The 56,739-nt window shown below is 69.4% G+C and carries 49 protein-coding genes, 1 tRNA gene and 1 pseudogene (1 of these 51 only partly in view); 27 read left to right on the forward strand and 24 right to left on the reverse strand.

Going from position 1 to position 56,739, the window contains the following annotated elements; all coding sequences use genetic code 11:
• Positions 1-379 precede the first annotated feature (379 nt).
• The 12 genes from DRV85_RS14010 to DRV85_RS14065 form a co-directional block, all read right to left on the reverse strand.
• On the reverse strand, positions 380-1,639 hold the full coding sequence (locus DRV85_RS14010; RefSeq protein WP_113290106.1) for an MFS transporter: 1,260 nt from the start codon (positions 1,637-1,639) through the stop codon (positions 380-382).
• 370 nt (positions 1,640-2,009) lie between these two features.
• A tRNA-Met gene (locus DRV85_RS14015) sits at positions 2,010-2,086 on the reverse strand.
• A gap of 183 nt (positions 2,087-2,269) precedes the next feature.
• Positions 2,270-3,508 carry a kynureninase gene (gene kynU / locus DRV85_RS14020; protein WP_113290107.1) on the reverse strand — a complete coding sequence of 413 codons (1,239 nt, stop codon included), beginning with the start codon at positions 3,506-3,508 and terminating at the stop codon, positions 2,270-2,272.
• Position 3,509: 1 nt separating this feature from the next.
• A complete protein-coding gene (locus DRV85_RS14025; RefSeq protein ID WP_113290108.1) occupies positions 3,510-4,358 on the reverse strand; it encodes an alpha/beta hydrolase in 849 nt (282 codons plus the stop codon).
• A gap of 2 nt (positions 4,359-4,360) precedes the next feature.
• Positions 4,361-5,146 carry a tryptophan 2,3-dioxygenase family protein gene (locus DRV85_RS14030; RefSeq protein WP_113290109.1) on the reverse strand — a complete coding sequence of 262 codons (786 nt, stop codon included), beginning with the start codon at positions 5,144-5,146 and terminating at the stop codon, positions 4,361-4,363.
• A gap of 56 nt (positions 5,147-5,202) precedes the next feature.
• Positions 5,203-6,816 carry an alkaline phosphatase family protein gene (locus DRV85_RS14035; RefSeq protein ID WP_113290110.1) on the reverse strand — a complete coding sequence of 538 codons (1,614 nt, stop codon included), beginning with the start codon at positions 6,814-6,816 and terminating at the stop codon, positions 5,203-5,205.
• Positions 6,813-8,348, reverse strand: a complete 1,536-nt coding sequence (locus DRV85_RS14040) for a tripartite tricarboxylate transporter permease (protein ID WP_113290111.1) — start codon at positions 8,346-8,348, stop codon at positions 6,813-6,815. Before DRV85_RS14040 ends, DRV85_RS14035 begins: the two co-directional genes overlap by 4 nt.
• Positions 8,349-8,358: 10 nt before the next feature.
• Positions 8,359-8,787: a tripartite tricarboxylate transporter TctB family protein gene (locus DRV85_RS14045; RefSeq protein WP_113290112.1), complete on the reverse strand. Its 429-nt coding sequence runs from the start codon at positions 8,785-8,787 to the stop codon at positions 8,359-8,361.
• Positions 8,788-8,840: 53 nt separating this feature from the next.
• A complete protein-coding gene (locus DRV85_RS14050) occupies positions 8,841-9,800 on the reverse strand; it encodes a tripartite tricarboxylate transporter substrate binding protein (RefSeq protein WP_113290113.1) in 960 nt (319 codons plus the stop codon).
• A 68-nt stretch (positions 9,801-9,868) separates the two neighbouring features.
• Positions 9,869-10,765 carry a universal stress protein gene (locus DRV85_RS14055; protein ID WP_233495532.1) on the reverse strand — a complete coding sequence of 299 codons (897 nt, stop codon included), beginning with the start codon at positions 10,763-10,765 and terminating at the stop codon, positions 9,869-9,871.
• The gene (locus DRV85_RS14060) at positions 10,755-12,197 is read right to left on the reverse strand and encodes a sulfatase family protein (RefSeq protein ID WP_113290115.1); all 1,443 of its coding nucleotides are present in this window, start codon (positions 12,195-12,197) and stop codon (positions 10,755-10,757) included. Before DRV85_RS14060 ends, DRV85_RS14055 begins: the two co-directional genes overlap by 11 nt.
• Positions 12,194-12,697, reverse strand: a complete 504-nt coding sequence (locus DRV85_RS14065; protein WP_113290116.1) for a MarR family winged helix-turn-helix transcriptional regulator — start codon at positions 12,695-12,697, stop codon at positions 12,194-12,196. The genes DRV85_RS14060 and DRV85_RS14065 overlap by 4 nt, the downstream gene beginning before the upstream one ends.
• A gap of 246 nt (positions 12,698-12,943) precedes the next feature.
• Between DRV85_RS14065 and DRV85_RS14070 the strand changes: the two genes are divergently transcribed.
• Entirely contained in the window at positions 12,944-13,615 is a 672-nt protein-coding gene (locus DRV85_RS14070; protein ID WP_233495525.1) for a LysR substrate-binding domain-containing protein, read from the forward strand.
• A 163-nt stretch (positions 13,616-13,778) separates the two neighbouring features.
• On the opposite strand, the gene speB is transcribed toward DRV85_RS14070, so the two are convergent.
• Positions 13,779-14,804, reverse strand: a complete 1,026-nt coding sequence (gene speB / locus DRV85_RS14075; RefSeq protein ID WP_113290118.1) for an agmatinase — start codon at positions 14,802-14,804, stop codon at positions 13,779-13,781.
• A 116-nt stretch (positions 14,805-14,920) separates the two neighbouring features.
• Between speB and DRV85_RS14080 the strand changes: the two genes are divergently transcribed.
• The gene (locus tag DRV85_RS14080) at positions 14,921-15,826 is read left to right on the forward strand and encodes a LysR family transcriptional regulator (RefSeq protein WP_113290119.1); all 906 of its coding nucleotides are present in this window, start codon (positions 14,921-14,923) and stop codon (positions 15,824-15,826) included.
• 46 nt (positions 15,827-15,872) lie between these two features.
• Here the strand turns inward: DRV85_RS14080 and DRV85_RS14085 are convergent, their stop codons facing one another.
• Complete coding sequence (locus tag DRV85_RS14085) at positions 15,873-16,805, reverse strand: tripartite tricarboxylate transporter substrate binding protein (RefSeq protein ID WP_113290120.1); 933 nt, start codon at positions 16,803-16,805, stop codon at positions 15,873-15,875.
• Between the two features lie 257 nt (positions 16,806-17,062).
• On the opposite strand from DRV85_RS14085, the gene soxC reads away from it, so the two are divergent.
• Positions 17,063-18,445 carry a sulfite dehydrogenase gene (soxC, locus tag DRV85_RS14090; RefSeq protein ID WP_233495526.1) on the forward strand — a complete coding sequence of 461 codons (1,383 nt, stop codon included), beginning with the start codon at positions 17,063-17,065 and terminating at the stop codon, positions 18,443-18,445.
• Entirely contained in the window at positions 18,432-19,130 is a 699-nt protein-coding gene (locus DRV85_RS14095) for a c-type cytochrome (protein WP_199525946.1), read from the forward strand. The genes soxC and DRV85_RS14095 overlap by 14 nt, the downstream gene beginning before the upstream one ends.
• 303 nt (positions 19,131-19,433) lie before the next feature.
• Here the strand turns inward: DRV85_RS14095 and DRV85_RS19405 are convergent, their stop codons facing one another.
• The 4 genes from DRV85_RS19405 to DRV85_RS14115 all read right to left on the reverse strand — a co-directional run bounded on the left by DRV85_RS19405 (position 19,434) and on the right by DRV85_RS14115 (position 26,700).
• Entirely contained in the window at positions 19,434-23,198 is a 3,765-nt protein-coding gene (locus DRV85_RS19405) for a peptidoglycan-binding domain-containing protein (protein ID WP_233495527.1), read from the reverse strand.
• Positions 23,199-23,748: 550 nt separating this feature from the next.
• Positions 23,749-24,501 (reverse strand): maleate cis-trans isomerase family protein, encoded by a 753-nt coding sequence (locus DRV85_RS14105; RefSeq protein ID WP_113290122.1) that lies wholly within the window; start codon positions 24,499-24,501, stop codon positions 23,749-23,751.
• Positions 24,498-25,664, reverse strand: a complete 1,167-nt coding sequence (locus DRV85_RS14110) for a M24 family metallopeptidase (RefSeq protein WP_113290123.1) — start codon at positions 25,662-25,664, stop codon at positions 24,498-24,500. Before DRV85_RS14110 ends, DRV85_RS14105 begins: the two co-directional genes overlap by 4 nt.
• Positions 25,657-26,700 carry a pyridoxal-phosphate dependent enzyme gene (locus DRV85_RS14115; protein WP_113290124.1) on the reverse strand — a complete coding sequence of 348 codons (1,044 nt, stop codon included), beginning with the start codon at positions 26,698-26,700 and terminating at the stop codon, positions 25,657-25,659. The genes DRV85_RS14110 and DRV85_RS14115 overlap by 8 nt, the downstream gene beginning before the upstream one ends.
• 46 nt (positions 26,701-26,746) lie before the next feature.
• On the opposite strand from DRV85_RS14115, the gene DRV85_RS14120 reads away from it, so the two are divergent.
• Positions 26,747-27,319, forward strand: coding sequence for a hypothetical protein (locus DRV85_RS14120; protein WP_113290125.1), 573 nt, complete (start codon positions 26,747-26,749; stop codon positions 27,317-27,319).
• Here DRV85_RS14120 and DRV85_RS14125 read toward each other — a convergent pair.
• Together DRV85_RS14125 and DRV85_RS14130 are read right to left on the reverse strand one after the other, a co-directional pair.
• Positions 27,262-27,894, reverse strand: coding sequence for a cytochrome b/b6 domain-containing protein (locus DRV85_RS14125; protein ID WP_113290126.1), 633 nt, complete (start codon positions 27,892-27,894; stop codon positions 27,262-27,264). The two genes, DRV85_RS14120 and DRV85_RS14125, sit on opposite strands and share 58 nt — an antisense overlap.
• A complete protein-coding gene (locus DRV85_RS14130; RefSeq protein ID WP_113290127.1) occupies positions 27,894-28,211 on the reverse strand; it encodes a PepSY domain-containing protein in 318 nt (105 codons plus the stop codon). The genes DRV85_RS14125 and DRV85_RS14130 overlap by 1 nt, the downstream gene beginning before the upstream one ends.
• Before the next feature lie 123 nt (positions 28,212-28,334).
• Here DRV85_RS14130 and DRV85_RS14135 point away from each other — a divergent pair, with 123 nt between their 5' ends.
• From DRV85_RS14135 to DRV85_RS14220, 19 genes and pseudogenes are all read left to right on the forward strand, one after another.
• A complete protein-coding gene (locus tag DRV85_RS14135; protein ID WP_113290128.1) occupies positions 28,335-28,667 on the forward strand; it encodes a PepSY domain-containing protein in 333 nt (110 codons plus the stop codon).
• Entirely contained in the window at positions 28,667-29,332 is a 666-nt protein-coding gene (locus DRV85_RS14140; RefSeq protein WP_113290129.1) for a response regulator transcription factor, read from the forward strand. Before DRV85_RS14135 ends, DRV85_RS14140 begins: the two co-directional genes overlap by 1 nt.
• An 82-nt stretch (positions 29,333-29,414) precedes the next feature.
• Positions 29,415-30,779: a sensor histidine kinase gene (locus tag DRV85_RS14145; protein ID WP_113290130.1), complete on the forward strand. Its 1,365-nt coding sequence runs from the start codon at positions 29,415-29,417 to the stop codon at positions 30,777-30,779.
• A gap of 193 nt (positions 30,780-30,972) precedes the next feature.
• On the forward strand, positions 30,973-31,134 hold the full coding sequence (locus DRV85_RS19215; RefSeq protein ID WP_158540160.1) for a hypothetical protein: 162 nt from the start codon (positions 30,973-30,975) through the stop codon (positions 31,132-31,134).
• 63 nt (positions 31,135-31,197) lie between these two features.
• Complete coding sequence (locus tag DRV85_RS14150; protein WP_233495528.1) at positions 31,198-31,839, forward strand: TetR/AcrR family transcriptional regulator; 642 nt, start codon at positions 31,198-31,200, stop codon at positions 31,837-31,839.
• On the forward strand, positions 31,836-32,831 hold the full coding sequence (locus DRV85_RS14155; RefSeq protein ID WP_113290132.1) for a dipeptidase: 996 nt from the start codon (positions 31,836-31,838) through the stop codon (positions 32,829-32,831). Before DRV85_RS14150 ends, DRV85_RS14155 begins: the two co-directional genes overlap by 4 nt.
• On the forward strand, positions 32,828-33,376 hold the full coding sequence (locus DRV85_RS14160) for a TRAP transporter small permease subunit (RefSeq protein ID WP_113290133.1): 549 nt from the start codon (positions 32,828-32,830) through the stop codon (positions 33,374-33,376). Before DRV85_RS14155 ends, DRV85_RS14160 begins: the two co-directional genes overlap by 4 nt.
• A gap of 3 nt (positions 33,377-33,379) precedes the next feature.
• Entirely contained in the window at positions 33,380-34,675 is a 1,296-nt protein-coding gene (locus DRV85_RS14165; RefSeq protein ID WP_113290134.1) for a TRAP transporter large permease, read from the forward strand.
• A gap of 40 nt (positions 34,676-34,715) precedes the next feature.
• On the forward strand, positions 34,716-35,735 hold the full coding sequence (dctP, locus tag DRV85_RS14170; protein WP_113290135.1) for a TRAP transporter substrate-binding protein DctP: 1,020 nt from the start codon (positions 34,716-34,718) through the stop codon (positions 35,733-35,735).
• A 106-nt stretch (positions 35,736-35,841) separates the two neighbouring features.
• Positions 35,842-36,152 (forward strand): annotated as a pseudogene (locus DRV85_RS14175) (FAD-dependent oxidoreductase); the annotation flags it as partial.
• A 136-nt stretch (positions 36,153-36,288) separates the two neighbouring features.
• Positions 36,289-37,092, forward strand: coding sequence for a CPBP family intramembrane glutamic endopeptidase (locus tag DRV85_RS14180; protein WP_113290136.1), 804 nt, complete (start codon positions 36,289-36,291; stop codon positions 37,090-37,092).
• Positions 37,089-38,213, forward strand: a complete 1,125-nt coding sequence (locus tag DRV85_RS14185) for a serine hydrolase domain-containing protein (protein WP_113290137.1) — start codon at positions 37,089-37,091, stop codon at positions 38,211-38,213. Before DRV85_RS14180 ends, DRV85_RS14185 begins: the two co-directional genes overlap by 4 nt.
• Before the next feature lie 80 nt (positions 38,214-38,293).
• Positions 38,294-39,580: a serine hydrolase domain-containing protein gene (locus tag DRV85_RS14190; protein WP_158540162.1), complete on the forward strand. Its 1,287-nt coding sequence runs from the start codon at positions 38,294-38,296 to the stop codon at positions 39,578-39,580.
• 294 nt (positions 39,581-39,874) lie between these two features.
• The gene (locus tag DRV85_RS14195; RefSeq protein ID WP_113290139.1) at positions 39,875-40,861 is read left to right on the forward strand and encodes an efflux RND transporter periplasmic adaptor subunit; all 987 of its coding nucleotides are present in this window, start codon (positions 39,875-39,877) and stop codon (positions 40,859-40,861) included.
• Positions 40,854-44,078 carry an efflux RND transporter permease subunit gene (locus DRV85_RS14200; RefSeq protein ID WP_113290140.1) on the forward strand — a complete coding sequence of 1,075 codons (3,225 nt, stop codon included), beginning with the start codon at positions 40,854-40,856 and terminating at the stop codon, positions 44,076-44,078. Before DRV85_RS14195 ends, DRV85_RS14200 begins: the two co-directional genes overlap by 8 nt.
• Positions 44,079-44,883: 805 nt before the next feature.
• Positions 44,884-46,218 carry a DUF2254 domain-containing protein gene (locus DRV85_RS14205; protein ID WP_113290141.1) on the forward strand — a complete coding sequence of 445 codons (1,335 nt, stop codon included), beginning with the start codon at positions 44,884-44,886 and terminating at the stop codon, positions 46,216-46,218.
• Between the two features lie 782 nt (positions 46,219-47,000).
• Positions 47,001-47,864 (forward strand): HalD/BesD family halogenase, encoded by an 864-nt coding sequence (locus DRV85_RS14210; protein WP_113290142.1) that lies wholly within the window; start codon positions 47,001-47,003, stop codon positions 47,862-47,864.
• Positions 47,865-47,876: 12 nt separating this feature from the next.
• On the forward strand, positions 47,877-49,169 hold the full coding sequence (locus DRV85_RS14215; protein WP_113290143.1) for a M24 family metallopeptidase: 1,293 nt from the start codon (positions 47,877-47,879) through the stop codon (positions 49,167-49,169).
• Positions 49,170-49,222: 53 nt separating this feature from the next.
• A complete protein-coding gene (locus DRV85_RS14220; RefSeq protein ID WP_113290144.1) occupies positions 49,223-50,074 on the forward strand; it encodes a LysR substrate-binding domain-containing protein in 852 nt (283 codons plus the stop codon).
• On the opposite strand, the gene DRV85_RS14225 is transcribed toward DRV85_RS14220, so the two are convergent.
• Complete coding sequence (locus DRV85_RS14225) at positions 50,034-50,993, reverse strand: LysR substrate-binding domain-containing protein (RefSeq protein ID WP_158540163.1); 960 nt, start codon at positions 50,991-50,993, stop codon at positions 50,034-50,036. The two genes, DRV85_RS14220 and DRV85_RS14225, sit on opposite strands and share 41 nt — an antisense overlap.
• A 94-nt stretch (positions 50,994-51,087) precedes the next feature.
• Here DRV85_RS14225 and DRV85_RS14230 point away from each other — a divergent pair, with 94 nt between their 5' ends.
• The 3 genes from DRV85_RS14230 to DRV85_RS14240 are packed head-to-tail and all read left to right on the forward strand — an operon-like array spanning position 51,088 to position 55,476.
• On the forward strand, positions 51,088-52,383 hold the full coding sequence (locus DRV85_RS14230; RefSeq protein ID WP_158540164.1) for an aminotransferase: 1,296 nt from the start codon (positions 51,088-51,090) through the stop codon (positions 52,381-52,383).
• Positions 52,373-53,854 (forward strand): amidase, encoded by a 1,482-nt coding sequence (locus DRV85_RS14235; RefSeq protein ID WP_113290147.1) that lies wholly within the window; start codon positions 52,373-52,375, stop codon positions 53,852-53,854. Before DRV85_RS14230 ends, DRV85_RS14235 begins: the two co-directional genes overlap by 11 nt.
• Positions 53,851-55,476 carry an ABC transporter substrate-binding protein gene (locus tag DRV85_RS14240; RefSeq protein ID WP_113290148.1) on the forward strand — a complete coding sequence of 542 codons (1,626 nt, stop codon included), beginning with the start codon at positions 53,851-53,853 and terminating at the stop codon, positions 55,474-55,476. Before DRV85_RS14235 ends, DRV85_RS14240 begins: the two co-directional genes overlap by 4 nt.
• 203 nt (positions 55,477-55,679) lie before the next feature.
• Here DRV85_RS14240 and DRV85_RS14245 read toward each other — a convergent pair whose 3' ends face one another.
• The 3 genes from DRV85_RS14245 to DRV85_RS14255 all read right to left on the reverse strand — a co-directional run.
• Positions 55,680-55,958, reverse strand: coding sequence for a hypothetical protein (locus DRV85_RS14245; protein ID WP_113290149.1), 279 nt, complete (start codon positions 55,956-55,958; stop codon positions 55,680-55,682).
• 103 nt (positions 55,959-56,061) lie between these two features.
• Complete coding sequence (locus tag DRV85_RS14250; protein WP_113290150.1) at positions 56,062-56,361, reverse strand: SH3 domain-containing protein; 300 nt, start codon at positions 56,359-56,361, stop codon at positions 56,062-56,064.
• Between the two features lie 44 nt (positions 56,362-56,405).
• Positions 56,406-56,739, reverse strand: the 3' portion of a protein-coding gene (locus tag DRV85_RS14255) for an SH3 domain-containing protein (protein WP_158540165.1). 1,352 nt of this gene lie beyond the right edge of the window; only the last 334 of its 1,686 coding nucleotides appear in the window; its start codon lies beyond the right edge, outside the window; it ends in the stop codon at positions 56,406-56,408.

A 56,739-nucleotide genomic window follows, 5' to 3' on the forward strand; every position in this document is an offset into this window, starting at 1 on the left:
AATCCTACCCCCGCAACCAAACTTTCCTGCAAGATATCAAGGGCTTGGCCCAAGGCGGGGCGCGAACTGCGCGCCCATTCCGTGTTGCAGAGCCTTCCCGAACACTCCCCAAAGATTCCAAAGGCTTACGATCAGCCCCGATTCCACCGTGCAACACGGATGCGACACGGGAGCGGGGCCGATGTTCGCGGTTCAACGTGCTTGCCCACGCGCGGCCGCTGCCCTTGGGGTCGCTTCTATGCTCTGACGCTTCGCCGCGCAATGTGTCGACCATTGCGAGTGCAGCGCAGAGGACGTCGACCGCTGCCACGTCGGGACACTGGATCACTGACACGCGCGCCTGTGCGACGTCACGCCATGGCGTGCGACGGGGCTTGGATCAGTCGGGCCGGTCGTCGCCGCTCTCGGCCTGCTCGGCTGACCAGACACCTGCCGCCTCCACGGCCACAGGCGAGGCGGTGGGCAGTACGCCCAGGTAGCTTTCGGTGTCTTCGACAGGCCCGCTCGCGCGCTGCGTCATGCGATAGAGCGCGTAGAGCGCGATGAGCAGAAAGGTGGCGCCCAGCACGATCCAGAAACCATAGGGTCCGACCGCCTGCATCGCCCAGCCCGCGGCCAACGGACCTGCGATCGCGCCCAGTCCGAAGGTGAAGACGAGCCCGCCGGAGGCGGCCGGCATGTCCTCGACCGAGAGGTAGTCGTTGGTGTAGGCCAGCAGCAGCGCGTAGAGCGGCGTCGTCACGCCGCCGGCGAGGAAGGCCGCGGCCATCAGCAGCCAGAGATCGCCGCCCGTCGCCCAGCCTGCCGCGCAGGAGGCGGCGCCGAGGGCTGCCGACCCGAAGATAAGCTTGCGCCGGTCCATCCGGTCCGAGAGCCATCCGATGGGAAATTGCAAGAGCAGCGCGCCGGCGAAGAGCATCGCCACGAAGAGCGCGATCTGCGCGGCCGACAGCCCGATCTGCGTGCCGAAGACCGCACCCATGCCGGACTGGGTGGCGTAGACGCTGCCCAGCAGAAAGATGCCCACTGTGCCCAGCGGCGAGCCTGCGAAGAGCGTGCGCAGCGGCATCGGCCGCGTGACCTCTGCCGCGGGCACCGGCGTCGCCGACAGAAGGATCGGTGCGAAGGACAGCGACACGAGGATCGACGCGCCGATGAAGAGCACCGAGGTGCCCGCGTCGCCCAGCGTGAGCAGCCCCTGCGCCCCGATGATGCCCAGCGTCTGCGCGATCATGTAGGCCGACAGCACCGTGCCGCGCGTCTCGTTGGTGGAGGCGTCGTTCAGCCAGCTTTCCGCCACGACGTAGACGCCCGACATGCAGAAGCCGATCAACAGCCGCAGCACCGTCCAGGCCCAGGGCTCTGCCAGCAGCGGAAAGGCGATCAGCCCGGCCGACATGAAGCTGCCGAGGGCCGCGAAGACGCGCACGTGCCCCACCCGCCGGATCAGGACGGGCGTGTAGCGCGCGCCCGACAGGAAGCCCACGAAATAGCCGGAGGTGACGACGGCGAGCTCCGCGGCCGAGAACCCCTCGATCCCGCCGCGCAGGCCGATCAGGGTGAAATGCATGCCGTTGCCCAGCATGATGAGCACGATGCCGAGCAGAAGCGCCCAGACCCCGAACAGCGTTTGAGACATGATGCGGGCCCTCGCACTGTCGGATCCTCGTGTTGGCCGTCATCTGTCACGATCCTGTCGCCGGGGATGTTTCTGCAGCGCCGCATGGACATCCGTTCGCGACAGCCTTCTGGACGGTTTGCCTGTGGCGTGGCAGGACGACCCGACCGTGCGCGCCGCAGACAACGCCTGGAGACCGACCGCGCCGGAGGGCAACGCTTCCATGGATCGGAGGCCCATCGTGCTCGAACGACGGGGCAGGGTCACCCGGCCATGTGGGCCGCCCGGCGTCAGATTTCGGATGGCCCTGGCGAGCGAGGACAGGGATGACAGCCGCTGCAAGAGATCTTCGTCAGATCCCGTGCCCGTCACTGTGCAGCCTTTTGGCAGTTGGTAGCGGAGGAGGGACTTGAACCCCCGACACGCGGATTATGATTCCGCTGCTCTAACCACCTGAGCTACTCCGCCACGAGCGATGTGCGAGATAGGCGAGCCGGCTGCGGGGGTCAAGCGGAAAAGGGGATATGTGTTTCGGGTGCGTGCACGAGTTTGGCGGCACGTAGCAACAACGCTGGTGTCTTGCGAAGTCGCATGGGTCTATCCCCGCGTGTGCGGGGGAACCGTCTGGAAGCCCCGGCGCAGGTTCCACGCTCAGGTGACCACAGTGCGCTTTCTGAACGCCGGCGCATCCCACCTTCGTTCGACGAGGATATCGCGCAGGCGTACGGCGGCCTGATACACTTCGGTGAACGTCAGATAGAGGGGAGCGAAGCCGAAGCGCATCGTATCGGGCGCGCGGAAGTCCCCGATTACACCTTCGGACGCCAGCGCCTGCATGATCTCGAACCCGCTCGCGTGCCGGAAAGAGACGTGACTGCCCCGACGATCGCAGTCGCGGGGAACCGCGAGTTGCAGGCCCAGGTCACGGCATTCGGTCTCTACCACCTCGATGAAGAAGGCCGTCATGCGCCGGCCTTTTTCGAACAGCGCCGCGAGATCCACGTCGTCCCAGATCGCGAGCGCCTCGTCCAGCGCGGCAAGGCTCAGGATCTGGGGCGTTCCGCAGACGAGTCGCCGCGCGCCGGGCGCGGCCGCATAGTCGCGCTCGAACCCGAAAGGGGCGAGGTGCCCCATCCAGCCCGACAGGGGCTGACGGACCTCGGGATAGAAGCGCGAATGGATCCACGCGAAGGCCGGCGCGCCCGGACCGCCATTGAGATACTTGTAAGTGCAGCCCACGGCCATATCGGCGTCGGCCGCGACCAGGTCGACGGGAACCGCGCCCGTGCTGTGCGACAGATCCCAGAGCACCAGTGCCCCGGCGGCATGGGCTGCCGCGTTCACGGCGGCCATGTCCCGGATTTCGGCGGTGCGATAATCCACATGGCTCATCAGCACGACGGCCGTTTCCGCGCCGATCCTGTCGGACAGGGCTTCGCCGGGCTCGAGGAAGCGAAGCTCTGCGCGCTCGACGAGACCGGCGAGCCCGGAGGCGATGTATGTATCGGTCGGAAAGTTGTCGCCTTCGGCAAGGATCACGCTCCGACCCGGGCGCAGGTGCAGCGCGGCGGCGAGACATTTGAAGAGATTGGCGGATGTGCTGTCACCCACGGCGACCTCGCCCCGTCCGACGCCGATCAGCGGCGCAATCCGGTCGCCCGCCGTCATGGGCAGATCGAACCAGCCGGCGCCGCCCCAGCTTCGGATCACTCCCTCGGCCCATTCCTTCGAGGCGGTGCGCGCCAGGCGGCTCGCGACCGAGTGCTGCATGAGGCCGAGGGAGTTGCCGTCAAGATAGATGACGCCGTCGGGCAGGATGAAGCGGCTTCTGAATCCCGCCAGCGGATCGGTCCGGTCGAGTGCTTCGGCGCGCGCGGCGAAATCGGCCATGTCAGGCTCCCATCTCGAGAATGTGGCGGAAGGTCGCGCTGCGAGGCCGAGCAAGCTCCTGAAGGATATCGAAATGATCGCGCCCCGGCACCCGCTCGACGGTGAGGCCGGGCAAGGCGTCTGCCCAGGCGTCGGCAAGCCCGGTGGTCTGACGCAGAAACGCCTCTGTCTCGTCGGCGCCCACGACGAGGCGCAGCTCCACCGGCGCAGGTTCGCGCAAGAGCGGCGACAGCCGGTCGATGTCCTCGCCGTCGAGGCCGAGTGCGGCATCGACATAAGACCCCGCGATCGGAGCGAGGTCATAGACACCGCTCAGCCCGACCATGCCGCGTATGCCGGGCAAGTCGCCGGCCAGGCCGCACACCGCCGCCGCGGCGAGATGCGCCCCGGCCGAGTGACCGACGAGCACCAGCCGGTCCGGATCGATGCCGTAGCCATCGGCCCTCTCTCGCAAGGTCCGCAGCGCGGTGCCCATCTCCTCCACGATGTCTTCGAGCCGGACCTCGGGCGCCAGCGAGTAGCCGAGGGCGACATGCGCCCATCCCGCATCGGTGAAGGCCCGGGCGGCGAAGCCGGAGCCGGCCTTGGACCCTTCCTGCCAGAAGCCGCCATGGATGAAGACGATGCAGGGCAGGGCGGTCCCTTCCGCGGGCGCGGTCACGTCGTAGAGCGCGCGAGGCCGCTTCCCGTAACGCTCGTCCACCATGCGCCGGAGGCCGTTTCCGACAAGCCGCGCCGTCTCGGCCTCGTTGTGAAGCAGCTCGCGTTCCGCATCCTTTGCCGAGAGGCTCGGCGAAAGCTGACGGTCGAGCTCGATCCTGCTGATGTCGTCGAAGGAAACGCGCGCCATGTTCAGTCGTCCGCCGCCATGACCTCGCCGCCTGCGTCGGCGGTGAGCTCGTTTCGGAATTCGAAGAGCTCGGGGAAGAAGACGTAGCCGGTGGTCGTTGCGAGATAGTCACGGAAGTAGGTACCGCCGGTGCCCTTGGCGCGGATACCGATCTGCCGGCGCACCATCAGGATGTGGTTCTGCCGCCACGACTGGAAGCGCCGGTCGATCTCGAAGGCCGTCTCGGCCAGCCTGAACAGATCGTGCCGGCGCCACCGGTCGCGGTAGACGTCGAGAAGCGTGGCGTCATGCCGCGCGAAGGCCTCGAAGAAGGCACCGCGCAGGGTCCGCGGATGCGCGCCAATGAGGCCGGGCCACAGGCGCTCGGTGCGCCGCACGTAGTCATCGCCCGCAGTTTCGTGCAGGCCGATCATGACCTCGACCTGCCGGAACTGACGCGACTGCATGCCGGAGGCGCCGGTCAGCTGGCCGCGGAATTCGGCGAAATCCGCCGCGCTCATCGTCTCGAGCACGGTCCAGTGAGCCTCGGCGAGCTTCAGGATCTCGGCTATGCGCCCCATCAGCCAGGTCGCCTGTGCGAGGTCGTCCGCGTCGAGGAGGGCGATGATCCGCTCGAGGTCGAAGATGATCTGCTTGAACCAGAGCTCGAGCACATGGTGCACGGTCACGAAGAGATGCTCTTCCGGATGCGGCGTGACCTGCCGCATCGTGCTCAGCAAATGGTCGAGCCGCAGGTGGTAGATGTAGTCGAACTGCGCTTCGTCCGTCGATTGATCGTCCTCTGTCATCGTCTGCGCTTTCCCCTTCCTTCTCCACAAGTCCGGGCACCCGGCGCCCGCATGTCTCAGTTGCCCCCGTGCCCATCGCGCTCCGCCTCCGCGACGTCGTCCTCGTCGATGAAACCGATCCAGATGCCGGCGTCGAACTCGCGCGTCGACGCCGCCTCGATCTCGGCGTCCGAGCGTGTGACGCGGTTGTGGTGCCGGGTCGCCCAGTCGAGGAGCAGCTCGCAGAGCCGCGTCCGCACCGCCGCATGGTCCGGATCGCGGCCAAGGTCGTGCAGCTCATCAGGATCGGCATCGAGATCGTAGAGCATGGGCGGAAAGCCCACGGCATGGATCATCTTCCAGCGCCCGTCGAACACCATGATCAGCCGACTGTCGGCGATCTCCTGTCCGAGCGTCCGGCGCGTGAGGCGGAAGGCGTAGTCGTATTCGCTGAACACGGCCGCGCGGGGCGTCTGGTCTGCGCCGCGGAGGGCGGGCAGAAGCGAATGGCCTTCGAGAATGTGCGAAGCGACCTCGCCCTCATACCAGTCGACGAAGGTGGGAACGAGGTCGATCGCCTCCACCAGAGTCTCCGACACGGTCCCACGGGTGACGTCGGCCGCCCGGTCGGGATCGACGACAATGAGCGGAATGCGCACCGAGGCATCGTGGAACAGCTCCTTTTCCCCGAGCCAGTGGTCGCCCAGATAGTCGCCGTGGTCCGAGGTGAAGACGATCAGCGTATCCTCGGTCAGCCCCCGCGAGTCGAGATGTGCCATGAGGCGTCCGATCTGGTCGTCGATCTGCCGGATCAGGCCCATGTAAGCCGGAATGACCTTTCGCCGCACCGCTTCGTCGCTGAAGGCTCTCGAGACGCGGTGCTGCTGGAAGCCGGCGAGCACGGGATGCGCGTCCCGCCGTTCAGCCTCGCTTCGAACAGGGGGCGGGACGTCTTCGGGGCCATACATGCTGGCGTAGGGTTCCGGCACGACGTAGGGCCAGTGCGGCTTGATGTAGCTCAGGTGCAGGCACCAGGGCCCCTCGGTCTCATCGATGAACTCGATCGCCCGCGAGGTGGTCCAGGGCGTCTCGCTGTCGGGTTCGGCGACCCGCGCGGGTCGGTCGTTGTGGCCCAGGAGCCAGCCTGACAGCACTTCGCCATCATCTCCTTCGGCCGAATTGGCCCATGTTTCCCACGGGTTTTCGTCGTCGTAGCCGCGCGCGCGCAGATACGCGTTGTAGTTCTCCGGCCGACGCCGCCCTCGCGACGGGTAGAGGCCGTCGAACCGCTCCCACACCTCGAAGCCGCATTCCGCGACGCGGGCGCCGATCACCGAGTCCGGCGCGATGCCCAGCCGCGCCATGCCGGCGCGGTCTGCCACCATATGCGTCTTGCCGCAAAGGACGGATCGGACGCCGAGCGGTGCGAGGTGTTCGCCCAGCGTCATTTCGCCCACCCGCAGCGGGGAGCCGTTCCATGTCGAGCCGTGGCTGCGGACGTAGCGTCCGGTATAGAAGCTCATCCGGCTCGGCCCGCAGATCGGGGATTGCACATAGGCCCGGTCGAAGCGCACCCCGCGCGCCGCGAGCGCGTCGATATTTGGCGTCTCCAGCGTCGGATGACCCGTGCAGCCCAGGTAGTCGAACCGGAGCTGGTCACACATGATGAAAAGGATGTTGCGTGCGGTCATGAGGGTGAGGACGTCCTGTTCCGGGCTGCACGGCGACGGGCGCGTCGCGGCACCTCTATGCCCATCCACCAGATCACGAGCAGGGTCAGGACGAACAACGCCAGCGCGACGGGGTGCCCGACGAAGGCGCGCGGATCGCCATCCGTGAGTATGAGCGTCTGCGCCAGCGAAAGCTCGAAGCGCGGACCGAGAAAGAAGGCGATGATGAAGACGACGACCGGGTAGCCCAGGCTGCGCATCGCGTACCCCAGAAGCGCCGCGCCAAGCATGACATGGATCCCGATCATCCCGCCTGCCGCGAGATAGGCCCCGACGAGGCAAAGGATCATCGCCGTCGCATAGATCAGCGCGGCCGGCGCGGTGATGATCCGCGCCCAGAGACGCAGGCCGAAGAGGCCGATTCCGAAATTGAGCATGTTCGCAAGGATCATCGCGCCGAACAGGCCGTAGATCAGCCGGCCCTGCTCCTCGAAGAGCAACGGACCGGGCTGAATGCCCTGGATGATGAACGCCCCGATGAGCAGCGCCGACGAGGCGCTGCCCGGCAGACCGAGCGTGAGCAGCGGGATGAAATCGGCGCCGGCCACTGCGCTGTTGGCGGATTCCGTGGCCGCCACGCCCTTGATGTTGCCCTTGCCGAAGCTCTCCGGGTTCTCGGCGGCCTGTTTGGCGGAGGCATAGCTGAGAAAGGCGGCCGCGGTGGAGCCTGCCCCTGGGATCGCGCCGATCGCCGTTCCGAAGAGCGCACCGCGCATCAGCGCGAAGCGGCACGACCAGTATTCGGCCCAGGACACGCGCCTGTCTTCGGCCGGCTGCTTGGGGTCGAAATGCACGGTGGGGCGGCCTCCCGTCCGGGTCTCCGCCACGCGGCGGAAGATCTCGGAGACGGCCAGTGCCCCGATCGCCACAGAGGCCACCGGCAGGCCGTCGAAAAGCTCGAACTCGCCGAAGATGAGCCGGGGCGAGGCATGTTCGGGGTCGGCCCCGACCGATGCGAGCAGTATCCCGAGCGCAACCGCAATCAGCCCCTTGGTCACCGAGTCCCCGAGCAGGCCGGCGATCACGGAGAAGGCGAAGATCATCAGGGCGAAGATCTCCACCGGCCCCATTTTCAGGGCGACCGCGGCGAGCGGGACAGCCACGGTGATCAGCACGATGTCGCTGAAGGTGTCGCCGGTGATGGAGGAATAGAGCGCCATGCGCAGCGCCTTCAGCGGCTTGCCCTGTTTCGTCATCGGGTAGCCGTCGAGAGCCGTGGCGGCGGCATCAGGCGTGCCCGGGGTGTTGATCAGGATCGCCGGGATCGCACCACCCACCGAACCGCCCTTGTTGATCCCGACCAGGAACCCGATCGCGGCAAGCGGCTGCATCACGAAGGTGAACGGGATGGCGATCGCCATGGTGATGACCGGCCCGATCCCGGGCATGGCGCCCACGAACTGGCCCAGCAGGACGCCACAGGCGATGAACAGCAGATTTGTCGGAGCGAAGACGTCGCCGAATCCTGCGACAACGGTGGCGAGATCGATCATGGCCTGCGTCCTAGGGCAACGATCGGTCGAGCAGCCGTGTGACCACCAGCCATAGTCCCGGCGGGATCACGGCGACGCTCAGGATCAGCCAGGGCAGCCGGCGCTCGCCCATGAAAAGGCAAAGCGCCAGCGCCAGCCCCGCCGATACGGGGAGGAAGCCGACGCGCGGCAGTGCCAGAACCGCCAGCGTGACGGTGACGAAGACGGCGAGCGCCCGCACCAAACCGCGCGGCGAAGGCGCGTCCACGGGTCTCGCAGCCGGAAGCAGCAGCTGCACGGCGGCCAGCGTGACGATGGCCAGCGCAGCGATCTGGGGGATCGTGCGCGGGTTCAGCGTTCCGTAGTCGATATCCTCGACCTGAGTCGGTATCGCGACCCGGTAGACCGCGAGCCCGGCGAGCAGCAGGCCGAGCGTCGTGAGCCTCTCGATCACCACCATGACGCGCCCTCCGGTCCGGACGCGGGCCGACGAGGGCGCCGGCCCGCGAAGGCCTACTTCTTGCCGCGGCCGGAGGCTTCGACGAGGTTCAGAACCGACTCGGTCCCCTCGCGCATCATCGCGGCCGTGGCCTCGCCGCCCACGTTGACCGGCCGCTGGGACATGCCGCGGATCAGCCCCGCGACCTCCTCCGAGGATACCGCCTCGTCGAGCGCCTGCTCGAGCGCGGACCGCGCGTCTTCGGGCAGACCCGCCGGCGCCGCGACATGGAAATAGGCATCGATCCAGTAGGGATAGCCATGCTCCACCAGCGTCATCCGGTCCGGGTTCGTGGGATCCCGTTCCTTGGTGGCGCTGGCGATCACCTTCATGTCGCCGGCCTCCACATACTGAACGTGCGCGCCCCCGGAGAATCCGGCGTCGACATGCCCGCCAAGGATGCTCTGAAGCGATGCCGCGCCGCTCTTGTGGGGGACGGACTTGAGACCGGTCGGGCTCTGTGCCTCCACCGCCGCCACGACCATTTCCTGCGCCGGCCCGCCGGTCGCGAGAGTGGCGCCGTCGGTCTCGCGGGCATGGTCGAGCAGCTCCGGGAAGGTATCGAACGGCGCGTCGGCCCGCGCGACGATCGAAAGCGGCGCGACCGCGACCGTGCCGAGATAGTCGAAGCTGTCGTTGTCGAACGGAAGCTTGTCGCCACGGACGACGAGATTCATCATGATGGGAAAGGTCACGCCGATCCCGATGGTCTGCCCGTCCGGGTCCATGTGCGCGAGCTGCGAGAACATCGCGACTCCCCCGCCGCCCGGCCGGTTCTCGACCACCACGTCCCAGCCGCGCTTGTCCTCGATGTGCTCGGCCACCTTGCGGGCCAGCGCGTCCACGCTGCCGCCGGTGCCGAAGCCCGAAACGAACTTGATCGGTCCGTCGGGCGCCCAGTCCGCCTGCGCGACGGTGCCGGCCAGAAGTGTCGCCGCCGCGATCGCTTGGGCAATGCCGCTGCGAAGTCTCATGGTGATTTCTCCTCTCTGTCGGTTTCAGTCTTGTTATGTTTCTTGGAACAGCCGCGCCGGACGGTTGGTCAGTGCGACATCAGCACCGGCAACCGCGTCTCGCGCAGAATTCGTTCGGTGACGCCGCCCAGCAGTTCCTCGGCCAGCTTCGGATGCTGGAAGGCGCCCATGACCACGTAGCCGGCTCCGAACTCCTCCGCCGCGTGCAGGATCTGCGTCGCCACGGGCGCACGGCCCGCTTCCCGGTCATGCTGGCGCGCCTCTATTCCGTGCCGGGCGAGGTAACCGACGGCGCTGACGCTTTCGTTGGCCGGCGCCACGTTCCGTCCCGTGACGATCGTGAGAACATCTGCGCGCGCGCTGTCGCGCAGCAGCGGCAGGGCATCGCGAAGCGCGCGCGCCGCCGCGCGCCCACCGTCCCAGGCGACAAGCGCGGGGCGGCCGAGATCATGCCGGGAGGGCATGCCGTCACTCGGCGGCACGACGATCAGCGGTCGCCCGCTCGCGAGCGCGAGCATCCCGCCATCGAGCGCGAGCTCCTGAAGGGGCTCGTGCTCCTCCACCCCGAGGACCGTGATATCGAAGTATCGAGCAAGCCCGCCGGCAAGCCGGTTCGGATCCCCCTCCGCTTCGATCCACTCGCACGCAATGTCTTCGCAGGCCTCGACGCGCCGCGCGAAACGCGCCGCGATCTCCTGCCCGCGCGTCGCGATCGCCTCGATCAGGGTCTTGCGTGCCGACTGCGACAGCCAGGCCGGAAAGTGCCGCGATGCGTCGGACCGGCCATGCGCCAAAAGGCCCGTCAGCCGCGCGCCGTGCCGCCGGCACAGGGCGAGCGCAAGACCGAGCGCGGCGTCCGAAGATGCGCCGCCGCGATAGGGCACGAGAACCGAGGCAATGCTCATGGCATAGCTCCGTGACCGACCATCGGCATCTCTGAGGGGGCGGCGTCGCTCATTGCCCACCTCCAAGCGGCGTCGGCGTCGCGCCGGTGTTGCCGAGGCCCAGGGCCGCCTCACGGCCGCCGTGCCGCTCGATCAGCGCGGCCTGATCGGCCTTGGCGCGCGCATCGACATCCTCTGGGTCGCAGATTGCGAGGAGTTCGGCGTGCAACTCCGCAATCGTCCCAGCGCGGGCCGGATCGGCGGCGAGATCGCGGGTTTCACCCGGATCGGTCTGCATGTCGAAAAGCTCTGGGGGGAAGCCGACGTAGTGGTTGTATTTCCACCGGCCCTTGCGGATCATGAAGGCGCCCGAGACCGCGCCGACCGCGTGGTATTCGCTGAAGACGACGCGGTCGCGTGGCACGGCATTGTCAGGCAGAAGCGAGAGGCCTGCACGGTCGGCGGGCGGCGTGACGCCCGCGACGTCGAGGATGGTCGGATAAAGGTCGATCAGGCTGACCGGGCCGTCCTCGACCCGGCCAGGCGTGACCCCCGGACCCGTCATCACGAAGGGCACCGCGACCGAGCCGTCGTAGAGCGTCGACTTTCCCCAAAGCCCGCGGTCGCCCAGGTTGTCCCCGTGGTCGCTGGTGTAGACGAAGCCGGTGGTCTCCCCCAGCCCTGCCTCGTGCAGCGCCCGATGTATGCGGCCCACGTTCTCGTCGAGGTAGGAGCAGAGCGCATGATACATGCGCACGGCTTCCGCCCGCTCTCCCGCATCGCGGAAGTCCGCGTCATGCGGGTGGAAATCATGCATCGCCTGAACCCAGGGATGCCGCCGATAGCCCGCTTCCGGCCGGAGCGCCGGCGCCGGGAGGCTGCCCGGCGGGTAGAGCGCAGCAAAACGCTCGGGGGCGACCAGCGGGAAATGCGGACTGACGAGCCCCACGAAGAGCACCCAGGGCGCGTCCTCGGGATGACGCGCATGCAGCCACGCTTCCGTCCGTTCGGTCACGGCTGCGTCGTAGCGGGAATAGTCCGTCTCTCCGGGCCCGACGTAGTCGCCGATCATGCGGGGCCGATCGCGGCGTGGAAGTTCGGGCAGCGGATCGCGGACCGACCCCCAGATCATTCCAGTGCCGCCCGTGACATGCATGGGCAGATGCTGCCGCGCAAAGCCGGTATCCGCTTCCGCGTCGCAGTAGTGCAGCTTGCCGATCGATTCCACCTGCACGCCGGCGGCCCGCAGCGCATGACCCCAGCTCGGCACGCGGCCGTCGTAGGCCATGGCGTTGTCCCAGTAGCCGGTCCGGTGCGGATAGAGGCCGGTCGCCATCGCCGCGCGCGCCGGCACGCAGATCGGACTTGGCGTCACGGCACAGCGATAGCGCCGGCCCTGCGCAGCGATGCGGTCCAGGTTGGGGGTGCGGACATGTCGATTGCCGTAGGCGCCCATGTGCGAGGCGCGGTGCTCGTCCGAGACGACAACGACCAGGTTGCGCATGCCGCTCATTCCCGCCCCTCCTCGAGCTGCGCGCGGACCCTCCGCAGCAACTCGTCGAGCATCCGGTCGAAGACGTCGATCTCGTCCGGAGAGAAGCCGCTCATCAACTCTTCCTGGCGTTCCATCGCAGCCGGCAGCGCCGCTGCGTAGAGATCCTCGCCGGCATGGCTGAGACTGAAAAGCGTGCTGCGCCGATCCTCGATGTTGGGGCGCATGCGGACGAGCCCGCGCTCGACCAGACTCTCGATGGTGCGGCTCACCTGCGCCCGATCCATGAAGACGCGCTCCGCGATGCCCGTCACCGGCAGTTCGCGGAAATGCCCCAGCGTCGAGACCACGCGCCACTGCGGCATCGTCAGATTGAATTTCTTCGTGTAGCGCCGCCCTCCCTCGGTCGCGAGCAGCCTGCTCAGCAACGAGATGCGGTAGGTGAAGAAGCGCGAAAGCGCGCTCGGCGCTTCCCTTTCCTCTGCGGCCTTGCCCGCCGTGGTCTCGTGTTTCGACGTCATGGCGCAACGGTAGACAAGATAAACGTGACAAGTCAACGATTCGCCGGGCGGGTATGTGCATCGACAGCGCTGCTGCTGATCGCGCTTAGCGGTATGGGGCAAAGTATTATCGGTGGGGGCTCGGGTAATGGCAGCTACAATGTCCTGTTCTGATCAAGAGCGAGACTTGGCACGTATATGAGTCGGAGCGGCAGGCATGAGTGTGTTTGCCGCTGGTATGACGAGGGAAGGCCGACCATTCCGAGTATGGCGACAAACCTGATCCGGGCCTTCGTGCAGCCGGGCACCGAAGGACAGGCGCATGTTTGTGAGATGGCGAGCCGGGAGCACGTTTGTTCACCCTCGGCAGGATGGGCCGGACTGATCGCTACCCCCGCCGACCGGCTGCGCGAAGGCAGGATGGACATCGCGGTGCTCTTCAACGTCTCCGGGACGGAAGACTATTCCGCCGAACCCCCGGCGACGGAGCGGCTGCACCTGGTCGGTCACCCTCGGGACATGGCGACTCTCGGCCCGACAGTCGCCGCACGGGAGCTGCGCGACTTGCCGCTTGTCCTGACTCCGCTGCCCCACGGTCTGAGGCTACTTCTCGACCGTTGGTCGAACGATGCAGGGATCGCGTTGAACACGCGCTTCGAGCTCAACGCGCCCTCGGCCCTGATGCGCATGGCCGGGGAAGGCATCTGTTACACGATCGTGTCCCGTGCCGCGGCACAGGACGAGGTGAGGGCCGGGCGGCTTGCCACGTCCGAGATCATCGATCCCCCGATCGAACGGCTGGCATGTCTGTGCGAATCGAGGCGCCGCCCCAGCGATCCCGCACGGGCGGCAGTGCTCGATCTCGCCAGGGCGACAGCGCTTCGGCTCGCAAGCGAAGGGATATGGCCGGCGACGGTGCGCTCGCGTGAAAGCCGATAACGGCGGTGGCGCGGGCGTGACCATGAGGTTCGGCTGCTCCAATGTCTTTCTGGTGCCACCAGCGTCAGCCTTGGCCCAGGCCTTTTGCGGCGTTCCAGACGCCGGTGGGGCGCAATGCGAGCCGGGATCGTCCGCGGAGAAACACCGCGGCTCGCAGTGCTGATCAGCCCCGTTGCCGAAGCGAATGTGCTTCCGCCAGCAGGCAGAGGATCTCCCAGAGCATCGTCGCGGCGACCAGCGCGGTATTGCCAGACCGATCAAAGGGCGGCGAGACTTCCACGACATCGCCGCCGACGAGATTCAAGCCGCGAAGGCCGCGCAGAAGGGTCTGGACTTCGCGCGGGGTGAAGCCCCCGACTTCGGGCGTTCCGGTCCCTGGGGTGAAGGCGGGATCGATGCTGTCCACATCGAAGGAAACATAGGTCGGTCCGTCGCCCACGATAGAGCGGACCTCGTGCAGCACGGCGTCACATCCGAGCGCCTGGAACTCCTCGATGTGGATCACGCGCATCCCGCTGTCGTAGGAGAAATCCCAGTGGGGTTCCGCGCGTCCGCGGATGCCGATCTGGACGGTCCGCTCGGGGTCCAGAACGCCCGACAGCGCGGCATTCCGGAACGGGCCACCATGGTGGAAGCGCGATCCGTTGAACGGGCCGCCGGTATCGGCATGGGCGTCGATATGGACAAGGCCGACCGGCGCGTCCCGGCCGACGGCCTTCAGGATCGGATAACTGATCGAGTGGTCCCCGCCGACGCTCAAGGGCACGAGTCCCTGATCGGCTAGCGCCTGGAAATAGGTCTCGATTTCCTCGGTCGCGCGCTCCAGGTCGTAGGTGCTGGCAATCGGGACATCGCCACAGTCCGCGAAGCGGGAGATCGCTGCCGGAATGATTCCCGTGGCATGATGCTTCGGCCCCGCGGCCATCGCCGAGAGCTCGCGCACCTGCTGAGGGCCGAAGCGCGCGCCGGGCCGGTTCGTCACACCCAGATCGAAGGGAACCCCGACAAGAGCGATATCCAAAGGCTCCCCGGGCTGGCGGAGGTCGGCCTTCAGTAAGGTGCAAAGACCTGCATAAGGCGCCACATGGCTTCGCTCTGCGCCGCTGTTCCGCAGATGTTCGGCGAGTGTGCGATCATTCAGATCGGTCTTCTCCGACAACTCCCGAAGCCGCGCAAGCCTGTCCGGCATCCTGTCCTCCTTCGCTTCGCCCGGGCTCTGCGAAGCTTGATACCTGTCGTGTTGCCCTCGTAGTATCCAAAATAATGGAAGCAAACTTTTGAAAGTATTGTCGTATACGGTGGCTCATGCTTAGCCTGCACGAAACATCCATCCGCAAGCTCAAGATCTTCGTAACGGTTGTCGAACAAGGCGGCTTTTCAGCGGCTCAGAGCGTGCTCGGCACTTCGGCGGCGACGATCAGCCTGCAGATGAAGGAGCTCGAGGCGCAACTCGGCGCGACCCTGTGCCATCGCGGGCGTGCCGGTTTCCGGCTTACGGAGCAGGGGCGCGCCGTCTACGACGCTGCGCAGGATCTTCTGAGTGCATTTGGCAACTTCAATCTGAGTGTCGCGGCGATCCGGGATCGGCTCGTGGGCGAGATCAAGATCGGGATGCAGCCCAACGTCGCAACGAACCCGGATTTCCACATGGCCGATGCGGTCCGCCGGTTCCAGCGACGAGACAATGCTGTCACGTTTCGCATCGAAGAGGCAGGATCCGCAGCACAGGAAGCGCGGACGCTCGAGGGGCGATACGATCTTTCCATAGGATTCTTTCCCAAACGCACGCCCGGTCTGGACTATGTCCAGGTTTTCCGAGAACGCGTGGATCTCTACTGTTCCCGCGATCATCCGCTCGCCGGCGCGAAGGACGAGGCCGAGGCTCGCGAACTCCTTTGCGACACCGCCCTCGTCGATGCAGGTGCGACGCTGTCGCGGATGTTGCCCGGTGTCGAGGCGTCGGTTCGCACCAACGCCCACACCGAGAGCATGGACGCGGCGGCATTGCTCGTTCTGTCGGGGCAGTATGCGGCCTATCTGCCGTCACACTTCGCCGAAACCTGGGCGAGCCGTCGCCTGATCGTTCCGGTCTTGCCAGACGCCTTCGGACAGGATCTCGATTTCTCGCTCATCACGCGACGTGGCGGGCGGGGGAACAATGTGGTCGACACATTCATCGGCGACCTTCTGCTCGCACACGGCATCACCTGAGCTCAGACGCCTGCCCCGCCGGAAAGAGCCATCGCCCCCGCGCTCTTCAGTCGCCGAGTTGTCCGAAGGCCTCGATGTCGTCGCGGATCTGTCGCTCGGCCGCGGCGCGGTCCTTCCAGTAGAGTTCCGCGCCGTTCCCGGCAGCGTAGTCTTGCGCTTCGGGGCTCTCGATCGCCGCTCGCGCGGCCGCCTCGATCTTCGCAATGGCGCTGTCCGGCGTGCCCTCGCGCACGAAAAGCCCGTTCCAAAGCACGATGTCTAGCGAAGGTGCGATTTCCGCGACCGTCGGAACATCGGGAAGCAACCCGAGGCGCTTCTCGGTCACGGTCGCCAGAACCTTCACGTCCTCCATGCAGGGCGCGATCAGCGAGACGACGGAATTGACCACATCGGCATCGCCGGACGCCAGGGTATTGCAGTCCACGTTGTCGAATGCCGCGTCGCTCGCGAACTCGAAACTCATCTCCTCGGCGAGATCCAGCGTCACACGGGTCGGCACCAGAGCGGCGCCGAAGTGTCCGAGCGTCACATCGTTGGTCCGGGCATACTCGGCCAACTCCTCCATGGAATCATATGGCGCATCGCTGCTTGTGGCGATCACGAACGGATAGGTGAGGAAGATGCCGACAGGCACGAACGGATCGGGATCGAGCTGAGGGATGCCGAGCTGCGGTCCGACGACGGGCACGCCCAGCACGAAGGAACCGACCGTATAGCCGTCCGCCGGCGCCATCGCGACCTCGACCGCTCCCGGAAACGGGCCGCCCCCGCCGCCGGGCTTGTTGACCACGGCGGCGGGCACCCCGTTCATCTTCTGGAACTGCTCCGCGATCATCCGCGTCAGAACGTCTTCCTCTCCCCCCGGCGGCCACGGTACGATGAACTCGACGGGCTTCGAGGGATAATCCTCTGCCGCGTGCGCGCCTTGGGCCATCGTCACCAGCACTCCCAGGCAGAGGCTTGCAGCGGTCGTCTTCATCTCTGCGTCTCCCAAAATCCTGTCACGTCTGTCTCGGGCCAGAGAGGGGCGTTGCCCCTACGGCACTTCGATGGACGAAAGGATGAAACGCTGTCACGGTTCGGGAAATCCAAACTTTCGAAAGTTCATTTTTGCAAATATTGATGGGACTGGCTCGGGAACGCTTGTCCCGCTCAATCGTTTCCCCTTCTGCATCGGCAGGGACATCCGCGCATGCGCGCCCCTGCCCGGCGCACGTGGCTGGAGGAGACATTCACATGAAAAAGGACCGCTTCGCATCCCCGCGCTATGGCGTGGCGGAGCGCCGGATGGCCGAGGCCCTCGTCGAGCTCGAGGCCCAGGCGCTCGATCCGCCGACCGAGGAGACCTGCGCCTGCAAGGAGGGCATGTTTCCGGGCCTCAGCCGCCGCAGCCTCCTTGCGGGCGGGGCGTCCCTCGGCGGTGCGATGATCGCGGCCGCGGCGGGCCGGGCGCAGGAGGCGCCCCCGGGCGCCGCGCTGGAGCCCGTGCCAGAGGATCCGACGCGCGTGCAGGGCCAGCCCGTGCTCTCCGAAAACGGCTACGGATCCCGCTCGCAGTTCGAGAGCGAGGTGCGCTGGCGTTATCCCACCGCCACCGCGCACACGAGCTGGTCGATGACCCCGCTCGCTTCGGGCCACGGCATCGTCACGCCCTCGGGGCTGCATTTCGAGCGCCACCACGCCGGCATCCCCACGATCGACCCGCGCGCGCACAGCCTGATCCTTCACGGCATGGTCGAGGAGCCCCTGCGCTTCACGATGGACGACCTGATGCGCCTGCCCGCGGTCAGCCGCATGCATTTCATCGAGTGTTCGGGCAACACGCTGACCGAATGGGAGGAGCCGACGCTCAGGACCGTCCAGGGCACGCATGGACTGACCTCGACATCCGAATGGACGGGGGTGAAGCTCTCGACCCTGCTGGAGATGGCAGGGCTCAGGGACGGCGCCGCCTGGATCCTCGCCGAGGGCGCCGACGCGGCGGTGATGACCCGATCGGTGCCGGTCGGGAAGGTAATGGACGACGCGATCCTCGCCTACGCGCAGAACGGCGAGGCGCTCCGCCCAGAGCAGGGCTATCCCCTGCGCCTTCTGCTGCCCGGCTTCGAGGGCAACATGCAGATCAAGTGGCTCCGCCGGCTCGAGGTCAGCGACACGCCCTACATGACGCGCGAGGAGACCTCGAAATACACCGACCTGATGCCCGACGGCCGGGCGCGGCAGTTCACCTTCGTGATGGACGCGAAATCGGTCATCACCTTCCCCTCGGGCGCCATGCGCCTGCCACGGCCGGGCTACTACGAGATCACCGGTCTCGCCTGGTCGGGACGCGGCAAGGTGGCGAAGGTCGAGGTCTCCGCCGACGGCGGCGAGACCTGGGAAGAGGCCGCGCTCGAGGGGCCGGTGCTCGACAAGTGCCACACGCGGTTCCGCCTGCCCTGGGTCTGGAACGGCGAGGAGGCGGTGCTCCAGAGCCGCGTGACGGACGAGACCGGCTACGTGCAACCGACGCTCGAGGAGTTGGTGGCGGTGCGGGGCACCGACAGCGTCTACCATCTGAACGCGATCCAGAGCTGGCGGGTGGCCGGCGACGGGGAGGTGACCAATGTCCATGCGTAACGTCTCGATTTTGGCGGCCACGGGGGCGGCTTTCGCCCTCGCAAGCCACGCCCAGCAAGCGGATGACGCGCAAGTCCCGCGCCAGGCGGCCGAGCTTCCCCAGCGTCTCGAAGGGACCGGGGAACGCGCACCGGAAACGGTCCCGCGGTCGAGTGCCGAAGAGGGGGCGGAGATCGACCCCGCCGCCTTCCGCTTCGGCCTAGGCCGGCGCGCGAGCGGAGAGGAGATCGCCGCCGTCGACATCGACGTGATGCCCGACGGCCACGGCGCGCCGGAGGGCGGCGGCACCTTCGCCGAGGGAGAGGAGCTCTACGCGACCCACTGCGTCGCCTGCCACGGCGCGGATCTGCAGGGCGTGGAAGGAACCGGCGGCGTCGCGCTCATCGGCGGACGCGGCACGCTCGACACCGACGCGCCCGTTAAGACGGTGGAGAGCTACTGGCCCCATGCCTCGACGCTCTTCGACTACACCCAGCGCGCGATGCCCTTCAACGCGCCGGGCTCGCTCACGCCGGACGAGGTCTATGCGATCAGCGCCTACATCCTCGGCCGCGCCGGCATCCTCGACAAAGGCACCGAGATGGACGCCGCGACCTTCGCGGAGATCGAAATGCCCAATGCCGACGGTTTCTACCGCGCCACGCGCCCCGACACGGGGCCCGGAGAAGCCCCGGACGCCGACTGACGAGGGGCGGCGAGACAGGCGCCCTCGAGGCGCGTCCGAGGCCGCCCCGGCGCTGACGGGGTGGAGCATTGCGTGTCCGGGGGCGTGCAGGATCGGAGTCGCGTTCGGTCTTGTACGCCATCTTTGGGGCGAACCGGATGGTCAGGCAGCGATGTTGCCTCTGCGCCTCGCTGCAAGCCGGGCCACACTTCGTCTTGTAGCGCGGCGGAACGGGGCTGCTCATCAGGTGACCGACCCCTGTGAATTCACGGGATGACTTCCCCGCCGCCCTCTGGGCGCCAACCCCCGGGGGCGGCGCGCGCGTCAGAACTCGATGACCGGCGCGCTCTCGGAGGACGTCTCGGCCGCTGGCGCCAGGGAGTCGAGCCGGACGGCGACGGTCGTCAGCCCCTCGTCATGCCAGACCACGGCCTCCAGGGTTGCGGGGGGAAGCCGGCTTTCGACCCGCCCGAGCGCGTCGCGCCCGGTCTCCAGCGCCTCACCCCAGCCGTGCAGCACCCTCTGCCCGCCGCCGTCCAGATGGCGCAGCCCCCGCGTGAACGGCCCTCTGCCGTAACGCTCCGCCAGCGCGGCGAGCACCGCCTCCGTCATGTCGCCCGGAATGACCTGTCGCAGCGCCGCCTGCGCGACCTCGCCGTCGCGGAAGGTGACGACCATGCAGCGGATGCCAGCCTCTTCGGCGCGGGCGGGCTCGGGCGGCGCGTCGGCCTTGCAGCCCGGATCGCCCGCGGCAATGCGCCCGGCCTCCGTCTCGTGGACCGCATCGGCGCCGAAGGCCGCGCCGAGCGCCGCGACCGCCGCCTCGCGCGCCATCCCGCCCGCGACACCCAGCAGCGCGAAATCGGACGCCTGTTCGCGGTGATCCTTCGGTATACCCAGACGGATTTCCTCGGGCGGGAACACGCGCGCGCGGAGCGCCAGCCCTGCGACCTCGGGATAGACCTTCGCCACGTCCTCGGCCCGCAGGACGAGTGCGACGCCGGTGCCCTCACGCAGCAGCTGCGGCATCTGGCGGAGCGGCACGGCGGTCGCCTGCGCCGGCACCGGCAAGGGGGGCACTTCGCGCCCGAGCTTCTCCCAGTTGTATGGCCGGTCCTGCGCTTCGCGGAGCTGCGAGTGGTAGAAGAAGCCGCTTCCCGTGTCCGGCGTGTAGGCGGTGGCGACCGGCGCGGCGTCGTCGGCCCGGCGCAGCATCACGAAGCGTGCGCCCTCGGGGACGAGTGCGGCAGCCTCGGCGACGGCGGCGGCTTCCCGCGGCGGCGGAAAGGCCGTCACCTCGAGCGGGTGTTCCGTGGCGAGCGTGACCAGCGTGGCGTGGATCTCGGGGCGCGGCAGTCCGGTCCGCTCGCGCGCGCGCCATTGGTCAAGGTCCAGCAGGATCGCCGCGCCCGGCTCCCGACGAAACGCCTCGGCGAGCGCGACCGCCCCCGGCGAGCGAAGGTCCTCCGGCATCGCCAGACCCTCGCTCCGGACGATATTGCTGTAACGGCGCGTCTGGACGCTGTCGCTCAGCACGGTGGAGGGCTCCTCGGTGCCCGGCCGCCGGAGCAGCGCGAGGCCGTCGCCGCTCAGGGCGTCGGCGAGAAACGCCTCCGCCTCGGCGCGGCTGCGCCGAAACGTGGGCTCCGCGGCGGCCGCCGCGCCGTCGAGGGGAAAGCGGTAGAGGACCCGCGCCGGGTCCACGACCGTCGGGACCGCGCCGGGCTCCAGGATCTCGCCCGAGAGCGCCACGGCATGCACGCGCAAGTCGCCATAACTCGTCACCTGCGCGAGCCGCGGACGCACCTTCAGGCGCACGGGCAGGCTGCGTTCGCCCGCGGTCCGCGCCCGGAATGCGTCGAGCTCCGCCGCCGGGAGCCGCACCTCCAGGGCCTCGGCGTTCCTCACCTCGGTGCGCAATGCGCGCGGCGCGATCTCTGGGGCGCGCATCATGTCGGGCGTGGCGAGCGCAAGGCCGGAGACAGAGAAGGACTGCGTGGCGGGATCGTAGTCGCCGAGCCGGACTGTGCCGGTCAGCCAGTAATCGGGCGCGCCGTCGAAGGATTGCGCGTTCGCCGCGGACAGGACATCCTGCAACTGGGCGTGGCGGGCGATCTCGTCCGCCCCGGCCGGATATGAGAGGTACCCCGCGATGACCGGCTCCGGATCGAGGCCGTAGGCCCGCGCTATCGCGTGGACCAGCGTGGCCCTCGGCCTCGGCGTCAGCACGTCGTACTCCGGCGCCGCGGGCGGATCCTCGAAGGCGAAGCGTTCCAGCACCGTGCCGCCGCCCGGCTCGGTGATGGCCGCCTCGCGCGGGCGCGCGGATATGACGAGGAGCGGCGGCCCGTCCTGGGTGGCGAAGGCATGAAGCCCGGTGACCTCGACGCCGACGCGCGCGGACAGGGCGCGTCGTCCGTAGCGATCCGGCGGCGCAGCCACCGCATAGCCGCCGGCCGAGGCGGGGAGCAGGAGATAGACGCCGGCGACGGCGTCGCTACGCGTTGCCAGCGCGACGACGTTCTCCGCCGGAATTGCGAGCGCCGTGGCGAGCCGCATCGCCCCCGCGCGGTCGTAGTTGCCCGCGAAGAAAGAAAAGGTCATGCCGCCCTGCGCGGTCTCCCGCCCGCTCCGCGAGGAGAGCTCGAGACGCCCCGCCGCCGGCGAGTCGGTCCACACGAGCGGGCGGCCGTCCGCGGGCAGGGCGCGCGGCGCTCCGGCGCGGTCGAGCATCGCCGCGACGTCGGCCGGCTCGCTCGGGGACCATGGGCCGGCGTCAGCGCTGCCGGCCGCCCGCACGCGGGGCGTCCCCTGGTGGCGATAGACCACCTCGGTCGGCGAAGCACCCTCGTGGATCACGATGTCGTGCGGCCGCGAGAACGAGAAGGTTGCGACCATCCCGGCCGCGATCTCCCGGGTTTCGAGCGACAGATCCGTCGCGTAGGAGAACAGCAGGCGGCGCGAGGGCGTCGCGGCGACGAAGGCTTCGGCCTCCGCGGCCGGCATCGGCAGGAAACGCGGCCAACCCTCGGCCGCGGGCGGCAACGGCGCGAAGACGGGCTGCACCTCCAGGCCCGGCAGAACCCGTTCGGCCCATGACGCCGAGGGCTGACGGCAATCCCCGTCGAGCTTCAGCGGGAAGCCGCCGCGCTCGAAGTCGTAGGCATCGAGCGCAGCGTTGCAATAGACGCGCAGCGGCAGCGGTTCGGGCAGGCCGCCGGGAAACTGGCCTGGCAGGGCGGCGCGGATCGCGCGGCCGGCGCGGCGCTCCACGAAGGGGTCGCCGCCCAAGTGCAGCAGCATGTCCATCGGCTGCAGCGGGCGCTGGAGCGCTTCCTCCCGCACGCGCCGGTCCGTCGCTTCGTCGAGCAGACCGGCCGGGCTGGCCCCGGCGGACTCGAGAAAGCTCAGAGGGGCCAGCGGCGGCTGGCCGGGCTCGAGCAGCGGCACGATCATGTTGAGAACCGCCCGGTCAAGGTTCCCGCCCGCCGCCTCCGGCAACGCGACGTTCCGCGTCCTGGCGACCGCGAGGTGCCCGTCCACGAAGACAAGGCGGCCGCGGCGTTCGACGCCGGCGCCGCCGGGCGCGAGCGGCGCGGTTCCGTCTGCGGCCGCGCCCTGCGCAGCGACGACTCCGGGCGTCGAGGAGCCTCCGACAGCCTGACCCTGCGCCCCGCCTGCCGCGCCTGCCCCGGTTGACGGGGCGGGCGCGGCGGTCGCCGACCGTTGGCGTGTCGCGCGCAGCGTGCCAAGCATCGTGGCGTCGGCCTGGCCGTCGACCGGAAGCCCCGCGTCGGCCTCGAACGCGCGGATCGCCGCGCGGGTGCGGGGCCCGGTGATGCCGTCGACCGGCCCGGCGTCATAGCCGAGCGCGTTCAGCGCGGACTGGATCTCCCGCGTTCGGGCGCGCTGCTCGGCCCGCTCGGCGGCCGTCGGCCCGCTCGCTTGCGGCGCCGGGGCCGCCTGCCGCGGCGCCTGTTGGCGCTGGCGCTGGAGGCGCTGCTGTTCGAGGCGCATCGCCTCGATGCCGAGTTGCAGGATGGTTCGCCCGAGGTCGTCGGCGACCACCGGAGGCGCCGGTGCGGCCAAGGCCAGGAGGGCTGCCAAGCCCACAACAGGGGTGCGCATATCTATCCTCCGAGGCCGCGATGGTGGTAACAAATTACCACGAATCGCCCCCGATCCCAAAGGTCTCTGGGCACGCCTTGGCGGCCCGATCCGGACGGTGCGCCTTGGCGGCCCGGCGGCTTGCCGCGCCGCGGGCCTCGGGGATCGAGCGTGCGAGCTTGGGCGGCTCAGCGGCGAAAGACGCCGCCGCCCGGCATCCGGACGGGTGCTGCTTGCGCATCCCGCCCCGGGCCTCCGCTGCGCCAGGCCGGCCAAGCCCTCGCCTGCCGCGAGACGCGTCTGGCAGGGCGAAGCTGGAGTTCTCTCGCATGCATCATCCCGGTCTCCGCAGAGCGGCACGGTCTCAGTCCTGACGCCAGCCTGCAGCGGGTCGCGTTTCGGCTTCGCAGACGCGGAGAGACCTTCTCAGGAGTCGGTCGACACCTATCCTGCCTCGGCGGGAGAGCATGTCGCCAGGTGTTCGAGCAGTGCGAACGCCGCGGGATCGAGCGCTCGGCGTCGCGCCCGGCGCTCACGTGATCGCTGATCTTCGCACGAGCCGGCCCGGCGCGTCCCGGGCGAGCGCCGCAGCGGCGAGATGCGCCATGTGCCAGGCCAGCACCTGATTGCTGCTCAGGACGGGGCGCCGGACCTCGGCTTCCAGCGCGTCGATCACGTCGAGCGTGCGCAGGTTGGTGCAGGAGAGGAAGATCGCCTCCGCCCCCGAGTCCGCCGCCCGGCGCGCCGCGGCGCGCACTGAACGGGCGTCGATCCGCGCCACGCGCGCCTCGACCTCTTCGCCGAAGGAGAGCGCGGCGGGCACGGCGAAGCCTGCCGCCTCGAAGGCGCGGCGAATGGGCGCCGCGACGCTCTCGATGTAGGGCGAAACGATGGCGACCGAGCGGGCTTCGAGCGTGCGGAGTGCCGCGAAGGCGGCGGTCAGGGGGTCGGTGACGGCCTGCGCGCCGGTCGCGCCGCGCACCAGCTCTGCGACACGCGCGGCGCCGATCAGCGTCGTGCCGGAGGTGCAGGCATAGCCCACCGCGCCGAACTCTGCAGCCGGTGGCAGCAGTCCGGCAGCCTGCGGCAGCGCTTCCTCCATCTTTGCGATGGTATCGGGATTGAGGTCCGCGCCGGACGGGATGCGGCTGACGTGGAGCGCGACCTCGGGCGGCAGGACGCGGCGGAAGTCCTGCTCCACCGTCTCGTCCACCTGCAGCACGATCAGGCCGAGGGTGCCCTGCGTGCCGATGGCGCCGGTAAGGCTGTAGGGCATGCGGGTCATGCACCGACCACCGGAAGCTCGGCCGGCGCGCGGGTGGACAGCAGTTCCGGCCCGTCCACGCGCAGCACGAGATTCTCCTCGTGCACGAGCAGGCGCCCGGGCGCGACCTCCGCCCCGGGCTCCAGGGTCAGCACCATCCCCTCGCGCAACACGGTGTCGTCCAGCGGCGTGAACGAGGGCCATTCGGTCAGGCTGAGGCCAAGACCGTGCCCCAGCCGCCCCGCGCCGGGCGTGGCGCCCCGCGCGCGCAATTCGTTCGCCAGCAGACGGTGCACGTCGCAGGCGCGCAGGCCGGGCCGCAGCTCCCGCAGCGCGGCGTCGGTGGCGGCGTGAAGCGCGGCGTGGGTGCGTCGGGCAGCGTCGCTGGCGCGCCCCACGGCGAAGTTGCGGTCGAAGTCGCAGTAATGGCCGTCGCGCACCGCCCCGGTGTCGAGCATCAGCACGTCCCCCTGTTGCAGCGCCCGGTCGCCGGCGGGCGAGATCACGTCGCCGTAGCCGTCCCGGCCCGCGCCACCCGCGACGTAGGAGACCCAGTCAGCCCCTTCCTCCAGGAGCGCGACCTGGAACGCGCGGAAGACCTCCGCCATCGTCCGGCCCTCGCCAGCGAACTCCGGCACACGGGCGAAGGCCCGGTCGGCCACGCCGCAGGCCGCGCGGATCCTGTCGATCTCGGTCTCCGACTTGACTTCGCGCACCCGGCGCACCACCGCCGTCGCATCCGTGAAGGTGCGGGGCGCAAGACGCGCCTCCACCAGCGCGTGATCGGCGAGCGGCATGCGCAGATGCGTCTCCGGTCCCATCGGCAGGCCGACGCGGCCCCGCTCGGGCACGATCCCGGTCAGCGCGTCGATCAGCAGGCTCACGCCGTCGTCCTGCGGATCGGGCGCGTCCCAGGTGCGGATGTCCTCGATCCAGGTTCGGCCCATCAGCTCCGCCCCGATCGCCGGGATCACCGCGACGGGCGGCCCGGAGGACGGCACGATCACGAACCAGGGCCGTGTCGGGCTTTCCCAGAAGCGCGTCAGAAAGCCGGTGACGTAGAAGACATCCGGCGGCGTCGTCAGAAGCAGCGCCTCCATCCCTTCGGCCGCCATTGCCCCCTGCAACGCCGAGACGCGCCGCCGGTATTCCCCGGCGGGGAAGATTGCGGAGCGTTCAGCCATCCTCCGGTCCCTCGGTGAGAAAGGCCAATACCCGCGCCTCCGCTCCGATCCCGGGCGCGCCCGCGAGGAGCGCCGCCACCCCCGCCGCGCCGGAAGGCGTGGTCGGCATGCCTTCGGCCTCCAGCGCGCCGACCGCGGCTTCCGCCTCTGCCTCGCTGACAGTGAGGAATAGATCCGCGTCCTGCGCCAGACCCGCCAGAGCGATCATCGAGGGCGTCTTGCAGTCGAGGCGCCCCATCGCGGACACCGGCCCCTCGGTCGTGACCAGCCGCCCGGCGCGGATGCTCTCTATCAGCGCGGGTGCCGCCTCGGGTTCCACCACGACGATGGTCGGCGCGTCGCCCCAGACTGCACGGGCATGGGCCGCGACGGCGGCGGCAAGCCCGCCCACGCCGGCCTGCAGCAGGATGTGCGTGGGCGGCGCGCCGATTTGCTCCGCCGCCTCGGCAGCGAGCTGGAGATAGCCCTCCATCACCCGCCACGGCAGTTCCGTGTAGCCGGGCCAGGAGCTGTCGGAGAGAAGCGTCCAGCCCTGTGTTTCGGCCGCCCGCTCCGCCGCCGCCATACTTTCCTCATAGGTCGCGCCCGCCCGAACGACCTCGGCGCCCTTCGCGCGCAGGCGGGCGGCGAAGCCCTCGGGCACCGTTTCCGCGAGGAAGATTTGCGCCTGCGCGCCGAAGAGCCGCGCACCGGCCGCGACCGACAGGCCATGGTTGCCCGCGCTCGCGGTGACGAAGCTGCGCCCTGCGAGCGCGGTCTCCCACGGGCCTCCCGCCGCGGCGGCTTCCTGCGCGATGGCATAGGCGGCCCCGAGCGCCTTGAAGCTGCCGAGGCCCATCCGCCCGCGCTCGTCCTTGAGAAACAGGCGCGCGGCGCCGGCCCGCGCGGCGAGGCGCGGGCTTTCGACCAGCGGCGTGGGGGCATGGGCGGGGCAGAGCGCCAGCAATGCCGACACAGGGCCAGGATCGGCCGCAGGCAGCGGACCTGTGCCGGCGAGCCCGCGGCCGCGGTACGGATTCTCGAGGACGTTCGGCAAGCATCATCTCCCGCGCTGTCAGCGAGCCTAGAGCGGATTGCCGCAAATGTCCCGGGCGGATGCCGGCAGACGAGAAGCGGGCGTCGCCGCCCCTGTCGAGGTCGGTCGGATCGTCGCAAGTCGGCGTCGATTCCGCGTCGGCAAGCCGCGGAACCGTGCCGACATCTACAACCGTGTCTTCCCGCCGATGATGGTCGATCGCGGCACCACGGACGGCGACCAGAGATTCGGCATCCATGCCCTGCGCCCCGCTGCCGCTTCGTTCTTCATTGAGCGGCGCTGGATCCTCGAGCGGATCCACGCCCTGCTCGGTCGCGCCTCGATCACAATGCCGATGGACGTCTACGGGCACCTCTTCGACAACGCGGAAGACGCCGTCGCCATGTTCGACAAGCTGGAGCAGGATCTGCTGAAAGCATGCGGCATTCCATTACCACTTCTTATCGATGCCTTCGCCAACCGAACGGACTGCGGGACCATTGTCCCGGGGACGACTCTTTTCCGGAAACCCGGTCAGCGAAGCCGGCAAGGCTGCGCACGCCCTGGCCTTGCCGACATCCCTCATGCCTTCTTTCTGCCGGTGACCATGGCGCTGGCGAGGTTTTCGCGGTGGGCGTAGCTCGCCAGACCCACGCCAGCGACGTGGAGCAGGATCAACACGAGCGAGAGATTGGCCGCGACTTCATGAATGTCTTCCCAGGCCTCCCCCGCCTCGTCGTGGGCCTCGTGCTCGTCGTATCCTTCACGTTCATATGAAGAAGCGGCTCCCGCAGGATGGGCGGTGACGACCAGACCGGCCAGCGGCCCGCGCCCCTCTTCGGCGGCGAGCGTGCCCATCCCCGAGACGGCCGTCACCGCGAGCGTGACCAGAAGCGCCAGGGTCATCGCGCCCCCGGCGGGGCTGTGGCCCAGATGACGCTCGGCACGCCCGGCGAGCAGATCCCGAAGGTATGCGACGACCCGCCCCGGGCCGGTCACGAAATCCGAGAAGCGGGCGCGGCGCGGGCCGACGAAGCCCCAGAGCCCGCGCAGCGCCACGGTGATGGCAATTGCGTAGCCTGCCCAGGTGTGCAGCCATTCCGGCTCGCCCTCGGTGAGGTATGCGGTGGCGAAACCCGCCACCAGCACCCAATGGCCGATCCGGATCAGGGGATCCCAGACCCGGATCGTGCCTTGCTCTGCGGCCTCGGCCATCAGTCGTCGTCGCCCCAGTCACGGTCGCGCGCGCGGCGCTGCACGGGCTCGCCGGTCACCGGGTGCAGGTAGGCCTCGACGCGCATGCCGTTCGGGTCCGTCATCTCGACCTCGTAGACGCCGTATTCGGTGTCGATCTCGCGGATGGTGTAGCCCTGCGCCTCGAGCTTCTGGGCGAGGTCCGCGACGCTCATCCATTCCGCGCGGGGCGGCATGTCGCCGAAGCGGCGCGCGTCGTCGTCCGACGCCTGCACGCCGACGGCGAAGAGTGCTGTGGCCGTGGCGAGCGCGGCCGTGAAGAGGATCGTGCGTGTCATGTGTCTGTCTCCTTGGGTTTCTGCGGCGCATGGCCGCTTCGACGAGGCCCCTTCTGCACCGACTCGCCTGATGCGCGCCTGACGGGCGCTGTCAGCTTGCTGTCAGGGGACCGGCGGTAGAGGATGCCGCCGATGACCCGCGCCTTCGCCCTTGTTCTCATGCTGCTGGCCGCCCAGTCCCTTGCCGACCGGGACGACCACGATCGCGCCCGGCGCGCACTTGAGCGTGGCGAGGTGCTGCCGCTCGCACGCATCCTCGCCGTCGCCGAGGCAGAGGCCGGGGGCCGCGCCATCGAGGTGGAGTTCGAGCGCGAAGACGGACGCTGGATCTACGAGCTGGAGCTGATCACGCCCGCCGGCCGTCTGGTCGAGCTGGAGATCGACGCCGCGACGGGAGCCATCCTCGACCGCGAATACGACGATGACGACGACGCGGCGCGGGAGCGGGACGACTGATGCGCGCGCTCGCCGTGGAGGACGATGCGCGCATCGCGGCCGACCTCGCCGCCGCGCTCGAACGTGCCGGCTTTCGTGTCGAGACCTGCGGCGACGGCCAGGAGGCCTGGTTCCTCGGCGACACCGAGGACTACGACCTGATCGTGCTCGACCTCGGCCTGCCGGGAATGGATGGCCTGACGGTTCTCAAGCGATGGCGCGCGGCAGGGCGCGAGATGCCGGTGCTGGTGCTCACCGCCCGCGGCGCCTGGCAGGAGCGGGTCGAGGGGATCGAGGCGGGCGCGGACGACTACCTGCCGAAACCCTTCCGCATGGAGGAGCTGATCGCCCGTGCGCGCGCGCTCGTGCGTCGCGCGGCGGGCCGGGGCGGGGCGGTTCAGGAGGCGGGCGCGCTGACCCTCGACACCAACCGCATGACGGTGGCGGTGCGGGGCGTGCCGGTTGCCATCACGGCGCTGGAATACCGGCTGCTGGCCTATCTGGCGCTGCACCGGTCGCGGGTCGTGCCGCCCACGGAGCTGCTCGAGCACCTCTACGGTGACGACGACGCCCGCGAGGCGAACGCGCTCGAGGCGGTCGTCGCACGCCTGCGCCGCAAGCTGGGCGCCGGGGTGATCGGCACGCGGCGGGGCTTCGGCTATTTCCTCGAGGAGGCCGACGCATGACGGCGGCTCGTCTCGCGGTCGCGGCCGGGCGCGAGGCGTCCCCCTTCGCTGCGCCGGCGTCGATCTCGGCGAGGGCCGGGACATGAAGCTCTCCCTCCGCGGGCGGCTCCTGGTGGCCGGCGCCGTCGCGGTGGCCGTCGCGCTCGCGCTGGCCGGCGTCGGCCTCGCGCAGCTCTTCGGGACGCATGTGGAGCGCCGCGCGATGGCGGAGCTCTCGGTGCAGCTCGACCAGGTGCTGGCCGGTCTGGCGCTGCAGGACGGCGCGCTGGCGCTGGCCACGCCGCCGGCGGACCCGCGCTTCGCCCGGCCCTACGGCGGTCTCTACTGGCAGATCGGGACCGCGGATGCGCTGCTGCGCTCGCGGTCGCTTTGGGATCACGAGCTCGCGCTGCCGCCCGACCGGCTGGCCGACGGCGAGGTGCACGCGCACCGGCTGAGCGGCCCCGGCGGGCAGGAGCTGCTGGTGCTGGAACGCAGCGTGGCGCTGCCGCGCCGGCTCGGCGGCGGGACGGCGCGCGCCGCCGTGGCCATGCAGACAGCCGATCTCGCGGTGGCCAAGCGCGCGTTCGTGGCGGACATGACGCCCTATCTGGCGTTGCTCGGGCTCGTCCTGATCGCCGCGCAGGCGGCGCAGGTCACGGTCGGGCTGTCGCCCCTGCGCCGCCTCGGCGCGCGGGTCGCCGCGCTTCGCAACGGGGCGGCCACGCGGATGGGATCGGACTGGCCGTCCGAGGTGGAGCCGCTGGCAGAGGAAATCGACGGCCTGCTCGCCGCGCGCGAAGCGGATGTGGAGCGGGCGCGCGCCCGCGCGGGAGATCTCGCGCACGGCCTCAAGACACCGCTGCAGGCGCTTCTTGGCGAGGCCGGGCGGCTGCGCGATCGCGGGAATACCGGCGCCGCAGAGGGCATCGAGCATGTCGTCGGCACCATGCGCGCCCATGTCGACCGCGAACTGGCGCGCGCGAGGGCGGCCGCGCAGGTGCGGAGCGTGACTGCGGATGCCGGCAAGGTCGCAGGGCGCGTCGTCTCCGTGCTCGAACGCACACCGGCAGGCGGGCGGCTGGAATGGCACGTGGATGTGCCCGAGGGCCTGACCCTCGCCATCGATGCCGCCGATCTGGCCGAGGCGCTGGGGGCTCTCGCCGAGAACGCAGCCCGGCACGCGCGCAGGCGCGTCACGATCTCCGCGCAGCGTTCGGACGGCATGGCGACGCTCAGCGTAGAGGATGACGGTCCGGGATTGCCACCGGAACGGATCGCGGCGATCGCCGCCCGCGGCACGCGCGCTGACGAGGCCGGGGCCGGCACCGGCCTGGGCCTTGCCATTGCGACCGAGGCCGCCCAGGCTGCAGGCGGCAGGCTGAGGCTGGAAAACGGCGCGACCGGGCTTGCCGCCCGACTGGATCTGCCGATCCCGGCTGCAGAAGCAGTCAGGGCGAAGACGTGAAAGGGCCGGTTGAGCTTCGCCTTTCCGGGACCGTTCCCTGTCAGTCCTCGGCCATCGCCATCCATGTTGCGCCCTCGATGCCGTGTTCGACATCGACGTCTCACTGGCGGAGGCGAAAGACGTCATGGTGCGAAAGACTTTCGTTCTCGTCTCGACCAATCCCGACATCTGAAACCGCGTCTTCCGCCGGGTGATGGTCGGTGTCGGCATCCCCGACGACGATGGCGACCAGAGGTTCGCCATCCGTGTCCCGCGACAAGCCGCCGCCGCGCGCTTCATCGAGCAGGTCTGGACCCCCAAGCAGATTCAGGCCCTGCCCGGTCACGCATGGATCACCATGACCATGATCCGATGACGGCGTGAGAGCGCCCACGTGACAAAGCTTGACAGGCAAAAAACATGATACATGATATGTTTTATGATTCTGGCGAAAACCTCTCATGCACCGCGAACCCAGAAGGATCGCACCGAAGAAACCAAGCGTCGCCTGGTCGAGGCGACGATCGAGACCTTGCTCGAAGTCGGAGCCGGCGGGGCGACGGTGACGGAGATCTGCAATCGGGCCGGCGTCACCTCCGGCGCGATCCAGCATCATTTCGGCAGCAAGGCAGGCCTCATGCAGGCGGTGGTGGAGGCGCTTTTCGTGCCGTTCACGGAAGAGACGCCCGCGCTGGGGCCCGAAGCGGCGACTCTGGAAGACAGGATAGACCGCTACGTCCGCCTGGTGTGGTCCACATACGGCGACCGCCGCTACTTCGCGGTGCTGGAGGTGCTGCTTGCCGCGCGGCACGATCCCGACCTGATGGAACTCGTGAGCTCGCGCCGTGTCGCGCGGGTGGAGGTGACCCGCCGCTTCGTCGCGCGGGAGTTCGCTGATGTCGATCTGCCCGAAGAGAGGATGCTCTCGGCGACGCAGCGCGTCCTCGACCTCATGCGGGGACATGTCCTGCTGCGCCTGTTCGACGCGGGGCCGGCCGGGGAGCAGGACATGCTGGACGAGGCGCGCGCGATCCTCCGGCGCGCCTTTGCGGGGGTCATCCGGACCGGAGACTCGGGGTGACCGCCGGGCTTCCAGAGGGCGCGCTGGTCTGGGACCAGACCTTCCCGGCGACTCCCACATGCGGCTCGTGGCCGGCACATTTCGCGGCGCTGGAGCGGATGCGCGCCGCCGGTTACACGGCAGTCTCGATCACCGTGGCGTCCGACCCTGACGACACCGCGAGCGCGATCTCCCGCATATCGTTCTGGCGGCGCCATGTGGCGCAGCATTCGGACCGGTATCGCCTGCTGATGACGGCGGCCGATGCAGAAGCCGCGCAGGCCCGCGGGCAACTCGCCATCGGCTTCCACTTCCAGGGGACCACGCCCTTCGGACGGGATCCCGGCCTCGTCGAGGTCTTCTACCGTCTCGGCGTGCGCCATGCCCTCATGGCCTACAATCAGAAGAACCACGTGGGCGATGGCTGCCATGAACGGACGGAGGCGGGCCTGTCGCGCTTCGGCGTCGAGCTGATCGCGGAGATGGAGCGCGTCGGCATGGTGGTGGACTGCTCGCATACCGGCCACGCCACGGTCCGTGACGTTCTCGAGGTTGCAACGCGGCCCGTCATCTTCTCGCATTCCAACGCGGCCGCCCTGCGCTCGCACCAGCGCAACATCCCCGACGACCTCGCCCGGGCCGCCGCGGACACGGGCGGCGTCGTCGGCATCTGCGGGATCGGCATCTTTCTGGGCGACAACGACGCCTCGACCGAGGCGCTTTTTGCCCACCTCGACCACTGGGTCAGCCTGCTGGGGCCACGGCATGTGGGCATCGGTCTCGACAGCGTGTCCGAGCCGGACGTCCTGACGGCGGTCTCGCAGGCGCAGGGCGCGAAATACCCGCCGGACCAGGGCTACGACACGACCAGTCTGAAGGTTTCGGTGCCCGAGCAGATCCCCGAGCTCGCTGGCCGGATGGCGAAGGCCGGCTACGCCGAGGGCGACATTTGCGCGATCCTGGGCGGCAACTGGCTGCGCCTCGCGCGTGAGGTCTGGAGAGATATGCCATGAGCGCGCTCGAGCGCATCGCGCAGCTCGCCGAGAGAGCTTCGGCCCTCGTCGCGCGCGCGCTGTCGGCGGCAGCGGCGCTCGCGGTCGCGGCCATCGTTCTCGTCCTGCTCTTCGCCTCGGTGCAGCGCTATGCGCTCGCCCATCCGATCCCCGCCACCGAGGAACTCGCGGCCTTCCTCTTCGTCGCTGCCGCCTTCCTGTCGGTCATGGACGGCTTCGTGCAGGGGCGTCACATCCGGCTGCTGCCCCTCTGGCGGCGCCTGCCGACACGGTTGCAGGGGTGGAGCATGATGGCCGGCCACCTCTTCGCGCTCGGTGTGCTGGGCGTGCTGATCCGCGAGACCTGGGCCTTTGCGGCCTTCAGCCGCGATCTGGGCGCCCGCAGCTATGTCGCCAGCCTTCTGGAATGGCCCTGGATGATGCTGATCCCTTTCTCGCTCGGCGCGCTCGCGCTGGCGATACTTGCCCGGTTCCTGGGCGATTTCGCCCGGACCCTGCGTGGCGAGCGGCCGCCCGAGGCGGCCGAGCCGGCCGCGGAGCTCTGAGCGATGCTCGCGCTCTCCCTCGGAAGCGTGATTCTCTTCGGTCTCCTGACCGGTTCGCTCCTCGGGGTGGTGATCGCGGCCTCCGGCCTTGCAGTGCTGCAGTTCGAATTCAACGGCAATTTCAGCGTGCTCGGCAACGCCACCTGGAACCTGTTCAACAGCTTCACCTTCACCGCGGTGCCGACGTTCATCCTGCTGGGCGAGATTCTTGGTCAATCGGGCCTCGCCCGCCGCATCTACGGCGCGATTTCCCCGGGCTTCGAGCGGATGCCCGGCAAGCTGCTGCAAACGAATATCGGCGCCTGCACGGTCTTCAGCGCGATCTCGGGCTCCTCGACGGCGACCACGGCCGTCGTGGGCTCGATCGCTTACGACGAGATGCGCCGGCGCGGCTACGACCGGCGCGCGATCGTGGGCTCGATCGCGGCGGGCGGCACGCTGGGCATCCTGATCCCGCCCTCGATCGCGCTCATCGTCTACGGCGCCTGGCAGAACGTCTCGGTTGGCGCGCTGTTCATCGCGGGCATCCTGCCCGGGCTGCTGCTGGCCGGCCTCTTCATGCTCTACATCGCGGCGCGCGCCGCTCTGCGGCCGGGAACCGTGCCCACCGCGGGAGAGGTCATGCCCTGGGGCCGTGCCCTTATCGCCTCGGCGGAAGCATGGCCCTTCGTGATCCTCGTCTTCGCGATCTTGGGGACGATCTTTCTGGGACTCGCGACGCCCACCGAGGCCGCCGCCCTGGGCGTCGTTACTGCCATCCTGCTCGCGGCGCTCTACGGGGAATTCACGCCGGGGCGGCTCTGGGCCGCGCTCCAGGCGACAGTCCGAACGTTCTCGGCGCTCGCGCTCGTCATCGTGGGGGCGCTGGTCCTCAGCCAGGCGGTGGCGCTCACCGGCCTGCCGCAGAAACTCGTCCTGATGGTGGGCGAGGCAGGCCTTCCCCCGCCCGTGGTGCTGACGCTGATCTACGCGCTCTACCTCGTCCTCGGGTGCTTCTTCGGACCCGTGGAGATGCTGCTGATCACGCTGCCCTTCGTGTTTCCGCTGGTGACCGGACTGGGTTACGACCCCGTGTGGTTCGGCATCGTTCTCGTCATCGTCATCGAGATCGGCCTGCTGACGCCGCCGCTCGGCATCAACCTTTTCGTGGCGATGGCCGTGAGCCGCAACGAGGTCAGCCTGGGCGAGGCCGCTCTCGCCTGCCTGCCGTTCTGGCTGCTGATGCTGGCCGCGCTCGCACTCATAACGCTCTTTCCGCAGATCGCGCTCGTGCTGCCGCAGGCGGCGGGGTTCGGCTGACGGTGAAGGAAGGCAAGATTACAAGCAAGGGAGGAGACCCATGAAACCCCTCAAGACCCTCGTGCTGACCGTCGCAATGGCTGCGGCCGCCGGTGCGGCATTCGCTCAGGACGTCAGCTGGCAGCTTGGCTCCGCCGTGGGGCCCGAGGATCCCTCGACCAGGAACTACCAGGAACTCGCCCGACGCATCGCCGAGCGCACCGATGGCGCCTTCGAGATCGAGGTCGTGCCGATCGAGACCCTGGGCTTCAAGAACGTCGACAGCCTGCGCGTGCTCAAGCAGGGCGTAATGGAGGCGATGGCGATCGTGCCCTACTACGTGACCCGCGACGAGCCGCTGATGGGGGTTTTCGTCCCGCACGGGATGCTCGTCGATCCCGAAGAGAACCTGAAGGTCGTCGATGTCCAATACGACATCGCGCGCGAGATCCTCGGGTCCGACAAATGGGGCATCGAGCTCGTCGCCAGGTCGCCCTTCGGGATCGGGCGCGACCTGATCATGCTGACGACCGAACCGATCAACACGCTCGACGGCCTCCGCGAGATCAAGTTCCGCCACTTTTCCAAGGACGGGCTGCAGGCCTTCAACGCGCTCGGCGTCTCGACGCAGGTCGTGCCCTCCTCCGAGCTCTACCTGGCGCTGAAGACGGGTGTGGTGGACGGCGCAGCCTACGGGCCGACCTACGCGGTTTCGCAGTCGCTCTACGAGGTGACCTGTTGCTTCACCTATCTTGGCGCTTCCTCGATGGCCTACCCGTTCTCCATCGGCGTGACGGAAGCGGCCTGGGCCGCGCTGCCGGAGGACTATCGCACCGCGCTTGTCGAGGAAGCGGACAGGATGTGGCGGGAAGCGGTCGACGAATGGCGTGCGGCCGAACAGGAGGAGGCCGCCTACGCCACGCTGATCGAGAAGGGTATGCAACGCATGGAGCCCATGCCGATCGAAGATCGGCGTGCAATCCAGGCGGAGCTGATCGACATATGGAAGACCGGTTGCGAAGACATGGGCGAGACCGCGGAGAGCTATTGTCAGCGGATAGAACAGGCTCTGAGCGAATAACGCGACCCGGGCGGGACGTGGGCTACCTCGAGGACTTCAACGTCGTCCCGCCCACCCTCAGCGACGGCGCCGCCTTCCGCGCCCATGTCGCGGAACGGGAGGGCTGATGCACGACTATTCCGCCTTCGCGCTCCTGCGCCGCGGGCTGACCGGGGATCGCGGCTGGCGGCCGGACTGGCGCAAGGCGCGGCCGGAGCCCGCCTATGACGCGGTGATCGTGGGCGGCGGCGGGCACGGTCTGGCCACCGCCTACTATCTCGCGCGACGCCACGGCATGCGGCGCATCGCGGTGCTGGAGAAGGGCTGGCTCGGCGGCGGCAACACGGGGCGCAACACCACCGACGTGCGCTCGAACGACTTCCCGAAAGCGTCGCGCTCTACGATCTCGCGCTGCGGCTCTACGAGGGCCTGTCGCAGGGCACGCGCGCCGCGCCGAGATGCCGGCCCTGAACGGCGAGGTTGACGCAGATCATGCCGTGCCCGCGAGAGCCCGGACATGATGGAAACCGACCCGACCCAGCGAGACGAGACCCCGGTGCCTGCCGCGAGCCGAATGGATGATCTGCCGTCGAGGGCGCTTCTGCCCTTCGTGCTGATCACCTTCGCCGTCACCTGGGGGATCGTCGGCGCCTGGATCCTGTTTCCGGCCCGAAGCGCGGCGCTCTTCGGGGAGATCGGGGGCGGGCACCCGGCCTTCTTCCTCGCCACCTGGGGGCCGGCGATCGCGGCGCTTTGGCTCATCGGAGTCCACGGTGGCGCGGCCGGCCTCGGCCGGTTCCTGGCGCGGCTGGCGCTCTGGCGCTGCCCGCCGGGCTGGGCGGCCTTCGTCCTGCTTGGGATCCCGCTCGTCTTCGTCGCGGGGGCCGCGATCAAGGGCACGCTCTTCGACGGGCCGGGCCCGGCGGCACAGCCGGGGGCGCTGCTGGCCGCGATGCTGCTGATGCTCTTTCTGGGGCCGGTCGAGGAACTCGGCTGGCGCGGGGTGGCGCAGCCGATCTTGCAGCGGCACATGGCGCCGCTCTGGGCGGGGCTGCTGATCGGCGCCACCTGGGGGGTCTGGCATCTGCCCGCCTTTCATCTCGCGGGCGCGGTGCAGAGCGGCTGGACCTTCACGCCCTTCTTTCTCGGCAATGTCGCCCTCGGCGTGATCGTCACGCCGCTTCTGAATGCGACGCGCGGCAGCCTGCTCTGGCCTGCGCTCTTTCACTGGCAGCTCATCAACCCGCTCTGGCCGGACGCGCAGCCCTGGGACACCTGGATCCTGATCGGTGTCGCTGCGGTGGTCGTCTGGCGGAACCGCGCGACGATGCTCCGGCGGGAGGGGGCGGTCACCGCCGTCTTCGGAGAAGAGCGATGAGACGCCGCCTCGTGGTGGTGTTCATCCTTTGGGCGCCGCTCGCCGGCGCCGGCCCGGTGCAGGAGAGGCTCGATGCGCTGCGCGCAAGCCACGGGTTTCCCGGCGCGACGGTCGCCTGGGCAAACGGCGAGAGTCTCGAGGTGCGCGCCACGGGCTGGGCCGATCCCGACCACGGCGTGCCGATGACGAAGGACTCGCGGATGCTCGCCGAGAGCATCGGCAAGAGCTTCACCGCAGCCGTCGCGCTCTCGCTTCAGGCCGAGGGCGCGCTCGATCTGGACGTGCCGCTCCGGCGATGGCTGGGGGATCGGCCATGGTTCGCGCGGCTGCCCAACCACGACACGCTCACGCTGCGCCACCTGCTCACGCATTCCGGCGGGCTGCCGGACCACGTGCACCTCGCGGCCTTCGCGGACTTCTTCGCGGCGACGCGCGGAGACGTGGAACCGCCGAGGCCGGAGGCGCTGATCGCGCTGGTGCTGGACGCCGAGCCGCTTTTCCCGCCAGGCGACGGCTGGGCCTACTCCGACACCGGCTATCTGCTTGTCGCGCTGGCCATCGAGGAGGCCGCGGGACGCCCCTGGACCAAGGTCGTGGAGCAGCGCTTTCTCGATCCGCTCAAGCTCGCATCCACCACGCCTTCGGACCGGCGGCACCTTGCGCGGCTTGCCGTCGGCATCGCGGACGGTGCCGCGGGGCTCGGCCTTCCGGCCCGCACGCTCGACGCCTCTGGGGCGCTGGTCTGGCATCCCGGGATCGAGGGAGCCGGCGGCGGCTTCGTCAGCACGGCGGACGACCTGGCGCGCTGGGGGCGCGCGCTCTGGTCCGGCCGGGCGATGCAGACCGCCTATCTGGACGAAATGCTCGACGGCGTCCCGACGGGCGAACCGGAGGTGACCTACGGGCTCGGCGTGAGTGTCCGGGCCGGAGGCCCGTTCGGCGAGGTGCGCGGCCACGGGGGCTGGATCCCGGGCTACGTCGCCTCGCTTCGCTATTATCCCGCCCGGGACACGGCCATCGCGGTGATGATCAACACGGATGTCGGGATGCTGGGCGACGATGGGGTCTTCCCGGCGATAGAGGCCACCCTGACCCGCGCGATCCTCGGGGACGGCGGATGAGGCGCTTTCTGCGCGCGGCTCTGCTCGCGGCGTGGGCCTTCGCTCCGGCACCTCTCGCGGGGGAGACGCTGGAGGATCGGTTGGCTCAGGCCATCCCGGCCCGGATGGCGGCCGACGGCGTTCCCGGCGTGGTGGTCGCCCTCCTGCGCGAGGGCCGCCCGGTCTGGACCCGCGCCTTCGGCCTCGCCGATCCGGCGACCGGCCGCGGGATGACCGAGGACGCGCTTTTTCGCGTCGAGTCGATTTCCAAGCCGGTGACGGCCTGGGGCGTGATGAAGCTGGCCGAAGCCGGGCGGATCGACCTGGACGCGCCGGTGACGGGCGACCTCGCTGGCTGGACGCCGCCGGCGGTCACCGCGCCCTTCACGGCGCGGCAGCTTCTGTCGAACACCGCCGGGATCGGCCTGGGCGACTACGCGGCGCGCTACCCGCCCGAAGCGCCCCGGCCCGATCCCGCCGCGCAGCTGGCGCGCGAGTTCGCCGTGATCGCGGAGCCGGGCGCGCGGTTTTCCTATTCCGACACGGGCTTCAACCTTCTGGAACTGTTCGTCGAGGCGGTCACCGGCGAGGAGTTCGCGGACTGGATGGCGCGCGAGGTGCTCCGGCCACTCGGCATGCCGCGCGCAAGCTACGACTGGACGGGGGCGGCCATGCCGGTGGGGCACGATCTGCGCGGGCACCCTGTGGCGGCTTACGTCTATCCCGGCCGGGCCTCCGGGGGCCTGCACGCGACGGCCGCCGATCTTGCGCGCTTCGCGGCCGCCGGCATGGGCGCACCGCAACCTGTGCTCGCGCCCGAAAGCGTCGCCGCCCTGCACCGCCCCGTCGCCCGTGTTCCGGGCCTCTACGGCATGGCCGCCGAGGGCTATGCCCTGGGGCATTTCACCGAGACGCTGTCGGACGGGCGCACGGCGCTCTGGCACGGCGGGCAGGGATACGGCTGGATGAGCCACCTGCACATGGTGCCGGCGAGCGGCGACGCGATCGTGATCCTCGCCAACAGCCAGCGCGCCTGGCCGCTCTTCGCCGTCGTGCTGCGGGCTTGGTCGGAGAGTCTGGGCGTCGCCCCTGTGGGCATGGCGCGCGTGCTCTGGGCCGAGCGCGTGGCGCTCGGTGCGATCGTCGCGCTGATCGCGCTCGCGGCGGTGGCGCTGTGGCGCGCCCGCCGTCCCGTCTCGCCGGCCTCGCGCGCGGCGGCCGGCGTCCTGGCGGCCGGCCTCGTCGCGGCCCCGCTCTGGGCGGTGGGGCAGGACTATCTCTTCGTTTTCTCGATCCTGCCCCGACTCTCGGCCTGGCTCGGCGCCGCGATGCTCGTCGCGGGACTGGCCCTGTGGTTCGACGCCCTTCTGCCCCGGAAAGGATCGTGACATCCCTCCTACAGGCCACTCTCGGGGATCGCTGCGGATCTCGGGCCCCCTCTGTTCGCTGGGAGCGCGGCGAGATCTTCGACGTCCTCGCGCGGCGCCCGGGCGTCTGTCCCGTTCGCTGCACCCACGCCACAGCGCGTGGCGCGAGGTCGAGACCGTCTCGGCATGTCGCCTCGGGACCGATCGACGGCCATTGCGCTGCATACCGCTTGCGTGAAATCAAAGATCGGCGATGGGACTTCCGTCTATCAGGTAGCGGATCGTCGCGGGACGCCAGACCTCCTGGAGGAAACCATGTACGCCGTATTCGTTCTCGTTGTCGGATATATCGTTGCCGCGGCGGCCTCCGCCGAGACGCTGGATATCACGCCGCAACGGATCACCGAGTGGAAGCCGGTCTACGGCGAGGTGGCCACACGTGACCGGGTGCCGGCGCGGGCGCGCATCGGCGGAACCGTTGCCGCGCTGGGCGTCACGGAGGGCGACCAGGTGGAGGCGGGCGAACGCATCGCCATGATCGAGGACGACAAGCTGCAATTCCGCATCGACGCGCTCGACGCCCGGCTCGACGCGCTCCGCGCCCGCCTGGAGACGGCGCAGACCGACCTCGAGCGCGGCGAGCAGCTGCTTGAGCGGGGCGTGATCACGACACAGCGGCTCGATCAGCTGCGCACCGAGGTCGACGTGCTGCGCGGCGAGATATCGAGCGTCGAGTCCGAGCGGCTGGTGATCGAGCAACAGATCGAGGAGGGCGAGGTGCTGGCGCCCGAGACCGGCGTGGTGCTGAAAGTTCCGGTGGCGCGCGGCTCGGTCGTCACGCCGGGCGAGGCCATCGCCGAGATCGGCGGCGGGGGCGCCTTTCTGCGCCTCGCCATCCCCGAGCGTTTCGCAGCCGATCTTGCCGAGGGGGACCGGATCGAGATTGGACCCGGCGCCGGCGGCATGGGCCTCGACAGGCGCACGGGCGAGCTCGTCAAACTCTACCCGCTGATCGAGGGCGGCCGCGTGCAGGCCGACGTGGAGATCGAAGGGCTCGACGCAAGGTTCGTGGGTCGCCGCGTGCCGGTCCGCCTGCCGGTGGCGGAGCGCATGGCGATCCTCGTGCCCGACGCCGCCATCGACACGCGCGGCGGGCTCGACTTCGTGACGGTCGAGTCAGCGGAAGGCCGGCTGGCGCGCGTGGTCGTGCCCGGCGCGGTCGTCGAGCGCAACGGCACGACATGGCGCGAGATCCTGACCGGCCTTGCCGCCGGCGAAACGGTGGTGACGCCCGATGAGTGAACCGTCCGGACAGGGGCCTTCCGGCGCGCTGGGGATCGCGGGGCATCTCACGCGCGCCTTCATTCTCTCGCCGCTCACCCCCTTGATCCTGCTCGCCTCGCTGGCCGTGGGCCTGATCGCACTGGTCAGCCTGCCGCGGGAGGAGGAGCCGCAGATTTCCGTCCCGCTCGTCGATATCCACGTGCAGGCCGACGGTTTGCGCGCCGAGGACGCGGTGAAGCTCGTCACCGAGCCGCTGGAGACCATCGTCAAGGGCATCGATCAGGTCGAGCACGTCTATTCCGACACGCGCGACGACCGGGTGATGGTGACCGCCCGCTTCGAAGTGGGCGTGTCGCAGGACACCGCGATCCTGCGCGTGCGGGACAAGATCCTGGCCAACATGGATCGAATCCCCGTCGGCATCCCTGAGCCGCTGGTCGTGGGGCGCGGTATCAACGACGTGCCCATCGTGGCGCTCACCTTCTCGCCCGTGGCCGGGCAGGACGCGGTCACGGCCGCCGAGCTCACCCGCGTTGCGCGCGAGGTGGAGGTGCGGCTGGCCCGGATCGAGGACGTCGGCCTCACCTACGTGATCGGTGCGACCGACGAGGCGCTGCGCGTGGCTCCAGATCCGGAGCGGCTGGCGCTCTATGGCATCACGCTGCAGCAGCTCGCGGCCAAGGTGCAGGGCGCGAACGCCGCAGCGCCCGCCGGCACGGTCCGCGACGCGGGCGAGCAGATTCCGCTGACGCTGGGCGAGACGCTCTCCACCCCCGACGAGATCGGCAACCTCGAGCTGACCGCGCGCGACGGACGGACGGTCTATGTGCGCGACGTGGCCGAGGTCGCCTTCGTGTCGGACATCGACGAGCACCACGTCGCCACGCTGGAGCGGGGTGCGGGGGGCGACATCGTCCGCCAGCCCGCCGTGACGCTGGCGGTCGCCAAGCGCGCGGGCGCCAACGCGGTGACGGTCGCGCACGAGATCCTGCACCGGGTCGAAGCCATGGAGGGGCGGATCATTCCCGACACGGTCGAGGTGGAGGTGACGCGCGATTACGGCGAGACCGCGAACGAGAAGGCGAACGAACTTCTCTTCCACCTTTTCCTGGCCACCGTGTCTATCGTCGCGCTGGTCTGGCTGGCGATCGGCTGGCGCGAGGCGCTGGTCGTGGCGATCGTCATCCCCGTCACGATCCTGCTCACGCTCTTCGCAGCCTGGATCATGGGCTACACGCTCAACCGAGTGTCGCTTTTCGCGCTGATCTTTTCCATCGGCATCCTCGTGGACGACGCCATCGTGGTGATCGAGAACATCGCCCGCCACTGGGCGATGAAGCGCGAGACCCAGAGCCCCTTCGGCGCCGCCGTCACCGCGGTTGCCGAGGTGGGCAACCCCACCATCGTCGCCACGCTCACCGTGGTCGTGGCGCTGTTGCCGATGCTCTTCGTCTCGGGGTTGATGGGCCCCTACATGAGCCCGATCCCGGCCAACGCCTCGGCGGCGATGATCTTTTCCTTCTTCGTGGCGGTGATGATCACGCCGTGGCTCATGCTGAAGATCGCAGGCCGCGCCTCGGCCCGCCATCACGCCGAGGACGAGGGCCATCCGGGCGGGCGGCTCGGGCGCTTCTACGCGCGTCTCGCGCGGCCCGTCCTGGCCGGCAAGTGGCGCTCCGCGCTCTTCCTGATCGTGGTTGCCGCGCTTTCCTTCGGCTCGCTCGCCGCGCTCTACACGCAGCACGTGACAGTCAAGCTTCTGCCCTTCGACAACAAGTCGGAGCTGTCCGTCGTGATCGATCTGCCCGAAGGGGCGAGCGTGGAGGCGACCGACGCGGTGGCGCAGGCCGCCGCGCGCGTGGCGATGGAACTGCCCGAGGTGATCTCGGCGCAGACGCACGCGGGCACAGCCGCGCCGTTCAACTTCAACGGCCTCGTGCGGCATTACTATCTTCGCCAGAACCCGGAGATGGGCGACGTGCAGGTCAACCTCGAGGCCAAGCATCACCGCGACCGCGTATCGCATGAGATCGCGCTGGAGCTCCGCGACCGCCTGCGCGCGCTCGACGTGCCGGAGGGCACGGTGCTCAAGGTGGTGGAGCCTCCGCCGGGCCCGCCGGTCATCTCAACGCTTCTCGCCGAGATCTACGGCCCCGATCCCGAGACGCGCCGCGCGGTGGCACGGAAGGTCCGCAGCGCGTTCGAAGAGGTGCCCTTCATCGTCGACGTCGACGACAGCTACGGCGAACGCGCGCGCCGCCTGCGCGCGGAGCTCCAGCCGACCGACATGGACTTCTACCGCGTGCAGGAGCGCGACGCGCTGGAGACGCTGCGTCTGCTCAACGGCTCCACCACGGTGGGCTACTCCCACCGCGGCGAGGGGCGGCGGCCCATTCCCATCGTCATGGCCAGGGCGAAGGCCGACCGGGTGATGGACGAAGAGGCGCTCTCCACCCCTGTTCCGGCCAATGCCCTGCCCGGCGGACGCGGCGTCGTCGAACTGGGCGATGTGGTCCGGATCCGGGAGGAGCGCGCCTCCTATCCGATCTTCCGCCACAACGGGATCGACACGATCATGGTGACGGGCGAGCTCGCCGGCCAGTTCGAGGCGCCGCTCTACGGGATGCTCGCTGTCGCCGAGCGGCTCGACGCGATGGATTGGGAGGAGGGCACGAAACCTGCGATCCGACTCAACGGTCAGCCCGAGAGCACCGAGGCGCCGGTGCTTCTTTGGGACGGCGAATGGGAAGTGACCTGGGTGACGTTCCGCGACATGGGGGCGGCCTTCGCGGTGGCGCTGCTGGGCATCTACATCCTCGTCGTCGCGCAGTTCGGAAGCTTTCGTCTGCCGCTGGTGATTCTGACGCCGGTGCCGCTCACCTTCCTCGGGATCATGCTGGGCCACTGGCTGTTCGCCGCGCCCTTCTCGGCCACTTCGATGATCGGCTTCATCGCGCTCGCAGGCATCATCGTTCGGAACTCGATCCTGCTGGTGGATTTCATCCGCCACGCCGACCCCGAGCGGCGGGTGACCGTCGATATCCTGATCGAGGCCGGCGCGACGCGCTTCAAGCCGATCCTGTTGACGGCGATCGCGGCGATGATCGGCGCGAGCGTGATCCTGTTCGACCCGATCTTTCAGGGCCTCGCGATCTCTTTGCTGTTCGGCCTCGCCTCGTCGACCGCCTTCACCGTGCTGGTGATCCCCGCGATCTACCGCATCGCCAAGACCTGACCGCCTTCGCGGAGCGGGCCGCCGACCCGAGCGTCGCCGATCCAGCGCATGTCGCGTGGTGTGCTCCGACACTGACACGCTCTCTCGCGGCAGCCGCTCCGTCAGTGAACGAATGCCGGAAGAGCGTCTGCATGAGCCTTGCAACACCCTGGGCGACCTGCGCGCCGTGGTGCTCAGCGGGGGCGCGCAGGGCAAACCGTTGCGAGGCGAAGCAGGCACCGGAACGATTGCGCGAAGCCGGAAGGCGTCCGGTCTCGCCATGCGCCAACCCTTGAAGCCGTCATTAGCTTCTCGGAAGGGGTGTCGAGAGTGGCGATATGCCCGCCGGACCAGAGCGGGCAGCAAGGGTTCCGTCGTCGAGCATCATTGCCACTCCGCGCAGGACGCGGCGCTGCGTTTCTCAGTCGAGATGATCTGGCACTGCGGGGGTGGGAGAGGTCACGCATTCCCATTCTGGTCGCAGCGGTGGCGACCCTCATTGGCCTGACCTTTCCCGCGCATGCGGCGAACCGGACGATCTTTCGAAATTGCAGCGGCGATCCCTGCGTCATTGGCGGCCCGTCGTCGTGCTGCGCCGCGTCGACCCTGGCCTGGCGTTTGTCCATCTGGGCGTTCCACTCATCCAGCTTCGCCTTGGTCCTCTCCACGCCGGCGTCGTGCGCCGACCGGTTCTCTTCGCTCATTCTGAGCTCGTTCCGCGTCGGGTTCTGGGATCACATCCGGGAACGATGGCACGGCGGGACCGGTCCGGAGGCGGCGCCCGCAAATCAGGGGCGGTCCGGGGCGCCGGCAGAGATCGCGCGACATGCCCGCCGGTTTCGTGGATGATACCGGAAGAACCCGCGTCCAGATCGGACTCTTCATCATGCTCTCCGGCAAGCTCTGGCAGCTCCGTCTCATACTCCGAAAGATCTGGGTGCGCGTGAGCGCCTTCGCGCTGCTCGCACTGATCTCAGCGATTCTCGCGCAACTGGTCGCGCCCTTGCTGCCGCGGTTTCCCGGCGTGCAAACCGGCGCAGAGGCGGTCGAGCAGCTTCTGGTCGTTCTCGCCACGTCGATGCTGGCGGTGACGACGTTTTCGCTGTCGGTCGCCGTGCAGGCCTTCGCCGCTGCGGCGCAGACGGCGACGCCGCGCGCGACCGCGCTGCTGCAGGAGGATCCGACGACACAGAACGTCCTCGCGACCTTTCTGGGGGCCTTCGTCTTCAGCCTGCTCGGCCTGGTCGCCCTGCAGGCGGATCTCTATGACGCGAGGGGCCGGCTGATCCTCTTCGCCGTCACCGCGGGCGTCGTGGCGCTCGTCATCGTGTCGCTGATCCGCTGGATCAGCCATCTGATGGAGTTCGGGCGGATGGAGAACATCCTCGACCGGGTGGAGGACGCCACGACCGCCGCCCTCGACCGGCGATTGCGCTCGCCCTTCCTCGGCGGGCGCCCGCTGCTGACGGCACCGCCGGTCGACGGGCACAAGGTCATCGCGAAGGCCGCCGGCTACGTCCTTCATCTCGACATGCAGCGCCTGCAGACGGTGGCCGGCGAGATGGGCGCGAACCTCTACCTGAGCCGCTTGCCCGGCAGCTACGTGGCGCCCGGCGCGCCGCTCCTCGTCGTGGAGGGCCGCGCGCCGGACGACGCGCAGGTACACAAGATGCGCGCGGCCTTCTCGTTCGGACGGCAGCGCGTGTTCGACGACGACCCGCGGTTCGGGCTGATCGTGCTTTCCGAGATCGCATCGCGCGCGCTCTCGCCAGCGGTGAACGACCCGGGAACGGCGATCGGGGTGATCGGCCGACTGGTTCGCATCCTGTCGCGCTGGGAGCCAAAAGAGATGGAAGGGACCGCCTTTCCGCGCGTGCACGTCCCGCCCATCCTTCCGGAGGAGGCGATCATCGACGCGTTCCGCCCGATCGCGCGCGATGGCGCGGGCATGATCGAGGTCCACCTGCACCTGCAGAAGGCCCTGGGGTTGCTCGCGGACACCGCACCGGAGGTCTTCGGGCCGGCCGCGTCTGCGATGGCGCAATACGATCTGGACTGCACCCGTCGCGCAGACCTGCCCGAAAGCGAGCGCGCGCAGTTGTCGTCGGTCGGGCCGACCGAGCCCAGGAGCCCGCGCGTGCGGGCCAATGCCTTCATCTGATGGGCTCGCGCATTGGTGCTTCGCTCCAGACTTGTCCGCCTTGCTCTCCCCGGATCGCCGCGGACCCACGACCGGGCTCTTCGAGGCCCCTCTCGAAGCGTTGCTCTCGTCCAGGGCTTCCGTGTTCCGGTGCCTTGCGTCTCTACGGCGACCAGCCGGCAGCCAGCCTGGGCACGCCGAACCCCGACTCGCGCCGCTCCGCCTTTGCGTAGCGATATCATCGCCGCCTCGTTTGGGCGGCGAACGCCTGTACTTTGGCAGCAAGGCTCTTCGAGCGCCTGACCACCGCGACGATTCGCCGAGGATTCCGTTCCTCTGTTTCGTCCGCAGAGAGCGTCGCTGAGAGCCAGGATAAACCGGGCGTTCCGAGGCTCCCCTTCGAGGAGACCCCGTTTCGGCGCTGCACGCGTGACTCTGAAGGGTCTGAGCGGCTTCTGGCGGCGACCGGCAGTCCGGTCGCGTCCCGAGTTGCGGCGGGAGCCTTGTTCGCCTCGTCCACGGTCGCCGCCGCCGTGTCGCGGACCGCACCCGGCCGCCGTTACCCGCTCGTGCCCGGCCCTCGTCGTGTCACGTGCGACGCACGATCCTGCAGGCAGCTTGGCGGGGCCCATCTCCGGACCGCTCTTGCCGCAACGATCCCATCGTCGAGCTGACGTCTGAATTCGATCCGATGAACGCTGAGCCGAATTCAATTGTGCCTGGCCTGCCGTGGATTGAAGGTCTCGCCCCAAGAACCGGAGTGGTTTCCCACGAAGTTCCGGCAGGCCGGAGAAAGGATCGCGATGACCATCGAGACAGCAATCTCCACCGATGCGCTTTCCGCTGTCGATCTCGACAGGTATCCGCTCGACGCACCCGGGAGCGAAACCTATCGGCGCCGCGTGGCCGAAGCGCGCGCGGCGCTGGAAAACGACGGATGCGCCATTCTCAAGCGCCTTGTCCGCCCGGCCGCGCTGGCAGGTATCGCCGAGGAGACGCGGGCGCTTGCACCGCAGGCGCATTTCACCTCGTCGCGCGCGACGGTCTACGGCGGCACGCCGGAGCCCGATCGGCCAGAGGGGCATCCGCTGAGGACCGAAGTGCAGCGCGACAACGGGTTCGTCGCTGGCGACCTGATCGGGCCGGAGACGCGGATACGGCAACTGTATCACGCGCCCGAGTTCCGTCGATTCATCGGCGCCTGTCTGGGCTTCGAGGAAATCCACGAGTTCGCGGATCCGCTCGCGCAACTCGTGGTCAACGTCCTGCCGCCCGGCACCGGGCACGGCTGGCATTTCGACAGCAACGAATTCATCGTCACGCTGCTGACCCAGCCGCCCGAAGGCGGCGGCGCCTTCGATTACTGCCCGCAGATCCGCGCGCCGGGCGCGGAGAACTACGGCGCGGTCGCCGGTGTGCTGGAAGGCGACCGGGCGCCGGTCCGGCGCCTCGATCTCGAGGCCGGCGATCTGCAGATCTTCTTCGGACGCTATTCGCTGCACAGGGTGTCACCCGTGCAAGGCGCACGCGACCGGCACACCGTGATCTTCGCCTACGCCCGCGAGCCGGGGCTTGTCGGCAATCCCGAGAAGACGCGCCAGATCTTCGGTCGCACGACCGAAGGGCACGCAGGCGCGGCAGCTCGCGACGACGGGCTCACGGGCTGAGGGGAGCGAGATATGGACGACCACCCCAACCTGCGCGAGGCCCCCGACAGGCTGGAGATCGACATCCGCCAGCGCAAGGTGGCGAACCGCACCACCTCGGCGGCCGACACCGTGCCGCGCGACTACGACGAGGTCAGCCTGCGCACCAGGCGGCTTGCCCGGACGCGGGAGATGATGCGCGCGAACGGGCTCGACGCCGTGCTGCTCTTCGATCCCTACAACCAGCGCTACGCCACGGGCTCGCGCAACATGTTCGGCTACTTCCTGCGCAACTCCACGCGCTACATCTATGTCCCGCTCGAGGGGGACGTGATCCTTTTCGAGTATCCGGGCAGCGCGCATATCTCGACCTGGCTCGAGACGATCCAGTACGCGCGCGAGTCGAAGGTCGTCTTCGCCTCGGTCAACGGGCGCGACCGCGAGGTGCTGAAGCCCTTCGCGCAGGAGATCGCGGCGCTGATGCGGACCGACTGCGGCGGGGGGCGGCGCGTGGGCATGGACCGCTGCTCGCATACCCTCGCGCTCGCGCTGGAGGCCGAAGGGCTGGAAGTCGAGGATTGCCTGCAGATGATGCTGCACACGCGGCGCATCAAGCTGCCCGAAGAGATCGCCTGTCTCGCGCTGAGCATGTCCGCGGTCGAGACGGCCGTCTGGAACGTGGAAAAGAAGGTCGAGGCAGGGGTCAGCGAGAACGAGCTTTTCGCCGAGATGTATCACGGCGTGTTGATGGGCGGCGGCGAGTTCATCGAGACGCGGCTGCTGAGTTCCGGGCCGAAGACCAACCCGTGGTTCAACGAGGCGGGCGAACGCAGGCTCCGGCCGGGCGAGCTGCTCGCGCTCGACACCGACACGATCGGCGTCAACGGCTACTACGCCGACATCTCGCGCACCTTCCACTGCGGGCCGGGTCGGCCGAGCGGCTACCAGAAGTCGCTCTACAAGATGGCCTGGGAACAGATCCAGCACAACGCGGCCATCGCGAAGCCCGGCATGACCTTCCGCGAGATCGCGGAGGCGGCCTGGCAGATCCCCGAGCGGTTCTACGACCTGCGCTACCCGTCGATCATCCACGGCGTCGGCATGCACGGCGAGAAGCCGATCATCGCCCATGCCGGCGATCTCGACCGCTACACCGGCGAGGGCGTGCTCGAAGAGGGGATGGTGGTCAGCGTCGAAAGCTACATCGGAGAGCCGGGCGGCCCCGAGGGCGTCAAGCTGGAGGACCAGTTCGTGGTGCGGGCGGACGGGTTGCAGCCGATGTCGCACTATCCCTTTGACGAGGATCTGCTGACGCGCGAGGTTTGAGCGGTCCCCGACGCGAGGCGCCATTGGCCAGACGACTGCCCCCCTTTGCCGCGATGCGCGCCTTCGAGGCCGCGGCGCGCAAGGGCGCGCTGCAGGACGCTGCCGACGAACTGCTCATCTCGCCCTCGGCCGTCAGCCATCAGATCAAGTCGCTCGAGCTGTTTCTCGGCGTGAAGCTCTTCACGCGCGGGCCCGAGGGGCTGACGCTCACGCCCGAGGGCGCGGCCTATGCCGGCAGGCTTTCCGCCGCGCTCGACAGCATCGACGCGGCGACGCAGACCGCGCTGGGCGCCGCGGCGGAGGGGCCGGTGCGGGTGCAGGCGCTCGCCTCCTTCGCGCAACTCTGGCTGATCCCGCGGCTGGGCGACTTCCTCGCGTCCAACCCGGATGTCCCGGTGGAGGTGCGCACCGACACCGAGGACCACCCGCTGGACGGCAGCGACACCGACCTTGCGATCCTTTACGCCGAGGCGACGCCCGAGGGCGCGGTCTGCGATCGGCTGATGGGGGAAGAGATCTTTCCCGTGGCCGCGCCCGCCTGGCTCGCGGACAACGCGCTTGCCACGCCCGACGATCTTTCCGCGCATTGCCTGATCGGCTGCGGCCTCGCGCCCGGGGAATGGAGCGACTGGCTGGCCGGCGCGGGGGCCGCGCATCGCGCGGTGCGGCCGCAGTTGATGTTCGACGCGCGCTCGCAGGTGCTCGAGGCGGCGGCGGAGGGGCTCGGCCTCGCCATGAACCGCAGCCCTTTCGGCGCGGGCATGCTGCGCACCGGCAGGCTCGCCGCGCCCTTCGCCTATCGCCATCGCACCGGCTTCGCCTTCTGGGTGGTCGTGCCCGAACGGGCCGCCACGCGCCCGGGGGTCAAGCGCCTGCGGGCGTGGCTCCTGTCGCAGGCGGGCTAGGCGGCCGGCCCTCGCGCCGCGCCCAGAAGGCCGCCCACCACGCGCGGTGCGCCGCCGCCTCCTCGCGCAGCCAGTCGAGGAACAGAAGAAGCTCCTCGCTCGCGGCCTGTGCCGTCGGTGTGACGAGGTAATAGGCGTCGGGCGACGGAAGCCGCGCGTCGAGCGGCACATCCAGCCGGCCCGTCGCGACATGGCCCTGCGCGGTTACCTCGTCGCCCATGGTCACCCCGTCGCCGCGGGCCGCAGCTTCCAGGCACAGCCAGGACTGCGTGTAGAGCCGTCCGGCGTCCGGGTCGAAGGCGCGCATGCCCGCCGCCGTGCGCAGCGCCGCCCACCAGAAGGTGGTCTGGTCGTGGATCAGCACCTCGTCCGCGATATCGGCCAGCCGTGGCCTGCGCCCGAGTCCATCGAAGAATCCGGGCGCGGCCACGGGAAAGACCGCGTTGGTCATCAGCGGCTCGAAGCGGCAGTCGCGCCAGGCGCCGCGCCCCCAGATCACCGCGCAGTCGTAGCCGCCCTCGGGCGGTGCGTTCATGCCCAGCCGCACCTCGACGGACACGCGGATGTCGGGCTGCGCCCGCTCGAAGCGCGCAAGGCGGTCGAAGAGCCAGAGCTGGACGAAGTCGCAATCGGCCACCAGCCGGATCTGGCGCGGCAGGTCGGTGCCAACGGCCGCCAGCCGCTCGCGTAGGGTGGAGAGGCCGGCCTCCGCCGCCTTCGCCACCTCGCGCCCCAGCGGGGTCAGCGTGACCGCCCGCGCGCTGCGCTCGAAAAGCGCTGCGCCGAATTGCGTCTCGAGCGCCGCGATCTGCTTGCTCACCGCCGACTGGGTGACGTTCAGCTCTTCGGCTGCGCGGGTGAAGCTTTCGTGCCGGGCGGCGCATTCGAAGACCCGCAGGGCGTTGAGATTGGGCAGCATCGCACGAACCATTCCTTTTGGTCAGTCATAGCAGGAGAAATCCTCTTTTGACAGAGCTCGCGCCATGCTTGACGCTGGCGCGAAAGGAGGCCCGATGTCCCAGCTCTACCCCTTCACCGACCCGCAAGCCGCTGCCCCGCGCCGCATCGTCTCGGGGCACGGCATCCGCGTGCGCGACGATCAGGGGCGCGAGTTCATCGACGCGGTCGCGGCGCTCTGGTGCGCCTCGCTGGGATTCGACGACGCGCGCCTGCGCCGGGCGGCGAGCGAGCAGATGGCGGAGCTTGCCTATTACCACAGCTTCATGGGCCGCACGCCCGCGGTGACCGAGCGGCTGGCGGACCGGCTCGTCGCCCGGCTGCCCGCCCCGCTGTCGCAGGTCTTCTTCGCCACTTCCGGGTCCGAGGCGGTGGAGAGCGCGGCCAAGATCGCGCGCTACTACCAGTCCGCGCGCGGCCGGCCCGACAAGATGCGGTTCATCGCGCGTGAGGGCGCCTATCACGGCTCGGGCCAGATGAGCGCCGCGCTCACCGGGCTGTCCTACTGTCACACCGGCTTCGGCCTGCCGCTGCCGGCCGTGCTGCGCACCGGGCGCCCGCACCATTTCCGTGACGCCGAGCCGGGCGAGAGCGAGATCGCCTTCTCGAAGCGCCGCGCACGCGAACTCGATGCGCTGATCCGGGCCGAGGACGCGGGCACCATCGCCGCCTTCATCGGCGAGCCCGCGATGGGCGCGGGCGGCGTGATCCTGCCGCCAGAGGGCTACTGGGCCGAGATCCAGGAGGTGCTGGCCCGCCACGACATCCTGCTGATCGCGGACGAGATCATCACCGGCTTCGGCCGCACCGGCGAATGGTTCGGCTGCGAGACCTGGGGCATCCGGCCGGACATGATGACGCTGGCCAAGCAGTTGACGGCCTCGTACTTCCCGCTCTCGGCCGTCGCGATCTCGGGCGAGATGGCGCGCGCGATCGGCGGCTTCGCGCATCAGCACGGCACCTTCGGCCACGGGTTCACCTACGGCGGCCACCCGGTAGGGTCCGCCGTCGCGCTCGAGACGCTCGACATCTACGAAGAGATGGATTTGCCGGCGCAGGTTGCCCGCTTGGGCGCGCATCTGGGCCGTCGGCTGGCGCGGCTGGCGGATCGTCCCGGCATCGGACAGCTGCGGCGGCAGGGCCTGCTCGCCGCCGTGGAAATGACGCGCGCCGAGGACGCCGCGCGCGTCGCGGCCGAGGCGGAGCAACGCGGCGTCTTCTTCCGCCTGATCGGCCCTGTTCTGGCGATCGCACCCCCTTACGTCGCCACGCCGGAGGATCTCGACGCGATCATGGACGTGATGGAGGCGGCGCTCGACGCCTGCGCGGTGGAGGTGGCCGGTGTCCCCTGACGACCTTGCCTATCTCGGCGCGGTGGAGGCGCTGGACCATTTCCGGCGGCGGTCACTCTCGCCCGTGGAACTGATGCGTGCGATGCTGGCCCGGGCCGAGGCGACCGAGCCCGTCGTGAACGCCCTGCCGCTCCGCTACCCCGAACAGGCAATGCAGGCCGCGCGAGAGGCCGAGGCCCGGTGGATGCGCGGCGAGGCGCGCCCGCTCGAGGGGCTGCCCGTGGCGATCAAGGACTCCACGGACTTGGCCGGGCAACCCACCTCACTGGGCTCGCTGACCATGCCGGACAGGCCCGCCACCCGAACCGCTGTCGTCAACGCACGTGTGCTGGCGGCGGGCGGCATCCCGCACGCCCGCAGCGCGACGCCGGAGTTCTCCTGCGCCTACTACACCCATTCGCGCCGCTGGGGTGTGACCCGGAACCCCTGGCGCCCCGAGACGGCGCCCGGCGGCTCCTCCGGCGGGGCGGCGGCGGCGCTGGCGGCGGGCAGCACGACGCTTGCCACCGGGTCGGACATCGCGGGCTCGATCCGCGAGCCCGCGGCCCGCTGCGGCGTCGTGGGCTACAAGCCGCCCTACGGACGCGTGCCGCAGGACGCGCCCTTCAACCTCGATACCTACTGCCACGCGGGACCGATGGCGCGCAGCGTGGCCGACGCGATGCTGATGCAGAACGTGCTGGCGGGGCCTGACGCGTCGGACCCCGCCTGCCTGCCCGAGAGCGAGCCGCTCGCCGAAGCGCCCGGCGACCTGACCGGCTGGCGCATCGCCTGGTCCCCCGACCTTGGCGCCTTTCGGACCGACCCGGAGGTGGTCGGGACCGCGCGCCGCGCACTCGCCGTCTTTGCCGATCTCGGCGCCGAGATCGAAGAGGTGCGCCTGCCCTGGACCCCGGCGATGATCGCAGCGGGCTGGGCGCACCTGCGCATGGGCTTCGGCCAGTGGATCGCCCGGCAGGCGAAAACACAGGGCGCGCTGATGACGGGCTACGCTCTGCGCTTCGCGGAAGCGGCGCGCAGGGCCGGCGCCTCGGACCATCTGGCGAGCCTCGCGGCCGCGGCCGAGATGCACGCCGCGCTCGCCCCTGTGATGGCGCGCTGCCGCCTGCTGGTCGCGCCCGCCACCGCCTGCGCCGCGATCCCCGCCGACTACGCCCCGGAGCGCCACGCCCTCGCCATCGAAGGGCGGGCCATCGGAGAGTTCGACACGGCGATGACGCTGCCCTTCAACATGCTCTCGCGCCATCCGGTGCTGAGCGTGCCGGCGGGCCGCACCGCCGCGGGCAGCCCCGTGGGCCTGCAACTCGTCGGCCGCCTGCTGGCCGACGGCGACGTGTTCCGCGCGGGGCTTGCCTACGAGGCGGCGGTGGGCGGCTGGTATCGCCGCGCCGCCGACCGGCCCCGCATCCCTGCACAAGACCGCGAACAGGCGACACCGCCGACACCAGCCGACACGGAGGTAACCCCATGACCCGTAACACCGACCCGATCCGCCCCCTCGTGCGCCGCATGGCGCGCGACGCCCGCGCAGGCCGGCTGGACCGCCGCGAGTTCCTCGCGCTCGCCAGCACCTTCGGCGCCAGCGCCGCCGGCGCCTACGGGCTTCTCGGCCTGCCCGCGCCGGCCGCCGCGCAGGAGACGCCGAAGGCGGGCGGCACGCTGCGCGTCTCGATGCAGGTGCTCGAGATCGCCGACCCGCGGCTCTACGACTGGACCGAGAAGGCCAATGTCGCGCGGCAATTCCTCGAGCCGCTGGTGCGGTGGGAGCCGGACTACACCTTTTCCGGCATGCTGGCCGAAAGCTGGGAGGTCAGCGACGACGCCCGGACCTACACGCTGAACCTGCGCCGCGACGCGCTCTGGAACAACGGCGACGCCTTCACCGCCGAGGACGTGGTCTTCAACATCCGGCGCTGGTGCGACCGCACGGCGGAGGGCAACGCGATGGCCGCGCGGATGGGCGCGCTGATCGACCCCGACACCGGCATGGCCCGCGACGGCGCGATCGAGGCGCTGGACGATCACACCGTGCGGCTCAACCTCGCCACGCCGGACATCACGCTGATCGCCACCATGTCGGACTATCCGGCGCTGATCGTGCACCGGGACTTCGCGGGCGATCTGGCCGCGGCGCCGGTCGGCACGGGGCCTTTCGAGCTCGAGTCGCTCGAGGTGGGCGGCACCGCGACGTTGCGCCGCCGCGAGAGCGGCTGGTGGGGCGGCGAGGTCTTTCTCGACGGTATCGAGTTCATCGACTACGGCACCGACCCGGCTGCGACCGTTGCCGCCTTCGACGCGGGCGAGATCCACGTCAACGACCTGTCGCCCTCGGACTTCGTCGAGGTGCTGGACGGCCTCGGCCTGATCCGCAAGGCCAAGCCCACGGCGGCGACCGTCGTCGCGCGGATGCGGTCGGATTCGCCGCCCTTCGACAGCAAGGCTGTGCGCAACGCCGTGCAGGTGGCCACCGACAACGCCGTGGTGCTCGAGCTGGGCTATGCCGGCCACGGCGCCGTGGCGGAGAACCACCACGTCGGGCCGATGCACCCCGAGTATGCGGAACTGCCGTCGCCGGCACACGACCCCGACCGGGCCCGCGCCATGCTGGAGGAGGCGGGCCATGCAGAGACCGAGATCGAGCTGACCTCGATCTCGGGCGACTGGCGCGCGGTGACCTCCGACGCCATCGCCTCGCAGCTGCGCGACGCAGGCCTCAAGGTGAAGCGCACGGTGGTCCCGGGCGCGACCTTCTGGAACAACTGGACGAAGTATCCCTTCTCGACCACGGACTGGGGCGCGCGCCCGCTGGGGGTGCAGGTCTATGCGCTGGCCTACAAGTCGGATTCGGCCTGGAACGAATCCGGCCACGCGAATCCCGAATTCGACGCGAAGCTCGAAGAGGCGATGGGCATCTACGACGCCGAGGCGCGTCGTGCGATCATGGCCGACCTGCAGGCGATGCTGCAGGACAGTGGCGTGATCATACAGCCCTTCTGGGTCAACCAGACGCTGCACCATGTGGCCGAGCTGAAGGGCTACGAGCGCCACCAGGCACGCGAGATGCATTTCGAGCGGGCCTGGCTGGACATCTGACCTGGGCCGATCTCTTTCCGGCCTCGATCAGGCGGCTGGCCTCGGCGCGGTTCGGCTTGCCTCCTGGGGAACGACCGGTTGCCGCGGACGCTGGCTTCATGAAGCCGGAACTGCGAGAGTCCGAAGGACATGCTCCGCCGGCTGCGGTCTCGCGCGTCGAACGCGGCATGCGAGGAACTTCCGGGACGGCGGGCTGCGCCATGTCATCGTGTTTGGCCATGTCGTCCCGTGAGGAAACTGCATAGCGTGACGAGAACCGCGAGGTTCAGGAGCGGCGTGGCACTCGTCAGCCATGGCCAGAGCGGCTCGGGGAACAGATCTACGAGCCCTGTCCAGGGCCATCCGAGCGGCAGGAGAAATACGCCCGAAAGCGGATCGCGTTCCTGACCCAGGAGGCCGAAGGTGCCGATCACGAAAAGGCCCAGCGCCGCGACGTAGAGGGCGACGAACAGCCCGATGACGAAGCGGCAGATGCGGGTCATGGTGATCTGGTCTCCTCTTCTCCGCGCGCCGCGCCTCTGAACTCGCCGGCTCGGTTTTGCCGCGAGGCTCGGACTGCCCGGGCGTCGTCGCTTCGCCGCGGCCTCACTCGCCGAGATAGCGGCAGGCGACGAAGCCTTGCAGTTGCGGCGTCTCGCGCAGCGCGACGAGGCACCATTGCGTCCCCCCGTGCGTCTCGCGCGAGAGAAGGTCGACCTCGCGGCCGTTGGGCAGGCCGACGATGGTCTCGAAACTTGTCCCCGGTCCGCGGCGCAGGTTGAGCATGTCGTTCGCGGCGACGCCGACGACGCGGTAGAAATCGGGGCCGTCCGCCGTGGCGAGGACCGGCAGTGGCGCGAGCAGCGCGAGGCTCGCGGCCACCGCGAGGTGGATGGGTCGTATCATGCCAGGTCTCCTTTCTGGGGGTGTGTCTCCGCGGGCGGCAACGCCTACCCGCCGTAGAGCGCGGCGTCTGGGATTTCGTAGCGCTCGTCGTCGATGCGCACGATCGTGGTGTCGCCCGCGCGCGTGGCCTCGGTGTCGAAGCCGCCGCCCGCCTGGCTGGCGTCGGTCGAGACGAAGGCGCCGTTCTCGAAGAAGAGCGCGCGCCGCATCCCGTCGGGGCGGATGACCACCAGGGTGGCGGAGCCGCCGCCGTCGCGCGCGACGCCGAAGGCGCAGTCCCGCGCAGGTGCGCTGGCCGCTTGCGTGCAGGTGATCAGCCCGGTGGCGTCGAAGACCCCCTGGCCGGCGCGCAGCGCGGACTCCGCGGGCTCCAGCCAG

It is taken from the genome of Rhodosalinus halophilus, assembly GCF_003298775.1.
Taxonomy (GTDB): Bacteria; Pseudomonadota; Alphaproteobacteria; order Rhodobacterales; family Rhodobacteraceae; genus Rhodosalinus; species Rhodosalinus halophilus.

What these genes read in the sequence shown, in the direction of transcription:
- DRV85_RS14135 (WP_113290128.1), top strand. Translation starts at nt 28,335, where the DNA reads ATGCCGCCGATGACCCGCGCCTTCGCCCTTGTTCTCATGCTGCTGGCC.
- dctP (WP_113290135.1), top strand. Translation starts at nt 34,716, where the DNA reads ATGAAACCCCTCAAGACCCTCGTGCTGACCGTCGCAATGGCTGCGGCC.
- DRV85_RS14220 (WP_113290144.1), top strand. Translation starts at nt 49,223, where the DNA reads ATGCGCGCCTTCGAGGCCGCGGCGCGCAAGGGCGCGCTGCAGGACGCT.
- speB (WP_113290118.1), bottom strand. Translation starts at nt 14,804, where the DNA reads ATGCCGGACAGGCTTGCGCGGCTTCGGGAGTTGTCGGAGAAGACCGAT.
- DRV85_RS14165 (WP_113290134.1), top strand. Translation starts at nt 33,380, where the DNA reads ATGCTCGCGCTCTCCCTCGGAAGCGTGATTCTCTTCGGTCTCCTGACC.
- DRV85_RS14225 (WP_158540163.1), bottom strand. Translation starts at nt 50,993, where the DNA reads ATGCTGCCCAATCTCAACGCCCTGCGGGTCTTCGAATGCGCCGCCCGG.
- DRV85_RS14130 (WP_113290127.1), bottom strand. Translation starts at nt 28,211, where the DNA reads ATGACACGCACGATCCTCTTCACGGCCGCGCTCGCCACGGCCACAGCA.
- DRV85_RS14125 (WP_113290126.1), bottom strand. Translation starts at nt 27,894, where the DNA reads ATGGCCGAGGCCGCAGAGCAAGGCACGATCCGGGTCTGGGATCCCCTG.
- DRV85_RS14195 (WP_113290139.1), top strand. Translation starts at nt 39,875, where the DNA reads ATGTACGCCGTATTCGTTCTCGTTGTCGGATATATCGTTGCCGCGGCG.
- DRV85_RS14035 (WP_113290110.1), bottom strand. Translation starts at nt 6,816, where the DNA reads ATGACCGCACGCAACATCCTTTTCATCATGTGTGACCAGCTCCGGTTC.
- soxC (WP_233495526.1), top strand. Translation starts at nt 17,063, where the DNA reads ATGAAAAAGGACCGCTTCGCATCCCCGCGCTATGGCGTGGCGGAGCGC.
- DRV85_RS14010 (WP_113290106.1), bottom strand. Translation starts at nt 1,639, where the DNA reads ATGTCTCAAACGCTGTTCGGGGTCTGGGCGCTTCTGCTCGGCATCGTG.
- DRV85_RS14065 (WP_113290116.1), bottom strand. Translation starts at nt 12,697, where the DNA reads ATGACGTCGAAACACGAGACCACGGCGGGCAAGGCCGCAGAGGAAAGG.
- DRV85_RS14215 (WP_113290143.1), top strand. Translation starts at nt 47,877, where the DNA reads ATGGACGACCACCCCAACCTGCGCGAGGCCCCCGACAGGCTGGAGATC.
- DRV85_RS14060 (WP_113290115.1), bottom strand. Translation starts at nt 12,197, where the DNA reads ATGAGCGGCATGCGCAACCTGGTCGTTGTCGTCTCGGACGAGCACCGC.
- DRV85_RS14070 (WP_233495525.1), top strand. Translation starts at nt 12,944, where the DNA reads ATGGCGACAAACCTGATCCGGGCCTTCGTGCAGCCGGGCACCGAAGGA.
- DRV85_RS14185 (WP_113290137.1), top strand. Translation starts at nt 37,089, where the DNA reads ATGAGACGCCGCCTCGTGGTGGTGTTCATCCTTTGGGCGCCGCTCGCC.
- DRV85_RS14245 (WP_113290149.1), bottom strand. Translation starts at nt 55,958, where the DNA reads ATGACCCGCATCTGCCGCTTCGTCATCGGGCTGTTCGTCGCCCTCTAC.
- DRV85_RS14145 (WP_113290130.1), top strand. Translation starts at nt 29,415, where the DNA reads ATGAAGCTCTCCCTCCGCGGGCGGCTCCTGGTGGCCGGCGCCGTCGCG.
- kynU (WP_113290107.1), bottom strand. Translation starts at nt 3,508, where the DNA reads ATGGCCGATTTCGCCGCGCGCGCCGAAGCACTCGACCGGACCGATCCG.
- DRV85_RS14240 (WP_113290148.1), top strand. Translation starts at nt 53,851, where the DNA reads ATGACCCGTAACACCGACCCGATCCGCCCCCTCGTGCGCCGCATGGCG.
- DRV85_RS14160 (WP_113290133.1), top strand. Translation starts at nt 32,828, where the DNA reads ATGAGCGCGCTCGAGCGCATCGCGCAGCTCGCCGAGAGAGCTTCGGCC.
- DRV85_RS14205 (WP_113290141.1), top strand. Translation starts at nt 44,884, where the DNA reads ATGCCCGCCGGTTTCGTGGATGATACCGGAAGAACCCGCGTCCAGATC.
- DRV85_RS14040 (WP_113290111.1), bottom strand. Translation starts at nt 8,348, where the DNA reads ATGATCGATCTCGCCACCGTTGTCGCAGGATTCGGCGACGTCTTCGCT.
- DRV85_RS14105 (WP_113290122.1), bottom strand. Translation starts at nt 24,501, where the DNA reads ATGACCCGCATGCCCTACAGCCTTACCGGCGCCATCGGCACGCAGGGC.
- DRV85_RS14030 (WP_113290109.1), bottom strand. Translation starts at nt 5,146, where the DNA reads ATGACAGAGGACGATCAATCGACGGACGAAGCGCAGTTCGACTACATC.
- DRV85_RS14250 (WP_113290150.1), bottom strand. Translation starts at nt 56,361, where the DNA reads ATGATACGACCCATCCACCTCGCGGTGGCCGCGAGCCTCGCGCTGCTC.
- DRV85_RS14025 (WP_113290108.1), bottom strand. Translation starts at nt 4,358, where the DNA reads ATGGCGCGCGTTTCCTTCGACGACATCAGCAGGATCGAGCTCGACCGT.
- DRV85_RS14150 (WP_233495528.1), top strand. Translation starts at nt 31,198, where the DNA reads ATGATTCTGGCGAAAACCTCTCATGCACCGCGAACCCAGAAGGATCGC.
- DRV85_RS14095 (WP_199525946.1), top strand. Translation starts at nt 18,432, where the DNA reads ATGTCCATGCGTAACGTCTCGATTTTGGCGGCCACGGGGGCGGCTTTC.
- DRV85_RS14210 (WP_113290142.1), top strand. Translation starts at nt 47,001, where the DNA reads ATGACCATCGAGACAGCAATCTCCACCGATGCGCTTTCCGCTGTCGAT.
- DRV85_RS14180 (WP_113290136.1), top strand. Translation starts at nt 36,289, where the DNA reads ATGGATGATCTGCCGTCGAGGGCGCTTCTGCCCTTCGTGCTGATCACC.
- DRV85_RS14140 (WP_113290129.1), top strand. Translation starts at nt 28,667, where the DNA reads ATGCGCGCGCTCGCCGTGGAGGACGATGCGCGCATCGCGGCCGACCTC.
- DRV85_RS14230 (WP_158540164.1), top strand. Translation starts at nt 51,088, where the DNA reads ATGTCCCAGCTCTACCCCTTCACCGACCCGCAAGCCGCTGCCCCGCGC.
- DRV85_RS14120 (WP_113290125.1), top strand. Translation starts at nt 26,747, where the DNA reads ATGTCCCGGGCGGATGCCGGCAGACGAGAAGCGGGCGTCGCCGCCCCT.
- DRV85_RS19215 (WP_158540160.1), top strand. Translation starts at nt 30,973, where the DNA reads ATGGTCGGTGTCGGCATCCCCGACGACGATGGCGACCAGAGGTTCGCC.
- DRV85_RS14080 (WP_113290119.1), top strand. Translation starts at nt 14,921, where the DNA reads ATGCTTAGCCTGCACGAAACATCCATCCGCAAGCTCAAGATCTTCGTA.
- DRV85_RS14085 (WP_113290120.1), bottom strand. Translation starts at nt 16,805, where the DNA reads ATGAAGACGACCGCTGCAAGCCTCTGCCTGGGAGTGCTGGTGACGATG.
- DRV85_RS14050 (WP_113290113.1), bottom strand. Translation starts at nt 9,800, where the DNA reads ATGAGACTTCGCAGCGGCATTGCCCAAGCGATCGCGGCGGCGACACTT.
- DRV85_RS14110 (WP_113290123.1), bottom strand. Translation starts at nt 25,664, where the DNA reads ATGGCTGAACGCTCCGCAATCTTCCCCGCCGGGGAATACCGGCGGCGC.
- DRV85_RS14045 (WP_113290112.1), bottom strand. Translation starts at nt 8,787, where the DNA reads ATGGTGGTGATCGAGAGGCTCACGACGCTCGGCCTGCTGCTCGCCGGG.
- DRV85_RS14200 (WP_113290140.1), top strand. Translation starts at nt 40,854, where the DNA reads ATGAGTGAACCGTCCGGACAGGGGCCTTCCGGCGCGCTGGGGATCGCG.